Below are 46,180 nucleotides of genomic sequence, written 5' to 3'. Positions count from 1 at the left end.
CGACATCACACAGATCCGGCTCGGAAACGCCCGACGTTCGCGGATGAGGACGCTCGCCGACAGGTGAGCGCTGGCACGCCCCGCGATCGATCGGATGGAGTCGGAACGGGCGGGCTCGGTACACACCGAGCCCGCCCGATCAGTCGGTGGGTGCCGTTTGCCGCGGCCACCGTGGGGAAGTCCCGCCCAGAGTGGCGGCGGTGACCGTCGCCGGCAGGAGGGATGCCGACGATGACGAACCATCCGTCCACCGCACCGCCCGTGAGTGCCGTGGATGCGTCGGCACGCCTGACAATCGGCGTGGAGGAGGAGTTCCTGCTGCTGGACCCGGAAACGGGAGAGAGCCTGCCGGTCGCCGACCGGGTCCTGGCTGCCCTGCACGGCAAGGCCCGAAAGCAGAGCAGACAGGAGTTTCGGCACAGCATGGTGGAGATGGTCACGCCCGTCTGTGCCGACCTGGCCGATCTCCGGTCACACCTGGTCACTTTGCGGCGTGCGGCTGCGGAGGCAGCGCGGTCGGCGGGAGCACAGCTTGTCGCGGTGGGCGCCACACCGGTGCACGAGTCGCACCGGACAGTTCCGGACAGACCTCGCTACCACGCCATGTCCCGTCGGTTTGGCCCGGTCGCACACGACCCAGCCGTGTGCGGCTGCCACGTGCACGTCGGTCTACCGGATCGGGAGCTGGCGGTGCAGGTCTGCAACCAGCTGCGACCGTGGCTGCCGGTGGTGCAGGCGCTCACCGTCAACTCGCCGCTGCACGACGGCGCGGACACTGGCCACGCCAGCTGGCGCTCCATGCAACTGGAGCGTTGGCCGAGCATCGGGCCCACTCCGTACTTCGCCTCCGCCGCCGAGTACGACGCGACGGTGGCGGAACTGGTCGACGCGGGAATCATGCTCGACGCGGCGATGGTCTACTGGTACGCCCGGCCGTCGGCCAGCTATCCCACCGTGGAGATCAGAGTGGGAGACGTCTGCCCCGGGGTGGACGACACGGTGCTGGTCGCGGCCCTGGTACGAGCCCTGGTCGCCACCATGGTCGACCAGGTGCGTGCCGGCGTACCGGCACCCCGGCTGCGTAACTGTCTGCTCGCGGCGGCACACTGGCGAGCCGCTCACGAAGGGCTGGACGGCCGGCTGATCGACCTGCGCGGCGGCGGTGCCCGTCCGGCGTGGGACCTCGTGGAGGAGTTGTTCACCACGGTGGCGCCCGCGCTGGTCCGACACGGGGACCTGTCGTACGTGCTGAAGCAGTTGGCCCGGCTGCGCCGGGACGGCACCGGTGCGGCCCGGCAGCGGCGGGTCATCGCCCGCACCGATGGCGACGTACGCGCGGTTCTCGACCACCTCGCCGCCGAGACCACCGCCGGCTGAACCGACTTCGAGCACCCCTCAGCGGATGTCGTGGGTCTGCAGCCAGAGTTCGAGCAGGCCGAGCTGCCACAACTTGTTGCTGCCCGCGGCGGCCTGCGCCTGTTCGGGGTCGGCGAGCAGCGTGTCGACGTACGCCTGCTGGAACAGTCCCCGCTTCCGCGCGGCCGGCGCGCGCAGCGCCGCCACGACGAGGTCACGGACCGGGCCGTCGACGTTGCGCAGCGCGGGAACCGGAAAGTAGCCCTTCGGCCGGTCGATCACCTCGGCGGGCAGCACCTCGCGGCCGACCTCCTTCAGCACGCCCTTGCCACCCTGGGCGACCTTGTGCTGCGGCGGGCAGGCCGCGGCGAGGGCGACCAGATCCTGGTCGAGGAACGGAGTACGGACCTCCAGCCCCCACGCCATGCTCATGCTGTCCACCCTCTTGACCGGGTCGTCGGGCAGCATCAGGTGGGTGTCCAGGCGTAGCACCGCGTCGAGAGCGGTGTCGGCTCCCGGGGCGTTCAACTCCGCGACGATGAGATCCCGGCTGGCGTCGACATCGACGAGGTACGCCGGATCGATCACCCGGGGCAACTCGGCGTGGTCCCGGTCGAAGAAGGCGGCGGCGAAGGTCTGCGCCGCGTCGGCTCGGGGCACCTGGGTCAGGGGCTGGTGGTAGCCGTATCCGGCGAACACCTCGTCGGCGCCCTGCCCGGACTGCGCCACCTTGACATGCGCCGCCACCTGCTCGGAGAGCAGATGAAAGGCGACCACATCGTGGCTGCCCATCGGCTCGGTCATGGCCTCGATCGTCCGGCTTACGGCTGGTACCAGGTCGTCGTTGGCGAGTTGGATACGAACGTGGTCGGTGTCGTACGTACGGGCGACCAGATCCGAGTAGTGGAACTCGTCGCCGGCCTCGCCGTGCCGACTGTCGAAGCCGATGCTGAAGGTGCGGAGGTGCTGCTGCCCGGCCTCGGCGAGCAGTGCCACGATGAGACTGGAGTCGAGGCCGCCGGAGAGCAGCACACCGACCGGTACGTCGGCGACGAGCCGTCGTCGTACGGCGGTGCGCAGGGCGTCGCCGATCGCGGCTCGCCAGTCCCGGTCGTCCCACCCGGCGTGGGCGGGATCCCGGACGTAGCCGGGTCGCCAGTACACGCGCTCGCGGCTGTGCCCGTCAGCCTCGATGACCCGCACGGTCGCTGGCGGCAGCTTCTGGACACCCCGCAGGATGGTGCGGGGCGCGGGCACGATCGAGTGCCATGACAGGTAGTGATGCAGCGCCACCGGGTCGACGCTGGTGTCCACGTCGCCCGCCTTGAGCAGCGCCGGAAGCGTCGAGGCGAACCGTAGCCGGCCCGGCGTCTCGGCGAGGTACAAGGGCTTGATGCCGAGTCGGTCCCGGGCCAGTACGAGCCGACGACGGGCGCGGTCGACCAGGCCCACGGCGAACATGCCGACCAGATGGTCGACGAAGTCCTCACCCCACTCCGCGTACGCCACCAGGATCACCTCGGTGTCACTGGTCGAGTGGAAGGTGTGGCCCGCGTCGCGTAGTTCTTCGCGCAGTTCCGGGTAGTTGTACACGCAACCGTTGAAGACCAGAGCGAGCCCGAGATCCTCACGCACCATGGGCTGGCCGCCCGCGTCGGACAGGTCGATCACGGTCAACCGACGGTGCCCGAGGGTCACCCAGCGATCGCTGAACATGCCCTCGCCGTCCGGGCCCCGGGATCGCATCGCTTCGGTCATCCGGGTCACCGCGTCGGCGTCGGGCCGGGTGCCGTCGAACCTCGCCTCACCGCTGATGCCGCACATCACGTTCCGATGTCATGCCTCATCCCCATGTCTGTCGCCGTGGTGTTCGACCGGCTGCTCCTACGACTGGTGGCCATCGTTGCCACTCCAAAATGTGGCGTGGTTGCCGACCAGATCGTCGTCGAGTGAGCAGCTGCGGCGCCGTGGCCCGGACCGCCTCGATCAGCGTGTTCTCAAGGAGTTGCAGCCAGGGCGGTGCGGCGAGGGGACGTTGCGGGACTTCCGACCTGCCTCGACGGTACGTGGCTGATGTTCCCGGTGAGGGCGGATTGCGGAAGGGAATGCGACAGGTCCCTCGTCCGACGGATCCGCTCCGGCGGACAGGGTGCAGGGGGTGACGCCGGTGCGGCGCCACCCCCTGCGAGAAGACTCTTACCGGGAGGTACAGGAAAGGGTCGGTGCGCCGTTGGTTCCGTTCCAGGAACCGTTGAAGCCGAAGGTGGCGCTGCCGTTGGCGCTCAGGGAACCGTTGTGGCCGACGTTCGAAGCGGTGACCGAGGACCCGTTCGAGGTGATCGACGCGTTCCAGGAGTTGGTGATGGTCTGACCGTTGGGCCAGGTCCAGCTCACCGTCCAACCGGAGATGGCGGTGTTGCCGGCGCGGACGGTGACCTCGCCACCGAAGCCACCGGGCCACTCGTTGGTCTTGCGGTAGGTGGCGGTGCAGGCACCGTTACCAGCCGGCGGCGGCGTGCTGGGCGGGGGCGTGCTGGGCGGGGGCGTGGTGGGCGGCGGGTTCGTGGGCGGCGGGGTGGTGGGCGGCGGGTTGCTGCCCCCACCGAAGGTCACGTCACTGCAGATGTAGTACGGCTGGTCGAGGTGCGACGCCTGCCAGATCGTGTAGACGACGTGCCGCCCGGTGCGGTTGCCCGCATTGACCTGAGCCTCGTAGATTCCGGTGGTGGGGTAGCTGCCGGTGCGGAGCACCAGGTCCAGGCTGTTCCAGGTGAGGGGCTGCGTGGTCGGGTCGAAGCCCTGCTTGGTGATGTAGATGAGCATGTAGTCGGCACCGTGGCGGGCACCGTCGGTCAGCGTCAGGGTGAAGTTGTTGGGCATCGGCTTGGCGGTCCAGGCGCCGACTGTGTCGAGCGAGGCGTACAGCCCGCCCTGGGTACGGCCGCCGCTGCACAGCTGCCCGTCCGGGATGACGGCCTGGTGGTTGCCGCCGACGTTCTCGCGGAACAGGCCGTTCCAGTTCCACATGGTGTTCGGGTTGGCCTGGAATGCCTGCCAGCACATCGGGTCGCTCTGGGCCATGGCGGGGTTGAGGTGATCACCGCCCCAGCGCTCCCAGCAGCCGTAGTTGCGGGACGGTGGGTTCGTCACCGACCCGTGCGCCGAGGCTGAGCCAGGCTGGTTGACCACGACCATGGTGAAGGCCGCGGCGAGGACGGCGGCTGCGCCGAGTCCCAGGCGACGTGCCGTTCGTGCGAGTTTCATTGATGCTCCAGTTGATCCGCCGACGCCGGTGTCCCTCCCCGGGATGCCCAGTCCCAGGAGGAATGCGTCGATCGATATGGCGATCCCAAGGTGGCAGGCAGGTGACTGCGCTGCCGGCGACGGCTCGGCGGCTCCCAACCGCGACTGCATGATATCCACTGATGTCAATTTTTGTGGAAGGGGTGCGCGCTTCGCCCCCTCCCGGCCGCCGTAACCCCTGGTCACGGGAATCCCACTTCGTGGATTGGTGTTCTCTCCTGCGTACGACGTGAGACCCGAGCCGAGGAGAAACGGACATGAAGGTACGCAGTTCTCTCCGGTCGCTGAAGCGGAAGCCGGGTTCGACGGTGGTGCGCCGACGGGGCCGAGTGGTCGTGCTGAACCGGGTCAACCCGCAGTGGAAGAGTCGTCAGGGCTGACCTGGTCGACGAACGACGGACGCTGCACTCCCGCCCCGGTGCCGTCCGGCGCGCACGGGGTCGCCCCACCGCAGACCGGTGCGAAAGATGAAACCCTTCGGTCGTCCGGACGCCCGGTTCGCCATTCGTCATGTCGGTGGAACCGCCGGTTCCACGATCAACGGAAGGACACTGACGTGAAGTACATGATGCTGGTCTGCACCGATCCGGAGCCGGACCCGGAGCCGAGCAACCACCCCGATGTCGAGGTGTGGGTGGCGGAGAACGACGCAGCCGGGCGGCGTCTCCAGGGCGCCCAACTGGCACCGGCGTCGGCCGCCACCACGGTACGGGTCCGCAACGGCCAACTGCTGGTCTCCGACGGGCCGTTTGCCGAGGTCAAGGAGATGATCGTCGGCTTCGACCTGTTGGAGTGCACCGATCTGGACGAGGCTATCGAGGTCGCCCGAGCGCATCCGATGGCCTGGGCCGGGCGGATCGAGCTTCGCCCGTTCGCCGACTTCGAGCAGTGACGGATCCGGCCGCCGAGATCGCGCTGCCGCGAATGACGACCGACGCTGATGGAGCGACGGCGAAGCGGCGAGCCGACAACGGTGGTACGGCGGCCGGTCGGGCCGCGGCGGCGCAAGCTGTCGCGGCCACCGCCGTTGAGGCGTACCCGCGGATCGTGGCAGCGCTGATCCGGATCACCGGTGACTGGACGCTGGCCGAGGACTGCACGCAGGAGGCCCTGGCCCGGGCACTGGACCGGTGGCCGGTCGACGGGGTACCGACCAACCCCGCAGGCTGGCTGATGGCGGTGGCGCGTAACCGGCTGCTCGACGTGCTGCGGCGGGCGTCGGTCGAACGGCGCAAGCTGCGTGACGTGGCGGTGCTGGCGCTCACCGCCGCCACCGCGGAACCGGTACCGGACGAGGAGGTGGTGGACGACCGGCTGCGGCTGATCTTCACCTGCTGCCATCCGGCGCTCGCACCACAGGCGCGGATCGCGCTGACCCTCCGCACGATCTGCGCGGTGCCGACCGCCGACATCGCCCGGGCGTTCCTGGTCAGCGAGTCGACCATGACCCGGCGGTTGACCCGGGCCAAGGCGAAGATCGCCGACGCGGGAATTCCCTACCGGGTGCCGCGCGGCCGGGCGCTGACCGAGCGGCTGCCCGGGGTGCTGGGCGTGCTCTATCTGCTGTTCACCCAGGGGTACGACGCGGACGGGGAACCGGCCTTCGCCGAGGAGGCGATCCGGTTGGCCCGGCTGCTGGTGCGGCTCATGCCCGAGCAACAGGAGGCGAGGGCGTTGCTGGCGTTGTGCCTGTTGCAGCACTCCCGCCGCGCCGCCCGCCGGGACCTCGACGGCAACCTGATCCCGCTCGATCGCCAGGACCGGACCCGCTGGGACCATGCGGCGATCGTCGAGGCCGACCGCCTGCTCGCCGGGCTGACGCAACCCGGCCCGTACGCTTGGCAGGCGCGGATCGCGGCGTGTCACGCCACCGCCTCCAGCGCCGAGGTGACCGACTGGCGACGGATCGTCGACTGCTACGACCATCTCGCCCAGGTGCAGCCCACCCCGGTGGTCGCGCTGAACCGGGCCGTCGCCTACGGGTACGCGTACGGGCCGGCGGCCGGACTGGCCCTGCTCGCCGAGGCGCGTGCCGGTGGCGGGCTCGACGGCTATCCGTTGACCCTGGCGGTGGAGGCGGACCTCGTCGCCCGCCAGGGCGACCGGGAGCGGGCAGCGGCGTTGTTCCGTGCGGCGGCGGACCGGGTGCACGGCGCGGCTGAGCGGCGAGCGCTGCTGGAGCGGGCGCGACGCGGTTAGCCAGCCTCCGCGCCGGGATCCACCGTGGCCGGGTGAGGCCGGTCGGCTCCTGTCGGAAATGGACGTCCTCCCGAATGACGGAAAAATCGGCGGCCTCGGCGAACGGTCAGGGGATCCGGTTCAGCCGTACGCCGGCAGGCTCGGCGTGCTCGAAGAGGTCGTTGATGAGCACCACGTGGCGGCCGGCGTTGGCCAGCAGGGACGCGGCGAGGGTGGCCCGGTAGCCGGACGCGCAGTGCACCCAGACAACGCCGGCCGGCACGTCGGTCATCCGGCGGGGCAGCTCAGGCAGCGGCACGTGCACGGCACCATCGACGTGACCGTCCCGCCACTCGTTGCCCAGCCGTACGTCGAGGATGGCCTGCGGGGCGGGCAGCCCGGCCGGTGGCCTCCCGGCCTGCGCGGCGGCCAGCGCCGGGAAGTCAGCGACGAGCAGCTCCCGCAGCGCGGAGGGGTGGTCGGCCCACTGTCGGGCCGTGCCGGTCGCCTGGGCGGCGGGGCGGTCGATGCCGATCCGGACCAGCTCACGTTGGGCGTCGGCGATCTGCTCGGGGGTCTCGGCCAGCAGCGTGACCGGGGTGCCCCAGTCGACCAGCCAACCGAGCCAGGTCGACATCGGGCCGTCGAGGCCGAGACTGACCGTGCCGGCCAGGTGCGAGACGGCGTACGCCTTGCGGTGTCGCAGGTCGACCACCCACTCCCCGGCGGCGATACGGTCGCGCAGCTGCGCGGCGTCGGCACGCGTGACCGGGGTGAGATCCACCGGTACCGGGCCGGCGATGTTGGTGGCCCCCGCGTGCGCGTAGTACGCCGGGTAGGCGTCCAGACCGGCCAGGGTTTCGGTGACGAACTCGGTCCCGGCCAGCCGGAACACCGGATTGACCTGCTTCTCCCGACCGATCGTCGAGTCTGGGGCGTCGGCTTGGCTGGCCGAGCAGAAGCTGCCGAAGCCGTGGGTCGGCCACACCTGTGCCCCGTCGGGCAGCAGGTCGGCGAGCCGTCTCGCCGACGTGCGCTGACGGCGGGCCAACTCGTGCGTGTGCTCCGCACCGAGCAGGTCGGTGCGGCCGGTGGTGCCGAAGAGCAGCGATCCTCCGGTGCAGGCGCCCACCGGGTTCCAACCGTCGTCGCTGGCCTCGTCGACCACGTACGACAGGTGGTGGAAAGTGTGACCTGGCGTGGCCACGGCCCGCAGCCGCAGCGCCTCCGACACCTCGATCACGTCGCCGTCGCTGACCGGTACCCGGTCGAAGCCAACCTCGTCGTCGGCGGCCATCAGGTAACGGGCCCCGGTCAGCCGGGCCAGGTCGAGTCCGCCGGAGACGTAGTCGTTGTGCAGGTGTGTCTCGACCACGTGGGTGATCCGCACGCCGGCGGCACCGGCGAGGTACAGCACCCGGTCGATGTCCCGCTGCGGATCCACCACGACCGCGACCCGACCGTCGTCGACCAGGTAGCTGCGGTCGCCGAGGGACGACGTCGTGATGACCGACACCTGCACCGCCATGCCGCGCTCCTCGATAGGTGGTCTCCACCGTGGTGTACCCAGCCGGGGTGCACAAATGCCGTCCCGATCGGGTGCCGGTGGCCGGCCCGCGGTCGGACTGCTCCAACCGCGGACCGGCGTTGTCACCTACCGGTCACAGCCGGGCGCACTGACCCGAGGCCGGACCACGCACCGTGTTCGCCCGACCCTCGTTGACCGGGGCCGGGGTGTTGCCCGAGCAGGCCAACGGCCCGCTGATGGTGTTCGCCGCGACGACCACCGGCTGGCTGCCGGAGTTGCCCGTCACGCTCACCGGGCCACTGACGGTGGCCTCGTCGAGCCGTACCCCACCGAGGTTGGCCACCAGCGACAACGGCCCGCTGATCCGGGCCTTGCTGATCTTCAGGTCGCCGGTGGCGCCCGCCACCGTGACCGGACCGGAGACCTTCGTGCCCGACAGCTCGAACAGCGCCGGCCGGGTGGCCGACACCGGGCCGTTGATGGTGCCGCCGGTGACCCGCAGCGAGGCACCCGCGGCGATCGACACCGCGCCCGCGATCGTCGCGTTCTCCACGCAGGTCAGGCCGGTGGTCACGATCAGCGGCTTGGAGTGCTTGCCGGTGATCGTGGTGGTGCATTCCGGCCCGCCCTGCCCGACCGACGAGCGCGGCTCGGTGTCCGCGCTCACCGGCGAGTTGGCGGCGAGGTAGCTCACCAGCATGGTGAGATCGTTGTCGCCGGTGGTCACCGGGTTCGTGCCGCCGCCGAGAGTGGTGAAGTTGTCCCCGCCGGCGGCGAGGAACGAGTTCACCGTGACCCGGTAGCTGCCCGCCGGATCGATCGGCGTGCCATTCAGCTTCATCGAGGTGATCCGTGAACCCTGGGCGGCCTGGGGATCGTAGGTGTAGCTGAAGCCCTCCGACACACCGAGCCACAGCACCGGGCGGGACGCACCCGCCGGCTGCCACTGCTGCTCCAAGACCTGCTTGATCTCGGCACCGGTGTAGGTCTTGGTGACCACGTCGTTGGCGAACGGCTGGACGGCGAAGGCCTCGGCGTAGGTCACCGTGCCGTCGTCTCCGTACAGCAGGTCGGCCCGTAGACCGCCCGGGTTCATGAACGCGATCTGCGCCCCGCCCCGACCGGCGTCACGGGTGCCGGCGAGCTGCACGTCGGCGATGAAGTTGCCCAGCGTCGACTCCTTGCCCCGATCCTCGTTGCCGTCGGTGTAGGCCCGCCGGATGTCGGCGGTGATCTCGCCGAGCTTCCGCTGGCCCAACTCCTGGGCCCGGACCTTCGCGGCGGCCACGATCTCCGCCACCGCCGGGTCCTGCGGCGCACCCACGACATCGACCAGGGACGCGTCGGCGGAGGTCACCACTCCCGCCTCCGGGTCGAAGGTCAGCGTGACCTTGCCCAGGCGCTTGCCGTAGTCCTCGGCCTGGACGATCGGTCGCAGCTTGTCGGTGCCGGGCACCGGCACCTCGAAGGCGTACGGCTGGTGGGTGTGCCCGCTGAAGATGACGTCGACGGTGGCATCCACCCGGGTGAACTCGCCGAAGACCGGGTCGTTCGCCAACGCCTCGGGGGAGTCGATGTTCTCGGTCGCCGCTCCCTCGTGTGCGAGCAGCACCACCACGTCGGCCTCGCCGTTGTCCGGGTTGCCGTCCTTGAGCTGTCCGGCGACCCGGTTGGCCTCGGCGACCGGGTCGCGGAAGGTGATGCCGGCGATGCCGTCCGGGCTGACCAGCGAGGCGGTCTGCTCGGTGACCACGCCGATGAAACCGACGCGGACACCGCCGATGGTGTTCACCGCGTACGCCGGCAGCGCCCGGGTGTCACCCCGGTACACGTTGGCGCCCAGGTGCGGGAAGTCGGCCCGGTCGGTCACCCGACCGGTCAGGTCCGCCATGCCCTTGTCGAACTCGTGGTTGCCCACCGCCGAGACGAGCAGGCCGGCCTGGTTCAACGCGTCGATCGTCGGGTTGTCGTCGTCGATCGCCGAGATGAAGGTGGAGGCACCGATGTTGTCACCGGCGGACACGAACGCGGTGTTCGGGTTCTCCGCCCGCAGCTGACCCACCAGCCCGGCGAGCTGGGCAGCCCCGCCGACCGGCTGACCGCCCACGGTGGCCGGTGACTCCAGCCGGCCGTGGAAGTCGTTGATGCTGAGCAACTGGAGGTTCACCGGGCCGGTGCCGGTCCCGGTGTTGATGCCCACCACCAGCGGGTTGTGGTCGCTGGCCCGGTAGGGGTCGGGCGCGAAGAAGGCGGCCAGGCCGTCGTACTGGAAGGCGTACGACTCGACGGCGTTGATCTGCCAGACGTCGACCCCGGTGACCCGCGCCGCCAGCGACGGCGAGGCGAGCGCGTGATCCAGCGAACCGGACTCACCGTTGAAGACGTAGCTGGCCTTCCCGGTGTCGTTGAGGTTGCGGTACTGCTTGCCGTAGAGGACCTGCATCGGGTCCTCGTGGGTGTACGCGTTGAAGTCACCCAGCAGCAGTACGTTGTCGGTCCCACTGTCCGCCTTCACCTGATCCACGAAGGCGGCCAGCGCGGTGGCCTGTCGGACCCGGTCGCCGTTCCAACCGCCCTGGCCGTCACCGGCGTCGGCGTTGTCACCGGAGCCGGCACCGCTCTTGGACTTGAAATGGTTGGCCACCACGATGAAGTCCACCGAGCCGGCGGTGAACGTCTGCGCGATCGGTTCGCGGGCGTTGAACCACACCGTCTCGTCGTTCACCGACCGCGACGGGCCCTTCGGCTGCGCCTTGGCCGGCTTGAAGATGATCGCCGTGGTGATGACGTCCTGCTCGGCCGCGCCGGGCAGGTCGGCCGGGGTGCGGACGTAGTCCCAGGTGCCCGCGCCGTCCTCGCTGTTCAGGGCGGCCACCAGGCGCTTGAGCGCCTGCTGGGGATCCGCGGTGTTGAACCGGACCGAGTTCTCGATCTCCTCCAGCGCCACCACGTCGGCGTTCAGCGCACTGATCGCCGAAACGATCTTCGCTTCCTGCTTGACGAGCGCCGCCTCGTCGGCGGCACCCCGGGCGTCGCCACCGAAGTGGACGAAGTAGTTCAGCACGTTGAAGCTGGCCACCCGCAGGTCGCCGCCGACGTTGACCGGAGCGGCGGTACGCGGGTTGGTGGCCTTGAACGCGGTCCGGTCGGTCGGGGAAGTGTCCGCGTCGACCGGGCGGGTCGGCTGCAGACGCCACTCGTTGAAGCCGTACGACAGCACCGACGGGCCGAACGTCTCCACCGAGTCGCCCACCCGCAGCGGGCTGGTCGGCGAGACGTACGGCGGCAGCAGCCCGGCGGTGGCCAGGTTCGTCGTCCGGCCGTCATCCACGAGCAGGCGACGCAGCTTGTTCTCGGCAGCCAGCGCCTGCGCGGTGTCCGAGCCGGGACGGGCCACGTCGGTGGGCGTCCGGGCCGGCTGGTCACCGGCCGCGAGCACCACCTCGCCGTACCGGTTGGTGTTGTACACCTCGGAGACGGTGTACGCGCCGACCGGCGCCACCAGCATCGACTCGACCGACTCGCGGGCGGCCTCGTCCAGCGGCAGTTCGACCGGGACCGGCGTCGGCAGCGGTGCACCCTGCGCACACACCTGGACATCGCTGCGGGCCGCGATGGTCAGCTGGGTGAGACCGTTGAACTCGTTCGCTGTTCCGCTGACCCGTACCCGGTCACCGATCGCGACCGACGGGTGGTTCGCGGCGTTGGTGGTGAGGTAGACGAAGATGCCGTCCGAGGCGGTTCCGGCGGCGACCGGGCGCTCCCCACCGCTGCCCGCCGTCTGCACGTACACCCCGTTGTAGCCACCGGTGCGGTGGTCGGCGGTGACGATGCCCTCCACGGTCACCCGGCTGCCGGCAACCGGTGTGGCGGTACCGCTGCCCTGCACCTCGGCGATGGTGTGGTCGACGGTGACGGTGCAGCCGGTCGGGTCCGGACCCGGACCCGGGGTGGCGTTGCGTACCCCGAAGGTGTTCGGGGCCGCTGCCTGCCAGCTGCCCTCGACCTTCTGGAGGGAGTGGCCCACCGGGGTCGACGACGTCTCCTGCACCCCGATGTCGACACCGGTCCGGCCGTTCGCCGGCCCACCGACCGCGGTGAAGGTGCCTTCGTAGGTCAGGAATTCGGCGACGTCACCGTCGGGCGCGACGAGCGCGACACCGTCGGGCGACCCGTTCTGGATGCCGTCCGTCGGGTACGTCTCGACGACGACACCCGCCGCCGGCACCACGCCGCTCAACGTCCTGGTGCCGTACGCCGCGCCGTTGGCGCCGTTGTAGAGGACGATCTGCCAGCCGGTCAGGTCGTAGCCGACCGGCGCCTCGACCTCGATCGCCTCGCCGGTGTCCGCGCCGACGTTGTCGTAGTGGATCTCACTGATGAACGGCGTCGTGGGCACCGGGTCGGCGAATGCGGTGGTGCCGCTGGAGAGGATGAGCGTGGTGGCGGTGACCAGTACGCCCGGGATTGTAAGTAGTCGGGTACTTCTTGTGCGCTGCATGTAAGCGGCCTCCGAAGGAGTAGACCGTCGGAGGATAAGCGGCACCGGTGTCCAGGTGGGAGACACCGGGTGTACCAATGCGGCAAAGACCGTGACCTCGGCCGTCCCGCCTCGGTCGATGGCGGCCTGACCGGGCACGACCCAATGGCCAGAACGCGGTCAGCCGCCCCGGGCGACCGGGCCGATCAACTGACGTTCGGTGCCGGTCATGCTGAGCATCACCCACTGCACCTTGCCCTTGGTGATCAGGCCGACCATCTCCGGGTGCAACTGGGTGAACCAACTCTGCACGCTGGCCAGACCGAGGGCGTTCGCGACGGTGACCGCCTCGGCCTCGGTGAGCCGCTGGAGGACCACGATGTCGCTGCGTACCAGGACCTCGACGTCCCAGCCGGCGAGGTCGTCGCGGACCACCAGGGTGGCCCGCCAGGGTGCGCTGAGGCTGGTGTCCGGCCCCGTCACCGGGCCAGTGTCGATCACCACGAGCTGCGGTTCGGTCGGTGTGGCCGGCACCGGCGGAGCCACCCCGGGCGGCAGGAACGAGGCGATCTCCCGCCCGATGACGCAGCGTCGCAGGAAGGCGTCCCACTCCTGCTCCCGCGCGGTCTGGATGAACAACCGGGCACCGAGCGCCAGTGACCGGAAGGCGAGCAGTTCGGCCGCGCGTACCCCGCCGGTCAGCATCAGTCGGGTCGGCTCGGCGCGAAACACCCGCAAACCCACCGGCTCCTGCTGCCGGTTGCGGCCGACCACCAGCCCGCCGCCACCGGCGACCAGCCGTAGATCGGCCACGGCCGCCCCGTCTGCGACGTGCAACCCCATCCGACTGCCGGGAAAGGCGACGCTGTTCATCGCAGGAAACCTCCCAACGGCAGGGTGGCGGCCACACCGTGGGCGTGTTCGCCGTCAAGCCTCTGTAACCGACCACCGTGCTCACGAATCGCCTGGTCGAGTGCGCGATCGGCGGCGGCCAGGGCGGTCGGGTCGGCGCCGATGAGCCGGAACGCCACCTCCACCACGGCGTCGTCGTCACCCGGCCGACCACTGTCGCGAGCCACCGAGATGGAGACCACGCCGGATGCGGCGGGCAACCCGCGCAGCAGCGGGTCCAGCTCCCATGACCGACTGGGCCAGTCGAGCAGTCGGTAACAGCTCTGCGGGACGCCCTGGACCGACCAGTTCCGCCAGCCTTCCCGGGCCAACGGCTGCTCCGTGCCCACCGCGCCGTCGGTGAGGTGGGTCAGTTGCGCGACTGCGGCGAGCACCTCGTCGCGATTGAGCAGCCGGGCCGTGGCCCGTTCCTGCCGCAACTGGCGTCGGGTCCGCCGGATCGCCGAGGTGAGCGCCGGCCGCAGGTCGCGGTCGGCGTGAAAATCGGGGGTACGCGGCGCATGCAGCACCAGCCACGCCTGCCGGCTGGCCGGAACGCTTCCGTTCGTCAGTTCGCGGTACGCCCGGTCGACCGCCGCCGCACGGGCACGCGGCGCCGGAGTCACCTGGATCAACACCTGCACCGTCACGACGGGCATCTTCGGATCGGTCGCCGGCAGCAACGCCACCGGCGACGGCAGGGCCTGTGGCGCGCCCACGAGCAGCGCCCCCTCGGTCGGATCGACCTCCAGCACAGCGCTGAGCCCGCCCCGATGAGTCAACAGCACGGCGGGCTGGTCGTCGATCTCGACCTGATCCAGCTCAACGGTGTTTTCCAGTTGGCTGAGCAGTTGCCAGGGGCCGTCGGACCCGACGCCACTCAGCTTTCGACTTCGTCCCCGGTACGCCCACCACACCGCCAGCCACTGGTGCAGCCAACGGCCGCGGTGACGCACCACCGTGGGGGAGAGCACCAGCACCGTGGCGGTAGCGACGACGATGGTCAGCGGCATGCCGTGCGGGGTGGCGGCGAGCACCGCCGCCGCACCGGCCTGCCAGGCCACGAGCTGGGCCACGTGGATTCCACCGACGCGAGGCTGCCGCCGGTGTGGGCGTACCGCCGGAGCAGCCGCGGTGTCCCCGGCCGCGACCTCGGCGACGGGCTGTCGCGCCGGGGCGGCCACGGCCTGCGGCACGACCCGGCTCTCCGGTGCCCGGGCCGGCGCGGAAACGGCGGCCGACGCCGCAGCGGCGGCCTGGCTGGTGTACGCGGTGCCGACGGTGGCCCGTCCCTGCCCGCGCTGGGCCGCCCAGTTGTGGCCGGGCCCGGTGCCGCCGAGCGTCGGGGCCGGTGCTGCGACCGGCTGCTCAGGCTGTGCCGGACGCTGCTGTGGCGGCGGTGCCGCCGCCCCCGGGTGATGCTGCCAACCCGGCGTGCCCGGCTGTGCCGCACCCGGATGCGTCACCGCACGTCCCTCCCTGACCGACGGGGCATCGTCATCGCCCGATCGCGGCGCGCACGTCGGCCACGGTCACGGTCCGCAACTCGTCGAGGCTCGGGCGTTGGCCGGACTGCCGCAGCCGCTGCGCCTGCGCCTTGCGGACACCCTCGAAAAGTTTGCGTGCCTCCCGGGCATTGCCGAAATTCTGGTCCCGCTCGATGGTGCCGAAGTGCTCGCGGAGCACCTCGGAGACGCCATCGTCGAGCAGGTACTCGTCGCCACCGGCCATCCGCTCCACGATGACGACCAACTGCTCCGGGGAGTAGTTGCCGAACTCCACCGTCTTGGCGAAGCGGGAGGCAAGACCCGGGTTGGCATCAAGGAACTGCAGCATCTCACCGGTGTAACCGGCCGCGATCACCGCGATCTCGTCGCGGTGATCCTCCATCAGCTTGACCAGCGTGTCGATGGCCTCCTGCCCGAAGTCGCCGCCGGTGCCCGACGACCGGGAGAGGGTGTACGCCTCATCGATGAAGAGCACGCCGCCGCGCGCCAGCTCGAACGCCGCAGCGGTCTTCTCGGCGGTGTGGCCGATGTACTGGCCGACCAGGTCGCGCCGGGAGACCTCACGGAAGGCGCCGCCGGGCAGTGCGCCCAGCGCCGCCAGCAGGTCACCGTAGATGCGGGCCACCGTGGTCTTACCGGTGCCGGGAGCACCCGCGAAGATCAGGTGATGGCTGACCGCGCCGACGGGCAGCCCCGCGTTGCGCCGCCACTCGTTGACCTGGATCTCGTCGATGAGGGCGCGGACCTCCTCCTTCACCGATTCCAGGCCGACCATCGCTGCCAACTCGCCCAGCAGCTTCTCCACCCGGGCGTCGTCCTGACCGGTGGTGGCGCGGGCGGCGTCGGCCCCGAAGGCGGCCTTCCGGTTCCCCGTGCCCTCGACCACGGTCGGGTCGGCTCCGTCGGCGATCTCGATCGCCGGCAGGCCGGTGTTCTCCGTGGTGCACTCCTCGACGCTGCCGCGGCATCCCCTGGCGAAGGAGACCGCCGGACCACGGGTGTCGCGGATACGGCAACGACGCAGCACCGGAGCGCTCTGGTGGACGACCGCCACGCCGGCCTGCCCGGTCTGGGAGATGTCGCAGGTCTCGATGGTGGGCCGACCGTACTGGTAGATGTAGATGCCACGGTTGCCGCAGCGGGTCACCGTGCTGGTGCGGATGGTCGGGGCCGCTCCGATCCGCACGATGATGCCGTCCTCGCTGAGGTCGGTGAACTCGCACCCTTCGACGCTGCCGTCGGAGTCCTCCACCACCAGGCCGTACCGCCCGCCGGTCACCCGGCAGCGGGTCAGCGTGAACTCCGAACGGCCGGCCACCTGGATCGCCGCGCCGAAGCCGGCGCTCAGCTCGCATCCGGTCATGGTGAGCCGCGCACCGTCGGCCACCACGACTGGCGCGTCACCGGCCTTGAGGATGAGGTCGCGCAACTCCAACCGACCGGAATTGCAGGACACCGTCGGGTACTGCCCGGAGGACGCGTCGATGGTGACGGTGCCCGGGCCCTGCGCGGCGACCACGCTGACGCCGCGGTCGTTGACGAACAGTGCCTCGTGATAGGTGCCGGGGCTGACCGAGACGACCGTGTCGTCACTGGCCACCGCCAGCGCCTCCCCGATGGACGGGTAGGCGCCGGGTTGATCCGGGGAGACGAGAAGGGTGCGCGTCATGGCTCCGGCTCTGGACGGCGAAGAAAGGGGCTGGACCGACGATATCCCAGGCGGTCTACGTGATGTGAGCCCCTCGATGCCAGTGGCATCCACACGTCCCACCCGCCGGACGGACGACGACGGCTAGGCTCGCGTGCGGGGCGGGCGAGACCTCGCCGGTGATCCCCTTTCGACCCTCGGGAGGACGGATGGCGCAGCCACGGGCGCTGCCGCTGGCGGCCGGTGCGTTGCTGACCGACGGCACCGTCCACACGCACACCTCGGTACGCGGCGATCTGGTTTCCGACCTGCATCCGGTGGTCCGACGGTTCCTGCACGGGCTGCCCACCGAACAGCGTGAGCGTTACGCCGGCCTGTGTGCCGAGGCAGTGCTGATCTCCGATCGGCTCTACGCCGCCGAGGCCGGAGGACCACCGCTCGACGCCGCCCGGTCCCGTGCCTTGCTGTGGGGTGCGAAAGTCCGGGTGACCCGGGTGCGGGAGGAGGGTGACCCGCGCCACGGCGAGGTTCAGCCGCCCTGCCGCTCCTGCGCCGCACTGCTGGACTGGTTCGGTGTGGAGGCGCTGACATGAGTGAACGCTTTCCGCTCCCGGTGGCGCAGACCCTCGCCGCCGCCGGCTGGCAGCCCGGCCGCTCCGACGAGAGCCGAGGCCGTGAGTGGGGGCTGCGAATCGCGGCCCATGCCACGCCCAGCGGCCGCCAGCACATCGTGACGGCCCGGGCGATCGAGGCGTACGCCGAGTTCGGCGGGCTGCGGGTACGTCCTCAGGAAGACGGTGAGCAGGTCGCGCCGAGCAGCTTCCACCTGGATCCGTTCCTGGTGCGGCACTCGGCGGAGACCCTCGCCGAACTGGCCGAGGCGATCGGTGCGCGGCTGAGCCCGCTCGGCGAGGAGGGCGACGGCACCGGCATCCTGGCCATCGACGAGCACGGCCGGGTGTTCGTGCTGGACCACACCGGAGACTGGTTCCTCGGCGCGGATCTCGACGAGGCGCTCACCACGCTGGTGCTCGGTCGTCGCCCCGCCCGGGTACGCGCGGACGGCACCTGGTGACCGGCTGGCAGCCGACCACCGTCGCCGAACGCGCGCTGCTGGCCGCCGCCGAGGCCGACGACCGGGAAGGCTTCCTCACCGAACTCGTCGCCGGTCCGCTGCTGCTGCCCGTGTCGCCCGAGGCGGCGGCCGGACGGGCGACGATGGCGTGGCCGACCGCCCACCACGAAGGCGTCACGCACGTGCTCGCGTACACCTCACCGGCGGCGATCGCCGCCGGGATGCCCGGACGTTCGGTCAGTTACCTGGCGATGGGGCTGGCCGACATCGCCGTCGACTGGCCCGACGACGAATGGGTATTGGCGATCGACGCCGGCTTGCCGATCGGCATCCGACTGACCGCCGACGACCTTCGGGCCCTGACCGCGCCGGTCGTGGAGGCCGAGCGACCACTTCGCGAGGCGATCCGAGAGCAGGACCCCAACGCCCTGATGTCCGCCCTGCTCCGGACCGAGCTGGTGCTGCCGGTGGACCCGGAGGGTGCGGCGACGCGTGACCTGTCCGACCCGGACTTTCCGTGGTTGGTCGTCTCCGACGAGCAGGGTCGGGCCAGCCTGCCCGTGTTCAGCTCGGAAGCCCGCCTGCGACAGGCGCTCGGCGACCATGATCTGGTGGTGGTCAGCAGTCTTCAGCTCACCGATCACTGGCCGGATCTCTCCTGGCAACTGCTGCTGAACCCGGAGACGCCGCTCGCGGCGGCACTTCCCGGCGAGGCGCTGCTGACCTTGCGCGACTGGCTCGGCGAACTCCGGCAGGTGATCAACGAGGCGGCAGAGCAGGAGCAGTTGCGCCGTGACTCGGCCAGGTACGCCGAGCCGTCCACGGTGGGGGTACCGGTGCCCCGTCCGGCACCGGAGTCCGCCGACGACGACGGGCCTGATCCCGCCGCGCCGCTACTGCTGCAAATGGTCATCCCGCACCGCTACCTGACGTCCTATCTGGAGGACGGGTACGACCGGGCGGCCGGGCTCGTGCACGCCTGGCACGGACCGGGGCGGGACACTCCGATCCGGCTGTACCGACGGTTGGGGCTGCTCGGTGAGGGCTCTCCGTTCGAGGAGTCGGACGAGTGGGTGGCCGTGCTGCGCTGGCCACCCGGTGATGCGACGCCCGAGGAGTGGGGTCAGGGGCAACCTCGGATGGAGTCCCTCGTGGTATCGGACGGAACCGAGCTGCACTGCCTGCACGCGGATGGCCGCGACGAGCTGCTCGCCCGCTTCGACGCCACCGGCCGCCGCTGGTCTCCGGCCTGATCAGCCGTTGGCCGGAGGTAGCCGTGGGTGGCGCGCTACGGCCGCGCGGCCTTCGGACGGTTTCCGGGACCGCGGCCAGCGAACCAGGCCCGCGCCGGCGGGCTCTTGATCAGGGCGAGCGACACACCGGCGAGCCCGCCCACGACCAACGGCGTGACCATCGTCGGGTGATAGCTGAGCTTGCCCTGCGCCAGCAGTGTCACGATGACGACGACGAAGAGTCCGAAGGTGAATCCGGCCGGCACGGCCAGTCCTGCCGCGTTGTCGCCGGTCCAGGCCATCAGGATCCCGAGTGACGCGAACAGCACCACCAGCAACGCGATCCCGAGTATGCCTGCGCCGATGATCACCACCAGGAGCTTGCCCAGCCCGTCACCCTCGGTACGCAGCATCGCCCGGAAGAAGGCGACCCCGGCGATCAGCCAGATGACGATCGAAGGCACCATCAGCAGGACAGCGATGATGACGACGAGGGGTCGCCGCGGTGGCGTCGGCACGGGTCCGCCGGGAGGTGCACCGGGGGCCGGGCCGAGGTGGGGAGACTCGCCGGCTGGCGCGGCGTACGACATGGATGCCTCCTCGGGGCAATCGGGTCAGCCGGGCGGGCGTTGCCAGACCGCTTCGTCGTTGCTGTTCGCGGGTTGGCCGGTGTTGCCGGCCGGTGTCGGGGGGCCTTCTGCCACCGGCGGGACACCTCCGGAAGCTGCTGACATCTCCTCCAGCGGCTCCGCGTCGGCCGACTCCGCCAGCCGTCGGCGTGCGCGGCCCCGCAGCAGCATGACGGTGCCCCCGATCCCGCCGACAATGAGCAGCAGCACGGCGATGATCACCGCCCACACGAAGACCAGGATGCCGTCCTCGCGTTCGCGGGGGTGGGCCCACTGCTGTAGACCATCATCGCCCGGCGCAGCGGCGGTGGGCCGTTTGTTCCGGCCGTCCGGCTCGCCTGTCAACGCCTGCCGGATGTCGAGGGCGCCCCACCCGTAGTGCAGGTCATGGCCCGGCTCGCCCTCATCACGAGTGGTCTCCAGCAGGCGCTCGAACATCTGGTAGCCGTTCAGGTCCGGATATTCGGCCCTCACCAACGCCAGCGCGCCGGAGACGAGGGCTGTGCTGAGGCTGCTGCCGAGCCCGGTGTCGTAGCTGTTGCCGGGAATGGCGTGGACGATGTCTTCGCCCGGCGCGGCGATGTCGACCTGTTCAGCCGGTAGGGAGGCTTCCTTGCTGATCGTGCCGTTGCGGGCGGTACCGTTGACAGCCATGGCGCTCTGGTGTGAGGCCGGGTTACCAATGATCGAGTCCTTACGATTTCCGACGGACGCAACGACGATCACGTTTCGCTGGTAGGCCCGTTCGACGGCTCGGTTCAGCTCGTCGTTGAAACTGCTCGACAGCGAGACGTTGATGATGTCGGCCCCGTGGTCGACCGCCCAGTTGATCCCCGCGGCGATGGCGGTCGGCTGGATCAGCGGGCTCCGCTCGCTCTTGATGGTCACCGGGAGGATCTTGGCCTTCGGGGCGATGCCGAGCACGCCGTCGCGCTTGCCCGGCCCGTGCCCGTGACCGGCGATCAACGAAGCGATGGCGGTGCCGTGACCAACTCGGTCGACCCGGCCCTTGGCCTTGTCGTCGTAGAAGTCGACCCCGGGCAGGACGTTGTTCTTGAGGTCCTGGTGCTTCGCGTCCACCCCGGTGTCGATCACCGCCACCACGACACCGTCACCCTGGGTGATTTTGTGCAGCTCAGGTATCTCCAGGGCCTTCAGGTGCCACGATTTGTCTCTTGTGGAATCGGCCAGGGCGGGCGCCGCAGGCAGCCCCACGGTCGCCAGGACACTCGCGGCGGCGATCGTCAAGACGGCAGCCGGTCGGGCGAGGACACGCATGCCCGTCTACCTTCCTCTGTCAGGCCATGCAGGGTTGGCCAGGCTGGACGGTCACTGCATGGTACGGGTCGGCCACCCTGAGCTGGGTGACCGACCCGTACCACGTCAGCCCTGGCCCAGGGCCTTGCCCTGCTCCCGGGGCCGGTGCTCCGTCGGCGCCTCCACGACGCCGACGGCTGACGATTCGGTAGCCCAGAGCTCGTCGTCGCCGTCGCCGTACTCCCAGGTCTCCTGGTCTGCGTCGCGTGACGCACCCTTACGCGCAGCAGCCGGGGCGGTCGGTCCGCCCCGCCGGCCGCCCAGCGAGGGAGCCGGTCCGGTGGTCGGTGCTGGTCGGGCGGCACCCGCGCCGGCCCGTCCGCCCAGGTCGGGGCGGGGACCGACGGTGCCCCCGCCGGTCGTGGGCTTGCCGGCCGTGGGCTTGCCGGTGAGGGGTGAACCGGCCCTGGGTGGCGTGCCCGGAGCGGCACCCCGCTGTCCGCCGAGGCTCGGCGGGGGTGCGGCAGGTCGACCCGGGGCGGCACCGCGCTGGCTGGGACGGGCGGTGGAGCCGGGCAGGCGCGGACTCGACGGTGGCGGGGTGGCCGAAGCGCCTGGTCGGCTGCCCAGACCCGGCCGACCTCGGCCACCACCGGGAGCGCCGCCGCCGGTGTTGCCGGGCAGGGTCGGGCGGTTTGGAGCGGCACCCCGCTTGCCGGCAGGCGGCGCACCGGATCCACTGCCGGGCCCACCCGCCCCGGGCAGTGTCGGCCGGTTCGGCCCCGGCCCACGGCTGCCGGGCGCGCCGGGACCGCCCGCACCCGGCAGGGTGGTCCGGGGTGCGTTCGGTCGCGCTGAATTCGGTGGGGTCAGCCCGGGGTTGCCCGGTCGCGGTCCGGGTGGCGCCACCGGCGGCACTACCGGGCCCGGGGCCACAGGGGCGTTGGGCGCGGTGGTCACCGGCGGGGCGGTCGGCGGTGGCGCGACCGGCGCAGCGGCGCCGCCGGCCAGACCAACGCCCTCCGGAAGGTCGGGTGGCGGTGGTGGCGCCGAATTGGTCGGCGCGTCTGGCCCACCGGGCCGAGCTGGCAGATCGGGTCGGTTGGGCATGTCCGGCCGATTCGGCGCCGGCCCGGGCGTTCCGGGTGCTGCCGGTGGCGCTCCCGGCGCTGCCGGGCCGCCGCCCGGCATCCCCGGGTTGTTGATGACCGCGTCCGTCGGGCCCTTGAACTTCCCGCCCCGCGAGATGTTCGAGATGTAAACGTCGATGTAGAGATCCGCCAGCGGCTTGGCGATGTTCTTGGCGCGCTGGTGGTACTCGTTCTGCACGTCCTCGTACGACTTGGCGTCATTGCCGGTGACACCCGGAATCCAGTCGATCATGTCGGATGGCTGGAAGCCCTTGTCGGCGGTGCGGCGCTCCCCTTGCCGGGTCTGCTCGGCCTGGTACTCCTGCCAGAGCGTCCTCATCTCCCGCTGAGAAGTCTCGATCTTGCCGGCGAGCTGGTCCAAGCCGATGGCGTTGTTGCTGGCCACGCTCTTCCACTCGTCGAGCGAGTGCAGTGTGGCACCCACACGGGACATGAAGACCCGCGCGGCGGGCGACTGCCAGCGGGCGTCCAAGGCGTCGGCATGGCGTTTGAGGTTGTCCCGCGTGGTCTGCAACAGGCTAGCCGCCCGCCGCCACATGTCCGCGAGCGCCGTCGTCCGCTCGTCACTCTCCTTGCGGACGTACTCCCACATCTGCTCGATGTTCACCGAGTCCCACGCCGTCGGCTCGTACGGCGTGGCCTGGGCGGCTCGCTCGGCCGCGTAGTCATCCGACACATGGGCGTACGGGTAGCTGACCGGCTGCCAGCCGTAGTAGTCGTCGCTCATCCCCGCTCCTCAGGCTTCGCCTGTGACACCGTCACCGGAGATCCGACTGGTCCAGTCGGAGATCTTGGCCGTGCATACGCTCGTCGTCACCCGGGATCACATAGCTGCCGGGGCCTTCACCGACGACGTCCTGCCGCGCCCACGTCGGCGTTTCCTCGCGCTGCTCATCGGTCGGGCAGGCGTTCAGGCCGTGGTAGGGATCCATCGGCGCCGGGTTCAGAGCTTCCTGCGGCACCGCGGCCGCTGGATCCTCCGAACCCTCCTGCCATTTGCCGCTGAGAGTTTCCTGGCCGTCGACGGCAGAGAAAGCATTGTAGACGTCCTCATTGGTGGCCTGGGCCAACGCATCACCGGTCAGGTACTCGGCCGAGATGGACATGGCGGCCATGCTCAAGGCGGTGAGCCCCTTCATCACGTCACCCATCAGTGCGGAGATGGCCACCCGGCTCTCGTCGTGCCGACCCCGAAAGAACGCCGCTTCCTTCATTCCGCCGCCGCCGAACGGTGCCTGCACCGTGAGCATGGGGCGCAGCCCGTTGTCGAAGCTGGGCTGGAAGTTGGTCTCCATTTCCTTTTGGATGGCCAGCGCGAAATCCTTCAACTGCTGGATGTCGACGTCGATCTGTTCGTCGACGAGCCACTCGTCGCCCATGTCCCTCCCCCGTTCGCTCACACGATGCCGGCGCGGCTGCTTCCATCTCCGACCTGTCGGGGGTCATGCAGTCGCGCACCGTAAGTCCACTCTGGCCGACACTAGCCTGATCGGGCAACCCCGTACCGGGCTTCAGGAGCGCGGCGGAAGATGCACCAGCTGCACCAAACGGGTACCGCCACGCCGCGACACCAGCCAGCCCCGGCCCGGTGGCAGCGGCCCGGGTCGGACGGTCCCGAGCAGCACCCCTTCGTCCCGGTTGCCGGACATCACGATGCCCGGAGTGCTGATCTCCCGAAGCCGCATCAGCACCGGCTCGTAGAGCGCCCGACTGGCACCGCCGGTACGCCGGGCGATGACCACGTGCAAACCGATGTCCCGAGCCTGGGGCAGGAACTCCAACAGCGGCGTCAGCGGGTTGCTGCCGGCACCGGCCACCAGGTCGTAATCGTCGACCAGCACGTACAGGTCAGGACCCTTCCACCAGTCGCGCGCCCGCAACCGCTCGGCGTTGATGTCCGGCGGGGGTAGCCGGTCGCGCATCACCGTGGCCACCTCGGAGATGATGCTCTCGGTGACCTGTGCGGTCGAGCCGTACCCGATCAGGTGCGGTGTGTCGATGTCGCCGAGCAGGCTACGCCGGTAGTCGACGAGGACCAGCCGGGCCTCGGTCAGCTCGTGACGGTCGACGATCGTCTGCGCCAGGGCGCGCAGGAAGGTGCTCTTGCCCGACTCGCCGTCGCCGAACAGGATGAAGTGCGGGTCGGCGGCGAAGTCCACCTGCACCGGCTGAAGATCCACCTCGGCGATACCGATCGGGATGCCCGGACGACCGGTGGCCGGCAGGCTGCCGTACGGCACCACGGGCGGCAGCAACCGGATCGGCGGTGCTCCCGGCCCCTGCCAGGCGGCGGCCAGGTCGGTGACCAGCTTCCGGGCGCCCTCGGGGAGGCTCTCCGTCTCCTGCGCACTGTCCGCTCGCGGAAGCGCCGCCAGGAACTGCTGCCCGTCCGGCGTGATGCCCCGACCCGGCGACTTCTCCGGCACGTTCATCGCCGCCCGTCGGTCCAGGTTGGAGTCGCTGGCGTCGGCCAGTCGCAACTCCAGCCGGGTGCCGAAGACATCCCGTACGGCCGGCCGCAGGTCCATCCAGCGACTCGCGGCCACGATCAGGTGGATGCCGAAGGACAACCCCCGGTTGGCGATGTCGTTGACCGTCGGTTCCAGATCCTCGAACTCCGCCCGCAACGTCGCCCACCCGTCGATGATCAGAAAAACGTCACCGAACGGGTCGTCGTCGTGCTGACCATGCCGTCGGGCACGCCGGTACTCGGCCATCGAGTCCACGCCGCGCTCGGCGAACCGCCGCTCCCGCTCGCCCATCAGCAACTGCAGCTCGGCGACGGTACGCCGCACCAGACCGGCGTCGAGACGGGTCGCCACCGAACCCACGTGCGGCAGGTCGCGCAGCGACGACAGCGCGCTGCTGCCCAGGTCAAGGCAGTAGACCTGGGCCTCGCGTGGAGTGTGGGTCAGCGCCAGCGACGTGACCATCGTCCGCAGCAGGGTGCTCTTGCCGCTCTGCGGACCGCCGACAATGACCGCGTGGCCGGCCGAGCCGGCGAGGTCGAACCAGAGTACGTCGCGGCGCTGCTCGAAAGGCTTGTCGACAATGCCGACCGCCACCTGCAACTCGCCCAGCAGTCCGGCGTGCGCGACGGTGACGCCACGGGCTGGATCGGCGGTCATCGGCGGCAGCAGCTGATCCAGCGTCGGCGGTTCGGCCAGCGGGGGAAGCCACACCTGATGCGCGGGTTTGCCCCGACCGGTGAGTCGACCGACCAGAATGTCCAGCACACTCTCACCCACCCCGTCGGTTGGCTCCGGAGCGATCTCCTCCTTGGGCGTACGGGTGACCGGCGGGGCGACGTAGGTGGTGGTGTACTCGCGGACCCGGTCCTCGCCGTCGCCGGCCGCGACCGCTGCCGCGGTCTTGCTGCGATAGGTGCCGGAAACGTAGGCGGCCTTGAACCGGATCAACGGCTCGGTGCCGAAACGCAGGTATCCGTGGCCCGGCGACCGGGGCAACTCGTACGCGTCGGTGGCTCCGAGCACCACCCGGGACTCCATCGCGGAGAAGGTCCGCAGACCGATCCGGTACGACAGATGGGTGTCCAGCCCCCGCAGCCGCCCCTCCTCCAAACGCTGACTGGCCAGCAACAGATGCACGCCGAGCGATCGACCGACCCGGCCGATCTGCACGAACATGTCGATGAAGTCGGGCTTCGCGGTCAGCAGCTCGGAGAACTCGTCACAGATGATGAGCAGACTCGGCAGCGGAGACAGGGGTGCGCCCGCTGCCCGGGCCTTCTCGTAGTCACGCTGCGAGGCGTAGTTGCCGGCCGCCCGGAGCAGTTCCTGTCGACGGACCAGCTCACCGTTGATGGAGTCGGTCATCCGGTCCACCAGGGGCAGTTCGTCGGCCAGGTTGGTGATCACCGCACTGGTGTGCGGCAGGCCGTCCAGGCGGGTGAAGGTCGCACCACCCTTGAAGTCGACCAGCACGAAGTTGAGGCTCTCCGACGAGTGCGTGGCCGCCAACGCCAGCACCAGGGTGCGTAGCAGCTCGGACTTGCCGGAACCGGTCGCGCCGATGAGGAGCCCGTGCGGCCCCATGCCGTCCTGCGCGGACTCCTTGAGGTCCAGCTCCACCGGCCCGCCGTCGGCACCCACCCCGATCGGCACCCGCAGCTTGTCGCGGTTGGGACGCGGCTGCCACGCCTGATCCACGTCGAACTCGTACGGGTCGCCGATGTCGAGCAGCTCGGCCAGGCCCAACTCGGTGGTCAGCGGAGTGTCGCCGCTGCCCCTCGACGCGGCGGACAGGCGTAGTGGGGCCAACTGCATGGCCAACGCCTCAAGCTCGACCACCCGGCAGTCGTCGGCCCGGCCGATCTCTGCCGGGCCATCCACAGTGATGCTGTGCAACTGACGGTCCGCCGTTACCTCCAGCACCAGCCGCGCCCGATCGAGCAGGCGCGGCGCCGGCGTGGACAGGTCGAGCAGGGTGACCCCCTCCACTCCGCCCTCGGTCATCAGGTGGTCCGAGCCGGCGGTGTCGCCACCGTCGATGACCACCAGCACGTGCGGCCCGGCGACCTGCGGCGTACCGCCGCTGGCGTTGAAACGCGGCCGACTGGCCAGCACGTCGTCGAGCATCGCCTCGAGGCCGGTCACCGAGGGTGCCACCAGGCGCATCTGGCCGAGCGCGTCGGTGCGTGACGGGTGCAGGGCGTGCGGCAGCCACTTCGTCCATTCCCAGTCGGCCCGCCGATCCGGTGCCACGCAGATCGCGACGAGCATGTCGTCAGGGGCGTGGAACGCGGCGGCCTGGGCGAGCACCGCCCGGACCATGCCCCGGGCGGTGTCGGTGTCACCGCGCAGGTGCACGCGGGCGAACCCGTTCAGGGCCATGGTCACCGGCAGGTCCGGCACCTCGCCGTAGGTGGTGAGGAACCGGCGTAGTGCGAGCGCGCACATCGGCTCCAGCTTCTCCAGCGACGTGGCCGGCGGCGGCACCAGCGGAGTCGCCAGTTCCTGCGGCCCCAGGCCGATGCGTACGGTGGCGAAATCCACGTCGCCACGGCGACGCTCCCACAGCCGTGCCCCCAGCGGGAGGGACCAGAGAACGTCAGGGTCCGGATGCCGGTAGAAGGCGGCCTCCCGCTGCTTGCGGATCGTCTTGAGTACGCGACGTCGCTGGCGCGACAGGTGCGTCATGTACTCCCGGCGCTTCTGCAGCATCTCCTGCTTGCCCGGTCCACCGGAATTGTTGGCCAGTTGAGACCCGAGCATCCCGATGGCCGAGAGTCCGAACAGGCCGCCAGTGACGTAGCCGAGGGTCGAACCACCCCGACCGGCGAACATCAGGGCCATGGCGAACGAGCCAGCGAGCATCGGCAGCAGCATCAGCATCTGCCCCCACGCCTTGCCGCTCGGTGCGGGCACCTCGGGCGGCGCGTCCAGCAGCACCTCGCCGGAGGGATACTCCGGCTCCGGCTGGCGGGCGGGTCGCTTGACGACCACCGTGCTCACGTGACAGACCTCCGTCGTCTCTCCTGGGTCTGGTGCGCCGCGGTGAACCGCCCCCCGCGTCACCGGCACATGGTAGGTAGCCTTTGCCCGTCAGGACAGCCGCGGGCCGTCGGCCCGCTCCTCGTACCGAGGGGTCGTTAGTGGTCACCCAGGCCGGAACCGGACTCGCGCGCATTGCCGTCGTCGCTCCCAACCGACGGTTGGACCTCGCCCTGCCCGAGCACCTGCCCCTCGTCGGGCTGCTCCCCGCCGTGCTGCGGCAGGCCGACGAGGAACCCTCGGACGGCACCGGTCACGGTGGCTGGATGCTGCGACGCAGCGACGGCAGCGCGGTCGACCTGACCCGTACGCTGGCCGCACAGAATGTTCGTGACGGCGAGACGCTGCACCTGGTGCCGCGGCGTACCGAGTGGCCGGAGTTGGCGTACGACGACCTGATGGAGGCCGTCGCCGACGGCGCCCGACGCCGCGGGGTGGTCTGGAGCCCGTTCGCGACCCGCCTGACCGGCCTGATCGTGGCCGGCGTGCTGCTCCTGCTCGGTCTCGTCGTGATCGTGACTTCCGAGCAGCCCGGCTGGCTCGGTGGTGCGGCCGCCCTCGGCGCTGCCGTCCTGCTGTTGGTCTGCGGGATCGTGCTCTCCCGGGCGATGGCCGATTCCCTCGCCGGTGCGGTCGTCGCCGCCGCCGGCCTGCCCTACGCCTTCGTCGGCGGCGTGCTGGTGATCGGTACCGGCGAATCGGTCTGGGCGCTCGGTGCCCCGCACGTGCTGCTCGGCTCCGCCGTGTTGCTGCTCTCCGGGTTGCTCGGGCTGCTCGGTGTGGGCGACGCGACGAGGGTCTTCGTGGCCGCGGTCTTCGTCGGCTTCTGGGGCATGGTCGGCGGCTTGATCGCCCTCGGCTCCATGGACGCCGCACAGGGCACTGCGATCGTGGTCAGTGCGGTGGCGTTGCTGCTGCCAGCGATGCCGCTGCTCTCCGTACGGCTCGGGAAGATGCCGATGCCGGCGCTGCCGCGTACCGCCGCCGACCTGCTGCGCGACGAACCGCAGCCGAAGCGGGAAGTGATCTACCAGGCCACCGCGCGAGCCGACGAGGTCTTCACCGGCATGGTCTTCGGGGCGTTCGTCGTCACCATTGCCGGCCTGATCGTCCTCACCGCGACCGGCACGCTTTCCGCGCTGCTGCTCGCCGGCATCATCTCACTGGGCTACCTGCTGCGGGCCCGACTGGTGTCGACGGTCCGGCACCGGGTGCCGATGCTCGCCGTCGGTCTGGTGGGCCTGGGTCTGCTACCCCTGGTCGGCGCGACCGACGCGTCGACCGCAGCGCGGCTGCTGGCCGTGCTGCCGGTGGCGCTGGTCGCGGCCGGACTGTCGGCCGCAGCCGGGCTCGCCTACAGTCGACGTCCGCCATCGCCCCGACTGGCCCGGCTCGGCGACATGTTCGACATCCTGCTGCAACTGGCCGTGGTGCCGGTCGCGTGCAGCGTGCTCGGCCTGTACGCCTTCATGCGCGCCCTCAACGGCTGAGGTATCCCCTCACCAGTCGCGGTCGCTGGCCTCGGACATCTCGTTACCCCGGATCAGGTTGACGATGGCGGTGTCGATGTCCGGTCCGACGTAGAAGTCGTCGGCCCAGTGGAGCATGAAGACACGTCCCTGTGCGTCGGCGACCAGTTCGGACGGCCCGTCCTCGTTGTTGCCGATCGGGTAGACCGGGTTGTCGAATTCTTCGATGAATTCGCGGGCGGCTTCCGTGACTACGCCGCCCACTGTGGGGTGGATGAAGCTCATGAAGCCGCCGCCTAAGCGCCCGCTCCGACCGAATTGCGGCAGCTGAAGGCCACCAAACTCCACCAGCGCGGCGCGTACGACCGGAGGGCACTCGAGCCCGGTTAGTTCGTCGGCGAAGCGGACCATCCAGTGGTTCACGCCCGCGCTGAAATCGCGGCCGGGAAACCAGCCGGCCCGGTCCAGCACCTGGCGTACGTCAGGAGGAAAGCGTCCCACAGCTGCGCGATACATTGCGTACTTTTCGGCCACCATGGCTGCGGACAGTGACGGCCACTGGGACACCTCACCGGTCTCCCGGTCGATGACCGCCGTGGGGTACCCCGTCGATGGTGGCGGCATGGGTACACCGTTGACCACGGCAGGCTTGGGAAGGACGCGCCAGGCGACGCAGCCGAGGTCGAACTCGTACAGTTCAATGTCGGGTGCCGGCCCGGGTCTGCCCGCACTGGCCCACTCGCGGGCGATGGCCAGGGCCTCGTCACGGCTGATCATCGAAGGGCTCCTCGGGCCGTACGCATTCGCCGACGCCGGGCTGGGTGACTGCAATGTCGGCGGTCAGGCTCACCAGTCGCGATCGCTGGCCTCGGCCATCGGGCCTCCTCGAATCAACTTGATGATGGCGGAGTCGATGTCCGGTCCGACGTAGAAGTCGTCGGCCCAGTGCAGCATGAAGACACGTCCCTGTGCATCGGCGACCAGTTCGGAGGGCCCGTCCTCGTTGTTGCCGATCGGGTAGACCGGGTTGTCGAACTCCTCGATGAAGTCGCGGGCGGCCTCCGTGACCACACCACCCCGAGTGGGGTGGATGAAGCTCATGAAGCCGCCGCCCAAGCGCCCGCTCCGACCGAATTGCGGCAGCCGCAGACTACCGAACTCCACCAGCGCGGCGCGTACGACCGGAGGGCATTCCAGCCCGGCCAGCTCGTCGGCGAAGCGGACCATCCAATGGTCGACGGCTGCGCTGAAATCGCGGCCGGGAAACCAGCCGGCCTGCTCCAGGACGTATCTGACGTCGGGCGGGAAGCGTCCCTCGGCGGCCCTGCGCTGCGCGTACCGCTCGGCGATGGTCTGCCACGGCAGTGAGGGCCACTGGGAGACCTCGCCGCTCTCCCGGTCGATGACTGCCCGGGGATAGCCGGTGGACGGGGGCGGCAGGGGTGGACCGTCGGTCGCGGCGGCGACCGGTTCGACGAGACAGGCGACGTAGCCGAGGTCGAATTCGAACAGGGTCACGTCGAGGGTGGTCCGGCGCTCTTCTGCCCACTCGCGGGCGATGGCCAGGGCCTCGTCACGGCTGATCATCGAAGGACTCCTCGGCCTACGGTCGTCGGGTTCGCCGGCCAACGCCGGATGCGGGCACCGGGCGGCTCGACGCCGTGCCTATGGTAGGCACCGCGGTCCGGCGTTCGTGACCGTGCCGGCGTACGCCAGGGGAGGGGTGCCATGCCGTCGCGGCGGGACCAGGTCCAGTCGTACCAGTTCTTCGTCCAGCGGATGACCTCCGCACTGGTGGCGCGCGAGCCCGATCCGGAGGCTGCGCCGTTTCGCAGGCTGGGTGGTGCCGGCTTCGCCAGTGTCATGGTGGCCGTGCTCTGCCTGGCCGCAGTGGGGGTGTACGGCCTGCTGCGCCCCGGCGGCGCCACCAAGTGGAAGGAGGGCGGTGCGGTCATTCTGGAAAAGGAGACCGGCACCCGCTACCTCTACCGGGAGGGTCGACTGCACCCGGTGCTCAACTACGCCTCCGCCCTGCTGGCCATGGAGACAGCGGCGCCGACCATCTCGGTTTCCCGGAACTCGCTGGTCGGCACCCCACGCGGCCCTCGCATCGGCATTCCGTTCGCTCCTGATGCGCTGCCGCCGGTTGGCCGCATCCTGAACGGTCCCTGGACTCTCTGCACCCAGCCGGCGCGCAACGCGGCCGGCGGGATCGTCGCCACCACGGTGCTCACCGTCGGGCGGCCGCCCGGTGGCGGACGGGAGCCGGGCGACAGCGCGCTGCTGGTTCGGGACCGCAAGACCGACCGGTTGCACCTGATCTGGCGGGACCACCGGTACGAGATCCGCAGTGAGAAGATCGTGCTGGAGGGCCTCACCATGAGCGCCGAGCCGGTGGTGGAGGTCGGTGGCGCGTGGCTGAACGCGCTGCCCGCCGGAGAGCCGATCGCGCCCCGACGGGTGGCCGACCGGGGGACGCCTTCGACCGCGTTGCCGGACGCTCGCGTCGGTCAGGTCTTCGTCGTGGAGAGTCAGGGTGGCAGTCGCCAGTACTACCTCGCCGAACGGACGAGGTTGATGCCGATCACCCCGCTTCAGGCGGATGTGGTGATGGCCGACGGGGAGACGCAGTTGGCGTACCCGGGAGAGGCGAGGCCCTACCCGATCGAACTGGCCGCCGGTGCCGCCGCCGCAGCGCCCAAGGCGTCCGCGCCGGCCCAGGGGCGGCATCGCGCACCGGAGCAGCGGCCGGAGATCGCGCGGTTGACCGGTGACCAGCCGGCGATCTGCGCGGCCTACCAACCCGGAGCGGACGAGCCGACACTGCTGCTCGACGCGCAGGTCCAACCGGTGCGGGAACCGGTACGCACCGGCGAGCAGACCGGTGACGGCATCCCGTTGGCCGATCGGGTCGTCATCGAGCCGGGTCACGGCGTCCTGGTCGCTGCGGTCTCCTCCCCCGACCAAGAGGCGGGGACCCTCAACCTGGTCACCGATCTGGGCCACCGCTACCCGCTGGCTTCCGAGGGCGTACCCGCCATCCTCGGCTACCCAGGTGTGCAACCGGTGCGGTTGCCCGCCAGTCTGGTGGTCCGCCTGCCCGCAGGCCCGGTACTCGATCCGACGACGGCGAAACTCGCGCTCGACCCGGAGTAATCTGACCAGCCACAATGGAAATGCGGCACCAGTGACGGTCTAGCGCATGCTGGACACGACCGGTTACCGTTCGTACGACGATGGTGCGCGAGCACCGCTGACAAGCGCCCCGGTGAATCGGGGCAATCAATTGAGGACGGGGGTGACTTCCGCCATGTCGATGAACACCGACACCGGCTTGATGCTGAAGACCGAAGGTGACGTCGATGCCGTCGCCGATCGGCTCACCGGCAACCTCAACTCGCTGATGGACCAGCTCGCGCCGCTGTACGACCAGTGGAAGGGCGCTGGTGCCGGTTCCTTCCACCAGGTGCGTGAGCGGTTCGACCAGGACATGGCCCGACTCAACGTCGCGCTGCGGGCGATCGCCGAGGCGGTCGGGTCCGCCGGTAAGGACTACGACGTCAGTGACGAGGAGATTCGGGCCGACATGGACAGCGCGGGTGCCACCGCCGGCCAGATCACCGCGGCGCTGAAGCTCTGACGGGGGAGAAGACTCATGACGGAGATTCGGTACAACTTCGCCGGCTTGAACGCCGCAGCGGACAGCTGCAGCGGTGCGGTCCGGAACATGACCGGAGAGCTGGACGGGCTCAAGTCCGGCATCGCACCGCTGCTGGCCACCTGGGACGGTGACGCCCGGGAGGCGTACTTCCAGCGGCAGAGCGAGTGGGAGTCGGCTGCCAACGACCTTCGTGACCTGCTCGGTCGGATCGAGAAGGCGTTGCGCGAGTCGGCCGGGAAGATGCAGGCCCGCGAGGCGGCCAACCGCGCGAAGTTCGGCGGCTGAAACCCAGCCCCAGCACCGATGGCCCGGCCTGTGCCGGGCCATCACTGTCTGTGCCGCGAGCAGCGGTCGCCGTTCGACGACTGGCGTCGACGCCGCCGTCAACCGCGTGGCGTCGAATTCGGTACCCGAAAGAAGATTTCCTCGGGTTCGTCGATCTCAGGCTCGATTGGCGGCGGCGTCGATGGGCGGGTGGGCCGCCACCGGGTGCGCCGGCCGCGCGGCAGCAGCGCGGCCAACGCCGCGACCGCGACCGCGACCGCAGCCAGCGCGAGGCCGATCCAGAGGGCCAACCGGCCGAACAGCGCCCAACGCTCCGCGCGGGCCTGTGCCGCTGCGTCGTACGGCCTGTCGGGTAGCGGAGGCTGGGCCACCGGAGTCCCGTTGGCCAGCCGCTCAGTGACCGCCCGATACGGGTTGACCACCCCGCTGCCGTAGCCGCGGGCGGCGTCGCCTCGGGCCGGATCGGCGGTGGCCAGGATCCGTTTGGCAACCGCCCGGGCCGACAGGTTGGGCTCCGCCGCGCGGATCAGCGCGGCGGTCGCACTCACCATCGGGGCGGCGAAACTGGTTCCGTCGTAGGTGTTGTGCCCGACCAGCCGAGTCGCGGCGACCACCGCCCCGCCCGGGGCGCTGATGTCCACGTACGGCCCGATCTGGGACTGCCGGATCCGGGCACCGTACTGGTCGATGGCGCCCACGCCGATCACACCGTCGTAGGCTGCGGGATAGGGCACCGGATCGGGGCGGGCACCGTCCTGATGCTGGTTGCCGGCGGCGGCGACCAGCACGACGTCCTTCTCCACCGCGTAACGGACCGCCTGCTCCACATCCTGGTCCGGGTAGTAGAGCGTCACCGACAAGTTGATCACGTCTGCGCCATCGTCGACCGCGCGCCGGATGGCTTGGGCGAAGACCGCTCCGGTGACGGTGTCACCGCCAGCACCCGGGCCGTCGTTGGCGTTACGTTCACTGACCCGGATCGGCACGATCGTGACATCCGGTGCCAGGCCGTGGAAGCCCACTCCGTCCTGCCGGCGGGCGGCGATGATGCTGGCCACGGCGGTGCCGTGGGATACGCAGTCCACGTCGCCGCCGGGAGTGCCGCGCAAGGCGTCGAAGCCGGTGGTCACCCGATCGGTCAACTGGGGGTGGCTGCTGTCGGTGCCGGAGTCGACAACCGCGACCCGCACGCCCGCGCCGGTGCTGAACGGCCACACCCGCTGCGGGGCGAGCCACCGCTGATGCCAGGGCGTCTCGGTGTTGACCTCTCCCGGATCGCTCGGATTGGTGCAAATCGCCGGTGCGGCAGCTGCCTGAGCTGCGGCGGGAATCACCAATGCCGTGGCCATCAGCGTTCCCAGCAGCACGAACGTCGCGACAGGACGGTCCCGGAACATGTCTGCACGCCTCCCCGTCACCCGGCCCCGCTGAATCCTAGCGGCGGGTGGTCTCCAGACCGGGCACACCGATGTCGTGCCCATTCAGTATGGTCGAGTTGTCACGCCCGGGCGTGGGCGGCGGATGGGACCTGCGCGGGGAGGAACACGCCATGGACGTACAGGCGCTGCGCGCCCGTGCCGACGAGCTGATGGCGCAGTTCGAGCGGATGCGCTCCGGCGTCGGCGACCTGCAACAGCAGCTCAAGACGGTGAAGGCCACGGTCACCTCCGAAGACGGCCTGGTCACCGTGACGGTCGGTCCTCGTGGCCAGGTGACGAAGGTCGAGTTCGACCCGCGCATCTACCGTCGGCCCAACTCGAAGGAGCTTTCCGCCACGGTCACCGAGACGATCCAGCGGGCGACCGAGCAGGCCATGGCCGAGGTCGAGAAGCTGGTCCGGCCATTCGTGCCGGACAGTCAGTTCCAGGCCTACATTGATCATGACCTCGACGGCATCTTCCGTCAGTTGGACAGCGATCTGCCCGGGGAGGAGAAACGGTGAGCGAGCTACGCGAAACCTTCGTCAAGCCCGACGCTGCCCTGGAGGGTGCCAACGAACTCGGCGCGGCCGGCGCTCGGTTGGCTTTGACGTGGAGCAATGTCGCGGCCACCATCAACACTCTCAACGGCGCCAAGCCTTGGGGCGACGACGAGCCAGGCAACGAGTTCAACAAGAACTACCTGGGTGGCGATCAGCCGGCGCAGCAGGTCCTCGACATGGCTGCTGATCTCGTGCCGCTGGTCGAGGTGCTGGGGCCCACCGTCAAGGGAGCGGTTGAAGGCACCGTCGACACCGACGACATGGTCAAGACGCTGTTCGGCGGCGACGACAAGTAGCAGTTCACCCGCTACGGGTCGACATCGGACAGAGGGGCTTTCGGGGTGGCGATACCCAATCCCAGGAACTCGCTCGGCGAGTACGCATGGGTCTGGGACGCCATTTGCTGGGTGAGTGCCGGAGAGGCGTGGCCCAGCGGCGACGAGGACCGGATGCGGGAGTTGGCCGACGCATGGCAGGCGTTGGCCGACACGGTCAGCGAAACACTCGGGCAGGCCGATCCGGCCGTCATGAGAATCCTGCAGAGCTGGGGCGGCGGTGCCGGCGAGGCGTTCGGCGGGTTGTGGAATCAGATCGGCGTAGACCCGAACAAGGGCCTGCCGCTGATCCAGGAGATCTCCGCCGCGTACGCCTCCGGATGCGACCAGGCCGCCCTGGAGATCGAGTACGCCAAGTTGACCGTGTTCATCGCGGTCATCATCACGGTCATCGCGGTCTTCGTCGCGCTCCTGATGGCCTGGTTGGGTGGAGTGTCCGCCGGTGCCATCCCCGGCATCCTGGCTGGCGGCCGGCAGGCCGTGACGATCGCCTTCCGACGGTTGATCGCTCAGATGGGTCGGCAACTGTTGACTCGGGCGGGGATGCGGGCTGCTCTGCGGGCGGCGGGCACCCGGATCGGCCAGACGGTCACCAGCCAGGGCTTCCGGCAGGGCCTGAATCGCCTCGGCCGTGAGTTGCTGGAGGAAATCGGCGAAGAGCTGATCATCGACGTCGGTGCCCAGGCGTACCAGATGCACACCGGCCAGCGCCGGCAGTGGGACGGCAACCGGACCCTCACCGCTGGCGTGGGTGGGGCCTACGGCGCGGTGCTCGGCACCGGCATGAACTGGGCGGGTCGGCGGGTGGCCCCGCGCATGCCGTTCTCGTTCAGCCCATCACAGCTTTCCTTCCGGGGCAGCGGCATGGTCCGCTGGGGCACCACGAGCCTCGCCTCCGGTGCCCAGAACGCCGTCATCTCGCCGGCAGCCAGTGTGCTCGCCAACGGCACGATCAACGGGCAGTGGGCCATGCCCGGTGCGGACGCGTTCCTGGGCGGCTTCGCCAGCGGTGCCGGTCGTACCGGAGCCACGCTGACCGGCGGCGCCACCGGCAATCTCGCTGCGCGGATCACCAACTCGGGCCTTGGCAGGATGGGAATCGACCTCGCTCCCGGCGCCGGACCCGCTGCCGGTGGGCTCAACCCGGGCCAGGGAGTCGGAGGCGCGAACGGCCTCGGTGACCTCGGGGGCGGCACCAACGGCGCTGGCGCCGGCTCGACCGGCGGTGGGACCAACGGAGCCGGCTCGACCGCAGGTGGGACCAACGGTGCCGGCTCGACCGGCGGTGGCTCCGCGTCTGGTGCCGGCGCCGCCGGCGGCGGCACCGGCTCGGCATCAGACGGTGGCTCGGTCGCCTCCGGTGCCAACTCCGGGACCGGCGCGGGTGGGTCCGATTCGGGTGGTGCCGGCAGTTCCAACGGAGCGGGCGGCACCGCGGGTGCCGGGGCGACCGACCCGGGCGGTGGCACAACCCAGAGTGGCACCGGCACGGTCCCCACCGACGGAGCGGGTTCGATCAGCCTCGCGCCCCCGTCGGCGGATGGTTCCGCAGCGCCGACGAGCGACGGCACCGCTGCACCGACCGGGGACGTGGCCGATGCTGCCGACACCTCGCGCGTCGACGGCTCCACCGGAAACCCGGTGAGTGTCCCCGCCGACATGGCGGCCACGACACCGGCCCCCTCCCCCGCCGTGCCCGACAACGTGGAGGGCGGCAACGCCACCAACGACCAGAAGGGGGCACCGGAAGGCCGAGGTGCGTCGGTCACCGAATCATCTGCCACCGACCGGACCCACACACAAACCGACTCCGACACCACCAGTGTCGGCGACCGGAGGGCCAGCGAGACGCCGGTTCGGACCGACGACGGGCAGGTCGGGAGTCCCCCGGCGGACGTCACTGCCACTCCGCCTGGCGACGTCTCGGCCGGCTCCGGTCGAACAGTGACCGACACCCCGGTAGGTGACGTCACCGCTGTCGGCCCGGTCGCCACAGACCCGTCCGTCAGCACGGACGTGCCACCCACCGTGCTACCCGGCACGCCGGCCGCAACTCCGGTGTCGACGCCTGCCACCGCTCCGGTGGTAGGGACACCGCCGGCCACGGCCACCCCCACCGGCCCGACCACCGCGACGAACCCGACCCCCACCACCGCTACGCCCGCCACGGCCGGCCCGCCGGTGGCGACCACGCCCACCGCCTCGACGGGTACGCCGACCACGCCTGGTACACCGACCACGAGCAGCCAGCAGCCCGCCGGCAACACGCAACCGACGCCCGGCCGGGGTACGCCCGTCGGACCGGTGGTCAATCCGGCTGCGGCGAACACGGCAGGCTCGATTTCGCTCGCGCCGGCTACTGGCCCGGCCACCACCACCCCGGCCCAGCCCGTCGGACCAACCCAGCAGGCCGCGCCCACCCAGCCGCCCGGTACGCCGGCCCAACAGGTCGCCCCGGCTCAACCGACGCCGTCCACCGCTCGGCCGGACACGACACCTACGCCGGCCAATCCGCTTACCCCGACGGCACCGGCAGAGACGGCGGGAATCGAGCCGACGACTCCCTCCTCTGACGCCGCTCCCACCGTCGCCCCGGAGACGAGTCCAAACTCCCAGCCGACCGATCCGGCTCAGCGGACCGTCGACGGGCCGGTCGTGATCCCGGTGCCAACCAGTAGCGGGACCCTTCAGGGTGATCCGACGCCCCCCGGTCCCGGGACAGCGACAGGCCCGGTCGACCCGCAGACCCTCAAGCGGTCGGAAGGACCCACCGGCCGGGGCACCCACAGCTGGCAGATGGATCCGACGTCGGTGGACGGCGACCCGAACGGCCCCGAAGCCGAACGCGCGCTGATCGAGGCATCGCGGACGCTGGCCGAGACTGTCCGGCGCGAGGTGAAGGCAGGGACAGTCTCGAAGGGCAAGCAGCCCGGTATGGCCGGTGCGTTGCTGATGCCCAACGGCGTCATCACGACGCACACCAGCATGACCGCTGACAAGGGCACCAAACCGCCCACCCAGCCCCGGGTGCATCCCCTTGCGCAGGCCGCCCTGGACCGGATCGCGGCGAACCTTGTGGACGGCGTGGGCGGCGGGCACGGCAAGTGCGCCGAGGTTGCCCTGGTTTCCGACCAGCTCTACCTGCTTGAGCAGCAATGGCGCAACGCAGGGGAACCCGGCGCGTTCGAGCAGTACGCTCGGGACGCCCTGCAAGGCGCCAAAATCGTCACCCACCAGATCAAGCCGGCTAGATCAGACGGCGTCCTCTATGAACTCGGGCACTACCGCCCGCCGTGCCGATCGTGTGCGCACTTTTTGCCTGAGTTCAATGTTGAGCCTGTTGCAGACTCAGAACGGGACGTAAGCGTTTACCAACCATCAGTACCGGGCCGGGTGGGTACGGGCCCACTGTTGAGTGACAACCGCCCTTACGGCCAACCCGAGGGTTTGATTCCGCCTGACCCGAGCGACCAGCAGGCGCTGGAAGATGCCGTTCCAAGCGATCGCGCGACCGGGCGGCCAGAGTTGCATCCGGATCCACGTGGCCCGTGGATGGGGCTGATCAATGACGGCGGCCCCACTGTGCCAGGCCGAAACACCAACTGTGCCGATGTGGGACTTTCTGTCCTGTTCACCTGGTTCGGTCGACCAGAGGTGGCCGCACCGACGGCGCCTTCCACCACGGTCGAGACTGGCAGTACTGCGCGGCAGGAGCGGGCACTCGGAGCCCCCTTCACCCACCAAGGCAGCGGGACAACTGGACTGGACGCAGTCGCCGAGGCACTTCGTGTGGCAGGTCCGGGATCTGCGGCTTTGATTGTCACCAGTTGGGGCGACGGACCCGGCGCACATACCTGGAATGCGGTCAACCAGGATGGCACCATCATTTGGCTTGACGGCCAGAACCAGTTGATCTCCGAAAGCGATCCGCTGCACGCCGACCGAGCAGGTGGCGTCTGGTCGATCGTGCTGGATGCCGAGGGTGATCCGATCGGCCAGGCGGCGCCCGAGTCCAGCACACCGGCTCCGGTCCCGCCGGCCTCGACCGCGGACGTGCCGGCGGGCAGTCGGGACCAGCCAACCGGCCGTCCCGGCGCAGGCGCCGACCCGAACAACCCCGACCGTACGCCCGGCGAACCGACCGGTTCCGACGGAACACCGACCGACCCGAGCAACCCGGAAGCACCGCCTGCCGAACCGACCGGTTCCGACGCGACACCGACCGATCCGAGCGACTCGACGCCGGGCAGTCCGAACCCGGAGGGCGATCCTGACCTGAGCCGCGTCGACGACCCGGGTCCGGACGCCGAGGGAACCCCCGATTCGGCGGTCTGGCCGGACATGCAGGGCTGGCCGATGCCGGACACGCGCCAGGTCGGGCCGGAGCAGTTGGCACCGTTGGAGGATCCGCAGTACCAGGACGACGTCGAAGCGAGCCTGCGAACCCCGGACGGGTACGAGGTCTTCGCCGACCCATCGACCCACCCGTACGGTCAGCTGATCAACGACGGCGGGCCGGATCAGCCCGGTCGTGCCAACAACTGTGTCGACACGGTCCTCGCGGCGTTGGCCAGCTTCTACGGCGATCCGCAGGTGTCGCATCCGCGCTGGCCGGACCGGCTCGACGACGGAACCATCGAGACGACGCTCGGCGAACTGAACGGCTTCGGCCGGATCGAAGGCTGGATCGGTGGCGAGTGGAACGGCGACAACGACGCCCTCCCGGGTACGCCCGCGGAGCGGTCGGCCGCGCTGGCTGACCAGTATGAGCAGCTGTATCAGCGGGTCCGTGACGCCGGCCCGGGCGCGGCCGCGGTCGTCGCCGTCGACTGGATCCAGTTCGACGAGAACACCGGGGCCCCGCTGCTCGACGCCGAGGGCAACACGCAGCCGGCCGGTGAGCACGTCTTCCTGCTCGTCTTCCCGGAGGGCGCGGACGGGCCGGTGTGGTGGGATCCGCAGTTCGGCAGCACCACCACCGACCCACTGCCCGGCGACTATGTTGAACTGACGCACAACCTGTGGTCGATGGAGGTGCAGCCCGGCCATGTCGATGAGCAGGGAGGAAGCCCGGCAACTGATGACCAGGCTGCTGGGAACGGACAACCCGGTGGCGGTGTTCCCGTTCGAGTTCGGCTGGGCAGCCCAGGAGACCCTCTCCCCGCAGCAGCGGACCCAGGGCCGACAACTGGGCCAGGGGGTCTTCATCATCGACCAGACGGGAGTGGTGACCGTACATCCCAGCCTGCCACCACCGTTGATCATGAAACGGTACGCGGCGGCCCGCCGGGAGGGTCGGATCACCGGCCGGCAGGTCTGGCCGACCCCGGATCTGACGGACTGAACGATTCCGGTGCCGCGCCGGAGAGTGATCCTGACGCAAGTCCCTACCTGGACGGGCTTCCGGACGCCGACCGGGCCACCCTGCTCGACGCCCTGACCGGGGCGCGGACGGAAGCCGACCAGATCCTGGCCGACCTGCACGACCTCAACGCCGAGGTGAACGCGCAGCTCGGCCTGACCGGAGCGGACGCGCTCAGCACGCTCGGCGAGCAGCACCGCGTCAAGGGCGCCGAATCGCTGGCCCGCAAGTACCGCACCGAGCTGGAACCACTCGGATACGACATCGGCTCGGCGCTGGACACCGTCAACGACGTGGTGCGCTTCTCGGTGCGAGGACCGGAGTCCGAGGCGTACGGGCCGGCGGTGGATGCGCTGCTGACCTCGTTGGAGGCTCAGGGTTACCAGGTCACCGACCTGAAGAACTTCTGGCACCCCGGGAACCGGTTCTTCGGTCTGAACTGCACGCTGACGGCACCGTCCGGGCGTACCTTCGAGTTGCAGTTCCCGACCGGCACCAGCTACAACGTCGGCAAACAGACCCACGAACAGTACGAGGTGATGCGCGACCCGGCGCAGTCGCCGGCCGCCCGCGTACACGCGTTCCTCGACATCCTGGCGATCAACAAGGCCAACGGCATCGCGGCGAACATGCCGGGGGGCATGGCCAGCGACCGGTTCGGCACACCGAAGGACACCAGCTTCGCGAAGTGGATGTCGTCGCCTCGGCAGGCGAGTATTCGGGAGTCGTACCTGGACTGGCTCGGGCAGCAGGGCCTGACGTTCGCCGACGTGCTCGCCGCGCGAGGATTGGCCGCGTCCGACCTGCCGGGTCTGGACCCTGACCTGATGGGGGGCGTGCATGGCACCGCTGACGTTCGGATACTTCCTCCTCCGGAGACCGGACGATCCGGACGGCCCGCCGGTCAACCTGATCGCGGAGGCGGACAGCACCGGGCCGACGCAGGCGGTGATCTGGGACCGGCCGACGCGGACGTGGACGTTCCGTCCGGACGTGGCGGCGGCGATCCTGTGGGCGAATCCGGAGCGCCACAAGATTCAGCAGGTCGACCGGGCGACGGCCGAGCGCCAGGTGGCGCACTTCGCGACGGTGCCGTTGCCGACGGAGGACGAGCTGACGGAGATCTGCCGCTCGGCGGTCTGACCGCCGAGCCGCCCAGCGGCCCGCCCGCGTCGGTGCCGCTCGACACGGATCACGGATTGGCGCAGACCCGGCGCCTCGGGCCGGGTGAGCTGGCACCGTTGGAGGATCCGGCATACCAGTGGGACGTGGAGCAGAGCCTGCGTACGCCGGACGGGTATCTGCTCTTCGCGGATCCCTCCACCCACCCGTACGGACAGTTGGTCAACGACGGCGGGCCGGACCAGCCGGGGCGCGCCAACAACTGTCTGGACGCTTCGCTCTCGGCGCTGTCCAGCTTCTTCGGTGACCCCAGGGTGTCCTTCCCCCGCTGGCCGGATGTCCGCCCGGACGGCACGATCGAGACGGTGACGGGCGAGGCGAGTGGCCTCGACCGAGCTGAGCAATGGCTCGGCGTCGAATGGTCCGGCGGGCCGGAGGGCTTGCCCACGACACCGGCCGAGCACGCGGCAGCCGTCGCCGAGCAGTACGCACAGCTTCATCAGCGTGTCGCGGAGGCCGGTCCGGGTTCGGCGGCCCTCGTCGTGGCCGAATGGGTGAGGACGGATCCCCGCACCGGTGAACTCGTCCTCGACCGGGGACACGTACAGGTTCAGGACTCTCACGCTCTGGTCCTGGTGTATCCGGACGGCGCCGACGGTCCGGTCTGGTGGGATCCACAACGAGGGACGACATGGCCGCAGCCCCCGGCCACGTACCTGTCGCAGACGTACGCGCTGTGGTCGATGGAGATCATGGCGGAGAGGGATTCGAATGACGGAGGACGAGGCGCTGACGCTGATCAGACGCCTGCTGGGCACGGCGAACGAGATCGAGCTGCATCCGTTCGAGTTCGGCTGGCTGGCGAAGGAGCAGCTGTCACCACAGGAACGGGCGGAGGGCAGGCAACTGGGACACGGGAGCTACATCATCGACCAGACGGGAGTGATCACCACGCAGATGAGTCTGCCGGTGCCCCTGCTGATCACGGAGTACACGCAGGCCCGCAGGGAGGGCCGGATCATGGGTCGACAGGTCTGGCCGACGGAGGAAACGACGGCCTGACACCGCCGGTCGGAACGGTCGGGGACGCCGCGCCACCAGGCGTGGACGGCCCGCCGCCGGGCAACTCCGGGCCGGTGGCCGACCCGGACGGCCCCGACCTGCGGCAGGCAGCGGCCGGTACGACCTTCGGCGGCGCACTGCTCGACCCCAACCCCGGGCGTACCTCCATCGCCGTCGAGGCGGCCCTGACCGCAGGGCCACTACCCGACGGCGCCAGTGCCGACCCGACCGCCGCCACGGTCACCCTGAACACCCTCGACGGCCCCTATCCGGTACGCATCGAGTTGACCCCGGCTGCGGTGGGCGCGTCGGTCGTTCCGGTCGCCACCATCGGTTACACCACCGACGGGGCCGTCGTGCAGGTGTCGACGAGCGCCCACCCGGACCACGTCCGGCGGGCGGTGGCGGCAGCGCTCGCCGAGGTGGACACCATCGCCCAGCAACGGGCCGAGGGGCTGCGGTTCGACGCGACCACCGCGCTCGCCGAGGGCGCCCGCCCGGAGGGCGACGGCACCCGCGTACTGACCGCGCAGGACATCGGCAAGCTGGCCGAGCTGCGAGTGGTGCTCGCCGACAGCTCCAGCGCCACGGATCCGCGAAGCGCCGCCCAGCTACGCGCCGAAGCACTGAGCCTGCTCGTCGCCTCCGGCCTCCTTGAACAGGAACCGACGCACGTCGTACACGGGCTCGGCAGCAACACGCCCGTCGTCGGGCCGGAGGCCGCCCGGGCCCGTTTCGACCTGATCCATCAGCATCTGGGTCCTCTCGCCACCGAGGTCGAAAGTCTCCTCGGGCTCTCGAGAAGCGACGGACAGCAGCTGTTGGCGGACATCCGCGCCGCCCAGTCGGCTGTCCGCGCCGAGGCTCGCGCCTGGGCCCAGCAGGCCACCGAACTGCGCGACCAGGCCGATCTCGCGCTGACCGCCAGGGTGGACGCCACCCTGGGCGTGGCGCCCGACCACGTCTTCGACCGACTTGTCATCGGTGGTGGCTGGGCCGCGACCGCCGACTTCGTCACCATGGGGGCCGCTGCCGACGCCGGCCACGGCCTGCCGCCGGTGCTCTGCATCTCCCAGGGGCACGATCCGTGGGCGGAACGGCAGGCGCTGCTGATGGGGCAGGTCCCGTCGGAGCTGGAGATCCCCGGCCTGCCGTTCCAGCCCGGCGACCTGGCCGAGGAGGGCACCCAGTTCACCCCCTCCGACGTCTTCGCCGAGGCGGTGGGTGCGGCGCGGGCGCTCACCGGGATGCCGACCTACCAGGGGACCGCGACCTCGATCACACCCCGGCCGGCCGACGCCACGGGCTGGCCCGACGGTGCCAACTTCCGCGTGACGGTCAACGGCCGGGACTTCTACACCACCTCCGTGGACATCGCCAGCGGTCCGGGTCCCTCCCGGGTGCCGAGCGTTCCGGCCGACACCACCGGCAGTTACGTCGACCCGAGCACCGGCTACCGCGTCGACCGGACCGGTGACACGGCGCTGTTCCAGGACCCGGACGGCAATCCGGTGGCACCGGAGAACGTCCCGCCGGCCGTACGGGCGGTCCTCGGTGGTCCTGGCACCGGCCGGTCGGATCTGCCGTTGCTGGCGGATTCGACCGGGCGGCCCACCGATCCGCTGGTGGTCGACCCTGCCTCCGGGTACGCCGTGGACGTCACCACCGGCCAGGTCCTCGACCCCGACGGCGCGCCGGTGGATCCCGCTGCCGTCCCGGCCGAGGTCGGGGTCCGGCTGGGCTTTACGCCGGACGGCTCCTTCCGTGATCCCCGGCCCGCTGCGACACCTGTCGACTTCGGTGGACAGAACCTCGCCGACGCCTACCGCCCGGGGGACCGGGTGCTCGTCTTCGGTGCTGGTGCCTCCGGCGCGTGGGACATCGAACAGGCCGTGGCGTCGCCGGCCGCGAGCGTGGACTGGTCGGCCCGAGCGATGGACCCGCCACCGGACCAGCTCACCGGTGATCCGGCCCAGGATGCGCAGGCCCGTCTGCGGCACAGTTTCGGAGGTGGCTACAACCGGCGCAACACGCTGCCTGATGTCGGTGCCTACGCCGACACGGTGCAGAGCCAGGTGGACCGGTCGCTCCGCGAAATCGTCAGCCTCCGCCACACCGTCGACGGCGGCTTCCTGGTGGAGTTCACCGACGGCAGCCGACAGGCGTACGACCGGGTGGTGCTCTCGATCGGCCAGGCGGCCGAGTTCCCGGGCGGCGTCGCCAACCTGATTCCCGACATGGACCTTGCTCCCATCGAGGGGCCGGCCACCGGGTCGGTAGGACCCTCCGACGTGCTGGGACTGCGAGACGGCAGCGGTCAGCTGCGCATTCTCGGGGCGGCGAGCGTGGCCGGCCCGGTCATCAGCAGGGCCGACGAGACGGTGGAGGATGCAATACGCCGCCAGGCTGCGGCCCTGCCGGCTGATTCTCGGGGCATCGCGCCCAGCATCCGGTTCCACGCGCAACGGATCGCCGAGGCCAACCGACCGGGACCGCCGGCTGCCACGAGTGACGGCCCGACCCTGCCCGGTCCCCGGTCCGGTCCGGACACCTCAGACATCGTGGTATCTCGGGGGACCCTCCCGAGCCCAGCGGACGTCGAGCCAGGGCAGCGGTCCGTACCGGTCGAGCAGACGCTGCCCGAGGGCGGGCATCTCGACCCCGATCGGTCGCCCGTCGATGTCCTGGCCGATGCCGTACGGCAGGATGTCGACCCGGTTGCGGTCGAACTGGACGTAGCGCACACAGGGGAGGTTGCGGCTGGCGGCAAACGCCTCGGCGCCCTCGGCACCGATGTCGCAACCGGACAACCCGAGCCAGCGCAGCCGGCCCAGACGACCGGAACCAGCGAGGTGCCGCACGCCGACGTCACCGATGGGGTTTCCGCCGAGGTCCAGTCCGACCAGCTGCCCCAGCAGGGGCGACGCGACGATGTCGGGAACGTGCCCGGCGACATCGGTCAGCACCAGGTGCCGGACGGGAACGCTTCGCCAGACCTCGATTCCGTGGTCGAGGAAGGTGCCGGCGGGCATGGTGACAGATTCGACGAATCCGCGCCGCAGTCGCCAGTCGTCGACCAGGTGCTCGATCGGACGGGCGAGCCGTGGTCCGACTCTGCGCCGGAGCAGCAGACGTCGTGGCGTACTTCCGCCGT

At 70.3% G+C, this 46,180-nt stretch carries 30 protein-coding genes and 1 pseudogene; 15 read left to right on the top strand and 16 right to left on the bottom strand.

What is annotated here, in order from left to right; translation table 11 throughout:
* The first annotated feature begins 231 nt into the window (after positions 1-231).
* Positions 232-1,377 carry a carboxylate-amine ligase gene (locus Vlu01_RS26830; protein ID WP_204004786.1) on the top strand — a complete coding sequence of 382 codons (1,146 nt, stop codon included), beginning with the start codon at positions 232-234 and terminating at the stop codon, positions 1,375-1,377.
* Positions 1,378-1,395: 18 nt separating this feature from the next.
* On the opposite strand, the gene Vlu01_RS26825 is transcribed toward Vlu01_RS26830, so the two are convergent.
* Positions 1,396-3,180: an N-acetylglutaminylglutamine amidotransferase gene (locus tag Vlu01_RS26825; protein WP_204004783.1), complete on the bottom strand. Its 1,785-nt coding sequence runs from the start codon at positions 3,178-3,180 to the stop codon at positions 1,396-1,398.
* Between the two features lie 372 nt (positions 3,181-3,552).
* Positions 3,553-4,620: a lytic polysaccharide monooxygenase auxiliary activity family 9 protein gene (locus tag Vlu01_RS26820; RefSeq protein WP_204004780.1), complete on the bottom strand. Its 1,068-nt coding sequence runs from the start codon at positions 4,618-4,620 to the stop codon at positions 3,553-3,555.
* A gap of 296 nt (positions 4,621-4,916) precedes the next feature.
* Here Vlu01_RS26820 and Vlu01_RS26815 point away from each other — a divergent pair, with 296 nt between their 5' ends.
* The 3 genes from Vlu01_RS26815 (at position 4,917) to Vlu01_RS26805 (ending at position 6,858) form a co-directional block, all read left to right on the top strand.
* Positions 4,917-5,039, top strand: a complete 123-nt coding sequence (locus Vlu01_RS26815; RefSeq protein ID WP_204004778.1) for a 50S ribosomal protein L36 — start codon at positions 4,917-4,919, stop codon at positions 5,037-5,039.
* A gap of 176 nt (positions 5,040-5,215) precedes the next feature.
* On the top strand, positions 5,216-5,551 hold the full coding sequence (locus tag Vlu01_RS26810) for a YciI family protein (RefSeq protein WP_204004776.1): 336 nt from the start codon (positions 5,216-5,218) through the stop codon (positions 5,549-5,551).
* Positions 5,548-6,858, top strand: coding sequence for an RNA polymerase sigma factor (locus tag Vlu01_RS26805; RefSeq protein ID WP_239096150.1), 1,311 nt, complete (start codon positions 5,548-5,550; stop codon positions 6,856-6,858). Before Vlu01_RS26810 ends, Vlu01_RS26805 begins: the two co-directional genes overlap by 4 nt.
* Before the next feature lie 106 nt (positions 6,859-6,964).
* Here the strand turns inward: Vlu01_RS26805 and Vlu01_RS26800 are convergent, their stop codons facing one another.
* From Vlu01_RS26800 to Vlu01_RS26780, 5 genes are all read right to left on the bottom strand, one after another.
* Positions 6,965-8,365 (bottom strand): MBL fold metallo-hydrolase, encoded by a 1,401-nt coding sequence (locus tag Vlu01_RS26800; protein WP_204004773.1) that lies wholly within the window; start codon positions 8,363-8,365, stop codon positions 6,965-6,967.
* A 133-nt stretch (positions 8,366-8,498) separates the two neighbouring features.
* A complete protein-coding gene (locus Vlu01_RS26795) occupies positions 8,499-12,866 on the bottom strand; it encodes an ExeM/NucH family extracellular endonuclease (protein WP_239096149.1) in 4,368 nt (1,455 codons plus the stop codon).
* 159 nt (positions 12,867-13,025) lie between these two features.
* Positions 13,026-13,718: a hypothetical protein gene (locus tag Vlu01_RS26790; RefSeq protein WP_204004771.1), complete on the bottom strand. Its 693-nt coding sequence runs from the start codon at positions 13,716-13,718 to the stop codon at positions 13,026-13,028.
* Positions 13,715-15,202, bottom strand: coding sequence for a type VII secretion protein EccE (gene eccE / locus Vlu01_RS26785; RefSeq protein ID WP_204004769.1), 1,488 nt, complete (start codon positions 15,200-15,202; stop codon positions 13,715-13,717). The genes Vlu01_RS26790 and eccE overlap by 4 nt, the downstream gene beginning before the upstream one ends.
* 31 nt (positions 15,203-15,233) lie before the next feature.
* Positions 15,234-16,913 carry a right-handed parallel beta-helix repeat-containing protein gene (locus tag Vlu01_RS26780; protein WP_204004767.1) on the bottom strand — a complete coding sequence of 560 codons (1,680 nt, stop codon included), beginning with the start codon at positions 16,911-16,913 and terminating at the stop codon, positions 15,234-15,236.
* 188 nt (positions 16,914-17,101) lie between these two features.
* Here Vlu01_RS26780 and Vlu01_RS26775 point away from each other — a divergent pair, with 188 nt between their 5' ends.
* The 3 genes from Vlu01_RS26775 to Vlu01_RS26765 are packed head-to-tail and all read left to right on the top strand — an operon-like array spanning position 17,102 to position 19,220.
* The gene (locus Vlu01_RS26775; protein WP_204004765.1) at positions 17,102-17,485 is read left to right on the top strand and encodes a YwqJ-related putative deaminase; all 384 of its coding nucleotides are present in this window, start codon (positions 17,102-17,104) and stop codon (positions 17,483-17,485) included.
* On the top strand, positions 17,482-17,967 hold the full coding sequence (locus tag Vlu01_RS26770) for an SUKH-3 domain-containing protein (protein ID WP_204004763.1): 486 nt from the start codon (positions 17,482-17,484) through the stop codon (positions 17,965-17,967). Before Vlu01_RS26775 ends, Vlu01_RS26770 begins: the two co-directional genes overlap by 4 nt.
* Positions 17,961-19,220 carry an SseB family protein gene (locus tag Vlu01_RS26765; RefSeq protein ID WP_204004792.1) on the top strand — a complete coding sequence of 420 codons (1,260 nt, stop codon included), beginning with the start codon at positions 17,961-17,963 and terminating at the stop codon, positions 19,218-19,220. The genes Vlu01_RS26770 and Vlu01_RS26765 overlap by 7 nt, the downstream gene beginning before the upstream one ends.
* A gap of 35 nt (positions 19,221-19,255) precedes the next feature.
* Here Vlu01_RS26765 and Vlu01_RS26760 read toward each other — a convergent pair whose 3' ends face one another.
* From Vlu01_RS26760 to eccCa, 5 genes are all read right to left on the bottom strand, one after another.
* Positions 19,256-19,666, bottom strand: a complete 411-nt coding sequence (locus Vlu01_RS26760) for a hypothetical protein (protein ID WP_204004761.1) — start codon at positions 19,664-19,666, stop codon at positions 19,256-19,258.
* Between the two features lie 147 nt (positions 19,667-19,813).
* Entirely contained in the window at positions 19,814-21,106 is a 1,293-nt protein-coding gene (gene mycP / locus Vlu01_RS26755; RefSeq protein WP_204004758.1) for a type VII secretion-associated serine protease mycosin, read from the bottom strand.
* A 105-nt stretch (positions 21,107-21,211) separates the two neighbouring features.
* Entirely contained in the window at positions 21,212-22,963 is a 1,752-nt protein-coding gene (locus tag Vlu01_RS26750) for a hypothetical protein (protein WP_204004755.1), read from the bottom strand.
* 31 nt (positions 22,964-22,994) lie between these two features.
* Entirely contained in the window at positions 22,995-23,615 is a 621-nt protein-coding gene (locus Vlu01_RS26745; RefSeq protein ID WP_204004753.1) for a hypothetical protein, read from the bottom strand.
* 132 nt (positions 23,616-23,747) lie between these two features.
* Positions 23,748-27,710, bottom strand: a complete 3,963-nt coding sequence (gene eccCa / locus Vlu01_RS26740) for a type VII secretion protein EccCa (protein WP_204004751.1) — start codon at positions 27,708-27,710, stop codon at positions 23,748-23,750.
* A 140-nt stretch (positions 27,711-27,850) separates the two neighbouring features.
* Between eccCa and eccD the strand changes: the two genes are divergently transcribed.
* A complete protein-coding gene (eccD, locus tag Vlu01_RS26735) occupies positions 27,851-29,239 on the top strand; it encodes a type VII secretion integral membrane protein EccD (RefSeq protein ID WP_204004749.1) in 1,389 nt (462 codons plus the stop codon).
* 9 nt (positions 29,240-29,248) lie between these two features.
* Here the strand turns inward: eccD and Vlu01_RS26730 are convergent, their stop codons facing one another.
* Positions 29,249-29,995 carry an SUKH-3 domain-containing protein gene (locus Vlu01_RS26730; protein ID WP_204004747.1) on the bottom strand — a complete coding sequence of 249 codons (747 nt, stop codon included), beginning with the start codon at positions 29,993-29,995 and terminating at the stop codon, positions 29,249-29,251.
* Positions 29,996-30,064: 69 nt separating this feature from the next.
* Complete coding sequence (locus tag Vlu01_RS26725) at positions 30,065-30,805, bottom strand: SUKH-3 domain-containing protein (protein ID WP_204004745.1); 741 nt, start codon at positions 30,803-30,805, stop codon at positions 30,065-30,067.
* 141 nt (positions 30,806-30,946) lie between these two features.
* On the opposite strand from Vlu01_RS26725, the gene eccB reads away from it, so the two are divergent.
* The 3 genes from eccB (at position 30,947) to Vlu01_RS26710 (ending at position 33,164) form a co-directional block, all read left to right on the top strand.
* Positions 30,947-32,374 carry a type VII secretion protein EccB gene (eccB, locus tag Vlu01_RS26720; protein ID WP_204004743.1) on the top strand — a complete coding sequence of 476 codons (1,428 nt, stop codon included), beginning with the start codon at positions 30,947-30,949 and terminating at the stop codon, positions 32,372-32,374.
* A 154-nt stretch (positions 32,375-32,528) separates the two neighbouring features.
* Complete coding sequence (locus Vlu01_RS26715) at positions 32,529-32,858, top strand: WXG100 family type VII secretion target (RefSeq protein ID WP_155221728.1); 330 nt, start codon at positions 32,529-32,531, stop codon at positions 32,856-32,858.
* A gap of 15 nt (positions 32,859-32,873) precedes the next feature.
* Complete coding sequence (locus Vlu01_RS26710) at positions 32,874-33,164, top strand: WXG100 family type VII secretion target (protein WP_204004741.1); 291 nt, start codon at positions 32,874-32,876, stop codon at positions 33,162-33,164.
* Between the two features lie 98 nt (positions 33,165-33,262).
* Here Vlu01_RS26710 and mycP (Vlu01_RS26705) read toward each other — a convergent pair whose 3' ends face one another.
* Complete coding sequence (gene mycP / locus Vlu01_RS26705) at positions 33,263-34,561, bottom strand: type VII secretion-associated serine protease mycosin (protein ID WP_239096147.1); 1,299 nt, start codon at positions 34,559-34,561, stop codon at positions 33,263-33,265.
* Between the two features lie 152 nt (positions 34,562-34,713).
* Between mycP (Vlu01_RS26705) and Vlu01_RS26700 the strand changes: the two genes are divergently transcribed.
* The 4 genes and pseudogenes from Vlu01_RS26700 to Vlu01_RS28110 all read left to right on the top strand — a co-directional run bounded on the left by Vlu01_RS26700 (position 34,714) and on the right by Vlu01_RS28110 (position 43,026).
* Positions 34,714-35,106, top strand: coding sequence for a YbaB/EbfC family nucleoid-associated protein (locus Vlu01_RS26700; RefSeq protein WP_204004738.1), 393 nt, complete (start codon positions 34,714-34,716; stop codon positions 35,104-35,106).
* The gene (locus tag Vlu01_RS26695) at positions 35,103-35,441 is read left to right on the top strand and encodes a hypothetical protein (RefSeq protein WP_204004735.1); all 339 of its coding nucleotides are present in this window, start codon (positions 35,103-35,105) and stop codon (positions 35,439-35,441) included. The genes Vlu01_RS26700 and Vlu01_RS26695 overlap by 4 nt, the downstream gene beginning before the upstream one ends.
* A 45-nt stretch (positions 35,442-35,486) precedes the next feature.
* A pseudogene (locus tag Vlu01_RS26690) lies at positions 35,487-42,593 on the top strand (toxin glutamine deamidase domain-containing protein); the annotation flags it as partial.
* 142 nt (positions 42,594-42,735) lie between these two features.
* The gene (locus Vlu01_RS28110) at positions 42,736-43,026 is read left to right on the top strand and encodes an SUKH-4 family immunity protein (RefSeq protein ID WP_505841234.1); all 291 of its coding nucleotides are present in this window, start codon (positions 42,736-42,738) and stop codon (positions 43,024-43,026) included.
* Positions 43,027-45,578: 2,552 nt separating this feature from the next.
* Here the strand turns inward: Vlu01_RS28110 and Vlu01_RS28040 are convergent.
* The gene (locus Vlu01_RS28040; protein WP_373307520.1) at positions 45,579-46,058 is read right to left on the bottom strand and encodes a hypothetical protein; all 480 of its coding nucleotides are present in this window, start codon (positions 46,056-46,058) and stop codon (positions 45,579-45,581) included.
* Between the last annotated feature and the right edge of the window lie 122 nt (positions 46,059-46,180).

It is taken from the genome of Micromonospora lutea, assembly GCF_016863535.1.
GTDB lineage: Bacteria > Actinomycetota > Actinomycetes > Mycobacteriales > Micromonosporaceae > Micromonospora > Micromonospora lutea.
The sequence above is the reverse complement of the archived record's forward strand: the minus strand, read 5'-3'. Positions and strand labels throughout refer to the sequence as shown.

Coding starts and splice junctions, on each gene's coding strand:
- Vlu01_RS28040 (WP_373307520.1), bottom strand. CDS start 46,058: ATGCCCGCCGGCACCTTCCTCGACCACGGAATCGAGGTCTGGCGAAGC.
- Vlu01_RS26715 (WP_155221728.1), top strand. CDS start 32,529: ATGTCGATGAACACCGACACCGGCTTGATGCTGAAGACCGAAGGTGAC.
- Vlu01_RS26725 (WP_204004745.1), bottom strand. CDS start 30,805: ATGATCAGCCGTGACGAGGCCCTGGCCATCGCCCGCGAGTGGGCAGAA.
- Vlu01_RS26825 (WP_204004783.1), bottom strand. CDS start 3,180: ATGTGCGGCATCAGCGGTGAGGCGAGGTTCGACGGCACCCGGCCCGAC.
- Vlu01_RS26745 (WP_204004753.1), bottom strand. CDS start 23,615: ATGGGCGACGAGTGGCTCGTCGACGAACAGATCGACGTCGACATCCAG.
- Vlu01_RS26710 (WP_204004741.1), top strand. CDS start 32,874: ATGACGGAGATTCGGTACAACTTCGCCGGCTTGAACGCCGCAGCGGAC.
- Vlu01_RS28110 (WP_505841234.1), top strand. CDS start 42,736: ATGACGGAGGACGAGGCGCTGACGCTGATCAGACGCCTGCTGGGCACG.
- Vlu01_RS26800 (WP_204004773.1), bottom strand. CDS start 8,365: ATGGCGGTGCAGGTGTCGGTCATCACGACGTCGTCCCTCGGCGACCGC.
- Vlu01_RS26780 (WP_204004767.1), bottom strand. CDS start 16,913: ATGACGCGCACCCTTCTCGTCTCCCCGGATCAACCCGGCGCCTACCCG.
- Vlu01_RS26815 (WP_204004778.1), top strand. CDS start 4,917: ATGAAGGTACGCAGTTCTCTCCGGTCGCTGAAGCGGAAGCCGGGTTCG.
- Vlu01_RS26775 (WP_204004765.1), top strand. CDS start 17,102: ATGGCGCAGCCACGGGCGCTGCCGCTGGCGGCCGGTGCGTTGCTGACC.
- Vlu01_RS26820 (WP_204004780.1), bottom strand. CDS start 4,620: ATGAAACTCGCACGAACGGCACGTCGCCTGGGACTCGGCGCAGCCGCC.
- Vlu01_RS26830 (WP_204004786.1), top strand. CDS start 232: ATGACGAACCATCCGTCCACCGCACCGCCCGTGAGTGCCGTGGATGCG.
- Vlu01_RS26795 (WP_239096149.1), bottom strand. CDS start 12,866: ATGCAGCGCACAAGAAGTACCCGACTACTTACAATCCCGGGCGTACTG.
- Vlu01_RS26750 (WP_204004755.1), bottom strand. CDS start 22,963: ATGAGCGACGACTACTACGGCTGGCAGCCGGTCAGCTACCCGTACGCC.
- Vlu01_RS26790 (WP_204004771.1), bottom strand. CDS start 13,718: ATGAACAGCGTCGCCTTTCCCGGCAGTCGGATGGGGTTGCACGTCGCA.
- Vlu01_RS26760 (WP_204004761.1), bottom strand. CDS start 19,666: ATGGTGCCTTCGATCGTCATCTGGCTGATCGCCGGGGTCGCCTTCTTC.
- Vlu01_RS26730 (WP_204004747.1), bottom strand. CDS start 29,995: ATGATCAGCCGTGACGAGGCCCTGGCCATCGCCCGCGAGTGGGCCAGT.
- Vlu01_RS26700 (WP_204004738.1), top strand. CDS start 34,714: ATGGACGTACAGGCGCTGCGCGCCCGTGCCGACGAGCTGATGGCGCAG.
- eccB (WP_204004743.1), top strand. CDS start 30,947: ATGCCGTCGCGGCGGGACCAGGTCCAGTCGTACCAGTTCTTCGTCCAG.
- mycP (WP_239096147.1), bottom strand. CDS start 34,561: ATGTTCCGGGACCGTCCTGTCGCGACGTTCGTGCTGCTGGGAACGCTG.
- mycP (WP_204004758.1), bottom strand. CDS start 21,106: ATGCGTGTCCTCGCCCGACCGGCTGCCGTCTTGACGATCGCCGCCGCG.
- Vlu01_RS26770 (WP_204004763.1), top strand. CDS start 17,482: ATGAGTGAACGCTTTCCGCTCCCGGTGGCGCAGACCCTCGCCGCCGCC.